Annotated in this window: 55 protein-coding genes and 1 pseudogene (2 of these 56 cut by a window edge); 38 read left to right on the forward strand and 18 right to left on the reverse strand. The window is 61.2% G+C overall.

Annotation, left to right across the window (positions count from 1 at the left end; translation table 11 throughout):
• The 3 genes in view from purH to dusB are tightly spaced (at most 44 nt apart) and all read right to left on the reverse strand, a layout consistent with a single transcriptional unit that may run on beyond the window.
• Positions 1-852, reverse strand: the 5' portion of a protein-coding gene (gene purH / locus HY836_RS10380) for a bifunctional phosphoribosylaminoimidazolecarboxamide formyltransferase/IMP cyclohydrolase (RefSeq protein WP_290676078.1). It extends 738 nt beyond the left edge of the window; only the first 852 of its 1,590 coding nucleotides appear in the window; the start codon lies at positions 850-852; its stop codon lies off the left edge, out of view.
• 44 nt (positions 853-896) lie between these two features.
• Complete coding sequence (locus HY836_RS10385) at positions 897-1,133, reverse strand: Fis family transcriptional regulator (protein ID WP_290676079.1); 237 nt, start codon at positions 1,131-1,133, stop codon at positions 897-899.
• Between the two features lie 10 nt (positions 1,134-1,143).
• On the reverse strand, positions 1,144-2,208 hold the full coding sequence (gene dusB / locus HY836_RS10390) for a tRNA dihydrouridine synthase DusB (RefSeq protein WP_290676232.1): 1,065 nt from the start codon (positions 2,206-2,208) through the stop codon (positions 1,144-1,146).
• Between the two features lie 366 nt (positions 2,209-2,574).
• On the opposite strand from dusB, the gene HY836_RS10395 reads away from it, so the two are divergent.
• Both HY836_RS10395 and HY836_RS10400 read left to right on the forward strand, forming a co-directional pair.
• Positions 2,575-3,378, forward strand: a complete 804-nt coding sequence (locus HY836_RS10395; RefSeq protein WP_290676080.1) for an OmpW family outer membrane protein — start codon at positions 2,575-2,577, stop codon at positions 3,376-3,378.
• Positions 3,379-3,556: 178 nt separating this feature from the next.
• The gene (locus HY836_RS10400) at positions 3,557-4,084 is read left to right on the forward strand and encodes a YqaA family protein (RefSeq protein WP_290676081.1); all 528 of its coding nucleotides are present in this window, start codon (positions 3,557-3,559) and stop codon (positions 4,082-4,084) included.
• A 266-nt stretch (positions 4,085-4,350) separates the two neighbouring features.
• Here the strand turns inward: HY836_RS10400 and HY836_RS10405 are convergent, their stop codons facing one another.
• Positions 4,351-4,644, reverse strand: a complete 294-nt coding sequence (locus HY836_RS10405; protein ID WP_290676082.1) for a copper-binding protein — start codon at positions 4,642-4,644, stop codon at positions 4,351-4,353.
• Between the two features lie 210 nt (positions 4,645-4,854).
• Between HY836_RS10405 and HY836_RS10410 the strand changes: the two genes are divergently transcribed.
• The 6 genes from HY836_RS10410 to HY836_RS10435 all read left to right on the forward strand — a co-directional run bounded on the left by HY836_RS10410 (position 4,855) and on the right by HY836_RS10435 (position 9,339).
• On the forward strand, positions 4,855-5,508 hold the full coding sequence (locus HY836_RS10410; RefSeq protein WP_290676083.1) for a PEP-CTERM sorting domain-containing protein: 654 nt from the start codon (positions 4,855-4,857) through the stop codon (positions 5,506-5,508).
• A 143-nt stretch (positions 5,509-5,651) separates the two neighbouring features.
• Positions 5,652-6,566 (forward strand): acetylglutamate kinase, encoded by a 915-nt coding sequence (gene argB / locus HY836_RS10415; protein WP_290676084.1) that lies wholly within the window; start codon positions 5,652-5,654, stop codon positions 6,564-6,566.
• Positions 6,563-7,267 carry a pyrimidine 5'-nucleotidase gene (locus tag HY836_RS10420; protein WP_290676085.1) on the forward strand — a complete coding sequence of 235 codons (705 nt, stop codon included), beginning with the start codon at positions 6,563-6,565 and terminating at the stop codon, positions 7,265-7,267. Before argB ends, HY836_RS10420 begins: the two co-directional genes overlap by 4 nt.
• On the forward strand, positions 7,245-7,898 hold the full coding sequence (gene slmA / locus HY836_RS10425; RefSeq protein WP_290676086.1) for a nucleoid occlusion factor SlmA: 654 nt from the start codon (positions 7,245-7,247) through the stop codon (positions 7,896-7,898). The genes HY836_RS10420 and slmA overlap by 23 nt, the downstream gene beginning before the upstream one ends.
• Before the next feature lie 34 nt (positions 7,899-7,932).
• Positions 7,933-8,835: an ATP-binding protein gene (locus HY836_RS10430; RefSeq protein ID WP_290676087.1), complete on the forward strand. Its 903-nt coding sequence runs from the start codon at positions 7,933-7,935 to the stop codon at positions 8,833-8,835.
• Between the two features lie 6 nt (positions 8,836-8,841).
• Complete coding sequence (locus HY836_RS10435; protein ID WP_290676088.1) at positions 8,842-9,339, forward strand: NUDIX domain-containing protein; 498 nt, start codon at positions 8,842-8,844, stop codon at positions 9,337-9,339.
• A gap of 19 nt (positions 9,340-9,358) precedes the next feature.
• On the opposite strand, the gene HY836_RS10440 is transcribed toward HY836_RS10435, so the two are convergent.
• Entirely contained in the window at positions 9,359-9,571 is a 213-nt protein-coding gene (locus tag HY836_RS10440) for a hypothetical protein (protein WP_290676089.1), read from the reverse strand.
• Positions 9,572-9,748: 177 nt separating this feature from the next.
• On the opposite strand from HY836_RS10440, the gene HY836_RS10445 reads away from it, so the two are divergent.
• Entirely contained in the window at positions 9,749-10,627 is an 879-nt protein-coding gene (locus HY836_RS10445) for a crotonase/enoyl-CoA hydratase family protein (RefSeq protein WP_290676090.1), read from the forward strand.
• A gap of 127 nt (positions 10,628-10,754) precedes the next feature.
• Here HY836_RS10445 and HY836_RS10450 read toward each other — a convergent pair whose 3' ends face one another.
• A complete protein-coding gene (locus tag HY836_RS10450; RefSeq protein ID WP_035038343.1) occupies positions 10,755-11,090 on the reverse strand; it encodes an SWIB/MDM2 domain-containing protein in 336 nt (111 codons plus the stop codon).
• Positions 11,091-11,432: 342 nt separating this feature from the next.
• On the opposite strand from HY836_RS10450, the gene HY836_RS10455 reads away from it, so the two are divergent.
• Entirely contained in the window at positions 11,433-12,695 is a 1,263-nt protein-coding gene (locus tag HY836_RS10455; RefSeq protein ID WP_290676091.1) for an NADH:flavin oxidoreductase/NADH oxidase family protein, read from the forward strand.
• 18 nt (positions 12,696-12,713) lie between these two features.
• Here the strand turns inward: HY836_RS10455 and HY836_RS10460 are convergent, their stop codons facing one another.
• On the reverse strand, positions 12,714-13,682 hold the full coding sequence (locus HY836_RS10460) for a TerC family protein (RefSeq protein WP_290676092.1): 969 nt from the start codon (positions 13,680-13,682) through the stop codon (positions 12,714-12,716).
• Positions 13,683-13,923: 241 nt separating this feature from the next.
• Entirely contained in the window at positions 13,924-15,609 is a 1,686-nt protein-coding gene (locus tag HY836_RS10465) for a M48 family metalloprotease (RefSeq protein WP_290676093.1), read from the reverse strand.
• Positions 15,610-15,741: 132 nt separating this feature from the next.
• Between HY836_RS10465 and moaC the strand changes: the two genes are divergently transcribed.
• On the forward strand, positions 15,742-16,239 hold the full coding sequence (gene moaC, locus HY836_RS10470) for a cyclic pyranopterin monophosphate synthase MoaC (protein ID WP_290676094.1): 498 nt from the start codon (positions 15,742-15,744) through the stop codon (positions 16,237-16,239).
• On the opposite strand, the gene HY836_RS10475 is transcribed toward moaC, so the two are convergent.
• The gene (locus tag HY836_RS10475; RefSeq protein WP_290676095.1) at positions 16,212-17,996 is read right to left on the reverse strand and encodes an O-antigen ligase family protein; all 1,785 of its coding nucleotides are present in this window, start codon (positions 17,994-17,996) and stop codon (positions 16,212-16,214) included. The two genes, moaC and HY836_RS10475, sit on opposite strands and share 28 nt — an antisense overlap.
• A gap of 198 nt (positions 17,997-18,194) precedes the next feature.
• On the opposite strand from HY836_RS10475, the gene HY836_RS10480 reads away from it, so the two are divergent.
• From HY836_RS10480 to hprK, 4 genes are all read left to right on the forward strand, one after another.
• The gene (locus HY836_RS10480; RefSeq protein WP_290676096.1) at positions 18,195-19,436 is read left to right on the forward strand and encodes an MFS transporter; all 1,242 of its coding nucleotides are present in this window, start codon (positions 18,195-18,197) and stop codon (positions 19,434-19,436) included.
• 223 nt (positions 19,437-19,659) lie between these two features.
• Complete coding sequence (raiA, locus tag HY836_RS10485; protein ID WP_290676097.1) at positions 19,660-20,010, forward strand: ribosome-associated translation inhibitor RaiA; 351 nt, start codon at positions 19,660-19,662, stop codon at positions 20,008-20,010.
• A 339-nt stretch (positions 20,011-20,349) separates the two neighbouring features.
• A complete protein-coding gene (locus HY836_RS10490; protein WP_290676098.1) occupies positions 20,350-20,820 on the forward strand; it encodes a PTS sugar transporter subunit IIA in 471 nt (156 codons plus the stop codon).
• Positions 20,821-20,879: 59 nt separating this feature from the next.
• Positions 20,880-21,842, forward strand: coding sequence for an HPr(Ser) kinase/phosphatase (gene hprK / locus HY836_RS10495; protein ID WP_290676099.1), 963 nt, complete (start codon positions 20,880-20,882; stop codon positions 21,840-21,842).
• A gap of 3 nt (positions 21,843-21,845) precedes the next feature.
• On the opposite strand, the gene fur is transcribed toward hprK, so the two are convergent.
• Complete coding sequence (gene fur, locus HY836_RS10500) at positions 21,846-22,298, reverse strand: ferric iron uptake transcriptional regulator (protein ID WP_290676100.1); 453 nt, start codon at positions 22,296-22,298, stop codon at positions 21,846-21,848.
• 189 nt (positions 22,299-22,487) lie between these two features.
• Between fur and HY836_RS10505 the strand changes: the two genes are divergently transcribed.
• The 5 genes from HY836_RS10505 (at position 22,488) to HY836_RS10525 (ending at position 26,712) form a co-directional block, all read left to right on the forward strand.
• Complete coding sequence (locus HY836_RS10505) at positions 22,488-23,030, forward strand: outer membrane protein assembly factor BamE (protein WP_290676101.1); 543 nt, start codon at positions 22,488-22,490, stop codon at positions 23,028-23,030.
• Between the two features lie 47 nt (positions 23,031-23,077).
• Complete coding sequence (gene dapB, locus HY836_RS10510; RefSeq protein ID WP_290676102.1) at positions 23,078-23,905, forward strand: 4-hydroxy-tetrahydrodipicolinate reductase; 828 nt, start codon at positions 23,078-23,080, stop codon at positions 23,903-23,905.
• A gap of 15 nt (positions 23,906-23,920) precedes the next feature.
• Entirely contained in the window at positions 23,921-24,580 is a 660-nt protein-coding gene (locus HY836_RS10515; protein WP_290676103.1) for a MotA/TolQ/ExbB proton channel family protein, read from the forward strand.
• Positions 24,581-24,590: 10 nt separating this feature from the next.
• Positions 24,591-25,040, forward strand: a complete 450-nt coding sequence (locus tag HY836_RS10520) for a biopolymer transporter ExbD (RefSeq protein WP_290676104.1) — start codon at positions 24,591-24,593, stop codon at positions 25,038-25,040.
• Between the two features lie 172 nt (positions 25,041-25,212).
• Positions 25,213-26,712, forward strand: a complete 1,500-nt coding sequence (locus tag HY836_RS10525) for an AMP nucleosidase (RefSeq protein ID WP_290676105.1) — start codon at positions 25,213-25,215, stop codon at positions 26,710-26,712.
• Between the two features lie 124 nt (positions 26,713-26,836).
• On the opposite strand, the gene HY836_RS10530 is transcribed toward HY836_RS10525, so the two are convergent.
• Positions 26,837-27,157, reverse strand: coding sequence for a HigA family addiction module antitoxin (locus HY836_RS10530; RefSeq protein WP_290676106.1), 321 nt, complete (start codon positions 27,155-27,157; stop codon positions 26,837-26,839).
• Positions 27,158-27,306: 149 nt separating this feature from the next.
• Between HY836_RS10530 and HY836_RS10535 the strand changes: the two genes are divergently transcribed.
• Positions 27,307-28,068 (forward strand): Crp/Fnr family transcriptional regulator, encoded by a 762-nt coding sequence (locus HY836_RS10535; protein ID WP_290676107.1) that lies wholly within the window; start codon positions 27,307-27,309, stop codon positions 28,066-28,068.
• Between the two features lie 4 nt (positions 28,069-28,072).
• Here the strand turns inward: HY836_RS10535 and purT are convergent, their stop codons facing one another.
• The 3 genes from purT to HY836_RS10550 form a co-directional block, all read right to left on the reverse strand.
• Positions 28,073-29,305 (reverse strand): formate-dependent phosphoribosylglycinamide formyltransferase, encoded by a 1,233-nt coding sequence (gene purT, locus HY836_RS10540; RefSeq protein WP_290676108.1) that lies wholly within the window; start codon positions 29,303-29,305, stop codon positions 28,073-28,075.
• A 69-nt stretch (positions 29,306-29,374) separates the two neighbouring features.
• The gene (locus HY836_RS10545) at positions 29,375-30,631 is read right to left on the reverse strand and encodes an ATP-binding protein (protein ID WP_290676109.1); all 1,257 of its coding nucleotides are present in this window, start codon (positions 30,629-30,631) and stop codon (positions 29,375-29,377) included.
• The gene (locus HY836_RS10550; RefSeq protein WP_290676110.1) at positions 30,624-31,541 is read right to left on the reverse strand and encodes a helix-turn-helix domain-containing protein; all 918 of its coding nucleotides are present in this window, start codon (positions 31,539-31,541) and stop codon (positions 30,624-30,626) included. Before HY836_RS10550 ends, HY836_RS10545 begins: the two co-directional genes overlap by 8 nt.
• A 343-nt stretch (positions 31,542-31,884) precedes the next feature.
• On the opposite strand from HY836_RS10550, the gene HY836_RS10555 reads away from it, so the two are divergent.
• Positions 31,885-32,673: a 5'-methylthioadenosine/adenosylhomocysteine nucleosidase gene (locus tag HY836_RS10555; RefSeq protein WP_290676111.1), complete on the forward strand. Its 789-nt coding sequence runs from the start codon at positions 31,885-31,887 to the stop codon at positions 32,671-32,673.
• A 17-nt stretch (positions 32,674-32,690) separates the two neighbouring features.
• On the forward strand, positions 32,691-32,996 hold the full coding sequence (locus HY836_RS10560) for a DUF962 domain-containing protein (RefSeq protein ID WP_290676112.1): 306 nt from the start codon (positions 32,691-32,693) through the stop codon (positions 32,994-32,996).
• An 8-nt stretch (positions 32,997-33,004) separates the two neighbouring features.
• Here HY836_RS10560 and HY836_RS10565 read toward each other — a convergent pair whose 3' ends face one another.
• Positions 33,005-34,282 carry a diguanylate cyclase gene (locus tag HY836_RS10565; protein ID WP_290676113.1) on the reverse strand — a complete coding sequence of 426 codons (1,278 nt, stop codon included), beginning with the start codon at positions 34,280-34,282 and terminating at the stop codon, positions 33,005-33,007.
• A 2-nt stretch (positions 34,283-34,284) separates the two neighbouring features.
• Positions 34,285-35,589: a diguanylate cyclase gene (locus tag HY836_RS10570; protein WP_290676114.1), complete on the reverse strand. Its 1,305-nt coding sequence runs from the start codon at positions 35,587-35,589 to the stop codon at positions 34,285-34,287.
• Between the two features lie 258 nt (positions 35,590-35,847).
• Between HY836_RS10570 and HY836_RS10575 the strand changes: the two genes are divergently transcribed.
• Positions 35,848-36,216, forward strand: coding sequence for a response regulator (locus HY836_RS10575; RefSeq protein ID WP_290676115.1), 369 nt, complete (start codon positions 35,848-35,850; stop codon positions 36,214-36,216).
• A gap of 98 nt (positions 36,217-36,314) precedes the next feature.
• Here the strand turns inward: HY836_RS10575 and ssb are convergent, their stop codons facing one another.
• The gene (gene ssb / locus HY836_RS10580) at positions 36,315-36,836 is read right to left on the reverse strand and encodes a single-stranded DNA-binding protein (RefSeq protein ID WP_290676116.1); all 522 of its coding nucleotides are present in this window, start codon (positions 36,834-36,836) and stop codon (positions 36,315-36,317) included.
• Between the two features lie 154 nt (positions 36,837-36,990).
• A complete protein-coding gene (locus HY836_RS10585; RefSeq protein WP_290676117.1) occupies positions 36,991-39,006 on the reverse strand; it encodes a methyl-accepting chemotaxis protein in 2,016 nt (671 codons plus the stop codon).
• A 249-nt stretch (positions 39,007-39,255) separates the two neighbouring features.
• On the opposite strand from HY836_RS10585, the gene HY836_RS10590 reads away from it, so the two are divergent.
• The 14 genes and pseudogenes from HY836_RS10590 to HY836_RS10660 form a co-directional block, all read left to right on the forward strand.
• Complete coding sequence (locus HY836_RS10590) at positions 39,256-40,407, forward strand: methyl-accepting chemotaxis protein (protein WP_290676118.1); 1,152 nt, start codon at positions 39,256-39,258, stop codon at positions 40,405-40,407.
• Between the two features lie 14 nt (positions 40,408-40,421).
• Positions 40,422-40,787, forward strand: a complete 366-nt coding sequence (locus HY836_RS10595) for a response regulator (protein WP_290676119.1) — start codon at positions 40,422-40,424, stop codon at positions 40,785-40,787.
• 21 nt (positions 40,788-40,808) lie between these two features.
• Entirely contained in the window at positions 40,809-41,105 is a 297-nt protein-coding gene (locus HY836_RS10600; protein WP_290676120.1) for a lipid asymmetry maintenance protein MlaB, read from the forward strand.
• Positions 41,102-43,261 carry a chemotaxis protein CheA gene (locus HY836_RS10605; protein ID WP_290676121.1) on the forward strand — a complete coding sequence of 720 codons (2,160 nt, stop codon included), beginning with the start codon at positions 41,102-41,104 and terminating at the stop codon, positions 43,259-43,261. The genes HY836_RS10600 and HY836_RS10605 overlap by 4 nt, the downstream gene beginning before the upstream one ends.
• A 33-nt stretch (positions 43,262-43,294) precedes the next feature.
• Entirely contained in the window at positions 43,295-45,910 is a 2,616-nt protein-coding gene (locus HY836_RS18990; RefSeq protein ID WP_367114678.1) for a methyl-accepting chemotaxis protein, read from the forward strand.
• A 1,149-nt stretch (positions 45,911-47,059) separates the two neighbouring features.
• Positions 47,060-47,452: pseudogene (locus HY836_RS10620) on the forward strand (PAS domain-containing protein); the annotation flags it as partial.
• Between the two features lie 3 nt (positions 47,453-47,455).
• The gene (locus HY836_RS18995; protein ID WP_367114685.1) at positions 47,456-48,904 is read left to right on the forward strand and encodes a methyl-accepting chemotaxis protein; all 1,449 of its coding nucleotides are present in this window, start codon (positions 47,456-47,458) and stop codon (positions 48,902-48,904) included.
• A gap of 2 nt (positions 48,905-48,906) precedes the next feature.
• Positions 48,907-49,446, forward strand: a complete 540-nt coding sequence (locus tag HY836_RS10630) for a chemotaxis protein CheW (protein ID WP_290676122.1) — start codon at positions 48,907-48,909, stop codon at positions 49,444-49,446.
• A gap of 48 nt (positions 49,447-49,494) precedes the next feature.
• Entirely contained in the window at positions 49,495-50,289 is a 795-nt protein-coding gene (locus HY836_RS10635) for a CheR family methyltransferase (protein WP_290676123.1), read from the forward strand.
• Positions 50,276-50,803, forward strand: coding sequence for a chemotaxis protein CheD (locus HY836_RS10640; RefSeq protein WP_290676124.1), 528 nt, complete (start codon positions 50,276-50,278; stop codon positions 50,801-50,803). The genes HY836_RS10635 and HY836_RS10640 overlap by 14 nt, the downstream gene beginning before the upstream one ends.
• A gap of 4 nt (positions 50,804-50,807) precedes the next feature.
• Entirely contained in the window at positions 50,808-51,887 is a 1,080-nt protein-coding gene (locus HY836_RS10645; RefSeq protein WP_290676125.1) for a chemotaxis response regulator protein-glutamate methylesterase, read from the forward strand.
• A gap of 80 nt (positions 51,888-51,967) precedes the next feature.
• A complete protein-coding gene (locus tag HY836_RS10650) occupies positions 51,968-54,373 on the forward strand; it encodes a methyl-accepting chemotaxis protein (protein WP_290676126.1) in 2,406 nt (801 codons plus the stop codon).
• Between the two features lie 169 nt (positions 54,374-54,542).
• A complete protein-coding gene (locus HY836_RS10655) occupies positions 54,543-56,024 on the forward strand; it encodes a methyl-accepting chemotaxis protein (protein ID WP_290676127.1) in 1,482 nt (493 codons plus the stop codon).
• A 25-nt stretch (positions 56,025-56,049) separates the two neighbouring features.
• Positions 56,050-56,521, forward strand: partial view of a CHASE domain-containing protein gene (locus HY836_RS10660; protein WP_290676128.1) — the 5' end (the start) only. The gene runs 2,552 nt beyond the window's last position; only the first 472 of its 3,024 coding nucleotides appear in the window; the start codon lies at positions 56,050-56,052; its stop codon lies off the right edge, out of view.

Genomic DNA, 56,521 nt, shown 5'->3' on the forward strand with positions numbered 1-56,521 from the left:
CTTGATGATCACGCAGGCTGGGACGTCAAAGGCCTTGACGCATTCCCAGGCCGCATCGGCATCGGCGATGTTGTTGAAGGACAGTTCCTTGCCTTGAATCTGTGTCCAGTTGGACAGCACGCTGACAGCAGGCGAAGCCTCGCGGTAGAAGGCGGCCGACTGGTGCGGGTTTTCGCCGTAACGCATGCCTTGCACCTTGTGCAGCTGCAGGTTGAACACCGCAGGGTAGGCTTCCTTGGCCGGCACGGCTTCGGTCTTCAACTCCGAGCCCGCTTCCAGCGACGTCAGGTAGTTGGTGATCATGCCGTCGTAGGCGGCGGTGTGGGCGAACACCTTCTTGGCCAGCATGAACTTGGTCGAACGGGTGATGCCGTCAGTCTTCATTTCAGACAGCACTTGTTCGTAGTCCACCGGATCGATGATCACGGCCACGTCCTGCCAGTTCTTGGCAGCGGCGCGCAGCATGGTGGGGCCGCCGATGTCGATGTTCTCGATGGCGTTTTCCAGTGTGCAGTCGGCCTTGGCGGTGGCCTGGGCGAAGGGGTAGAGGTTGACCACCAGCATGTCGATGGTTTCGATGCCGTGTTCCTTCAGCGCGGCCATGTGCTCGGGCAGATCACGGCGGGCCAGGATGCCACCGTGCACGCGTGGGTGCAGGGTCTTGACGCGGCCGTCCAGCATCTCGGGGAAGCCGGTCACCTCGGACACTTCGGTCACGGGCAGGCCCTTTTCGGCCAGCAGCTTGGCGGTGCCGCCGGTGGACAACAGGCGCACGCCCTGGGCGTTCAGGGCCTGGGCAAATTCAACGATGCCGGTCTTGTCGGACACGGACAGCAAGGCGGTCAAAGCCATGGTTTTTCCTTCAGTTCAAAGAGCGGGGATACAGGGGAAAAGAATCACTTGATGAGCTTGTGCTCGAGCAGTTTGCGGCGCAGCGTGTTGCGGTTGATGCCCAGCCATTCGGCGGCCTTGGACTGGTTGCCCTCGGCACGTTGCATCACCACCTCCAGCATGGGGCGCTCCACCGCGTTGACGACCATGTCGTACACGGCGTTCGGCTCGGCGCCACGCAAGTCATGGAAGTAACCTTCCAGGTTGTCTCGGATGCAGTCTTGGATGTTCTTCTTGCTCATGATGCTCGGGTCAGTTCGCCGCACAGGAGGCAGCGCTGGCTTCCTGGGCGTCGTCTTCTTCGTCGATGGCGAGCACCGTGTCCGGCAGCCGGTCGTGGTGCAGGCCGAGTTCGTCGAAGAAATGGGTCACGGCCTGGATCTGGCTGTCAATGCTGTCCAGGGTGTTCATGTGGGCACGGAATTCTTCACCACCTGGCAGGGCGCGCACCGCCCAGCCGATGTGTTTGCGTGCCGTGCGCACGCCGGCAAATTCGCCGTACAAACCATAGTGTTCGTGCAGGTGCTCGATCAGCCACTGCCTGACCTGCAAGGTCAGGGGCCGGGCGCGGTGCGTGCCGGTGGCCAGGTAGTGGGCGATGTCGCCGAAGATCCAGGGGCGGCCTTGCGCGGCGCGGCCCACCATGATGGCATCCGCCCCGGTGTAGCGCAGCACCAGGGCGGCCTTTTCGGGGGAGGTGATGTCGCCATTGGCCACCACGGGCACCTTCACCGCAGCCTTGACGGCGGCGATCGTGTCGTACTCGGCCTGGCCCTTGTAACCTTGCTCGCGCGTGCGGCCGTGCACGGTCAGCATGGCCACGCCGGCGCTTTCTGCTGCACGGGCAATGCGCACCGCATTCTTGTTTTGCTGGCTCCAGCCGGTGCGCATCTTCAAGGTCACCGGCACATTGTGGGGCGCACAGGCGGCCACCACGGCCTCCACGATCTGGAGCGCCAGGGCCTCGTCCTGCATCAGCGCCGAGCCGGCCCATTTGTTGCACACCTTCTTGGCGGGGCAACCCATGTTGATGTCGATGATCTGGGCGCCGCGGTCGATGTTGTAGGCGGCAGCCTCGGCCATCATGGCCGCGTCCGTACCCGCGATCTGCACCGAGATGGGCGCGGTTTCACCTTCGTGGTTGGCGCGCCGGGATGTTTTCAGGCTGTTCCACAGGTCCTTGCGCGAGGTCACCATCTCGCTGACCGCATAGCCCGCGCCCAGTCGCTTGCACAACATGCGGAAAGGGCGGTCTGTCACGCCGGCCATCGGCGCCACGAACAGGCGATTGGGCAACTCGATCGAGCCGACCATCAGCGTGCCGGTGGGGAGTGACGTACTGGACATGAGGGTGCGTTGCATGGCGTGCCCATTTATTTCGGACACTGGAATCTGACCTGAAACCTGAGCTGAAAGACAGCGCAGCCCTGACCGGCAGGGCGATCAGGGCTGCTTAAAAAGGAGGCAGAGTATAGCCGCGCGGGGGAACCCTGTGCACCCCCTTTGATCAAATTTTGACCGGCAGATCCCTTCCGTGAGATGCGTCACGGTTCCGCCGGCTTGAGGGGGGTGTCACCTGATGATTGCATTGTTTGTGTTGCATACAATCTGCAACTGTTGCAGTTTGACTGTAACAAGCATGACCAGCTGCCCATGACGGGCCTCCATCTCCTCCGCGAAGACATGAACATCACAATTTCCAGCATCGGCAAGCACGCCGCCCTGTGCGCGCTGACCCTCGTTTCTGCCTCGGCTCTGGCGCAGACCTATACCTTCAAGATTGGTGGTGGCTACATTGATCCGCGCGCCACCAGCAGCGATATCAAGGGCACGCTGCCAACTGGTGTGGGCGCGCTGCCGCTGTATCCCGTTCCTCCCGGCAATCAGTTGCAGGTGCAACCCAAGTCCACCTTGCTGTTCAGCATTTCGCGGAGCTTCAACGACAATTGGGAGGCTGAACTGGTGCTGGGTGTGCCGCCAGAGCACGATGTGAAACTGCGCGTTGGCGATGGCGTCAAAGCCACCGCAGCGACTCCCAATGGTGTGGTGGCAACCCTGCCATTGCAGTCGCAGGTCGGTGTCGGTGTCGCTCGCCATGTGGCTGCGTACGACGGCGTTGTGGTGGCCAAGGTCAAGCAGACAGCCCCCACATTGTTCCTGAACTACAAGTTCCTGGATGCTTCTTCTGCGCTGCGTCCGTATGTCGGTGTGGGCTTCAACTACACCCACTTCAAGGTGACGTCCACCGCTGCGGGTGATGCGCTGTATGACGATGGCCCGGTGCGCATCAGCTCGACTGATTCCATTGGTCTGGCGTTCCAGGCGGGGGCCAATTACAAGTTTGATAAAAATTGGTCTCTCAATGCCGCTTGGGCTACTGCTGGCGTGAAGAACAATGTCACGATCAACACGAACTCTAGCGAGCAGACCCTGAGCTATCGCTTCCACCCCTCCGTGTTCTCGCTGATGGTGGGTTATCAGTACTGAATATCCATTCGGGCCCTTCCTCTTGCATGAATGACAGGCCGGGCTCAGTCCCGGCCTTTTTTCTTCAGGTGTGTGTCAACGGGCGGTCCCATGGCGTGGGTGTGCCACCACCCAGTCCGACCCAGCAGGTCGCCGTCGCCGGCATTGAGGTTATTGAAACCCCCGCACAATGCGTCTCATGGAAGACGCGTTGACGGCGGGGGTTGCCGCCTTGTTGCAGTGGTTGTCGATGCCCGAAGTCGGGCTCGGGGCCGTGTTTGTGATCGCCTTTGTATCGGCGACCTTGTTACCGATGGGCTCTGAGCCTGCCGTGTTCGGACTGGTCAAGCTGCAGCCAGACATTTTCTGGCCAGCCGTTCTGGTGGCCACGGCAGGCAATACCTTGGGCGGCATGGTGACCTGGGGGATGGGGTTGGCCGCCCGGCAAGCGGCCGACAAGGTGCGTCATATCGATATGAGCGATGCAGCGACCGCGCCAGCCTTGCAGCCCGGCCATAACAAAGCCGCTGATCACAGGGCCCTGCGCTGGTTGCAGCGCTACGGTGCGCCGGCTTGTCTGTTGTCATGGTTGCCGGTGGTGGGGGATCCCCTTTGCGCGGTAGCCGGCTGGCTGAAACTGCCGTTCTGGCCATGCGTGCTGTTCATGGCCATTGGCAAGCTGGGCCGGTACGTGACCATGACCGCTTTCCTGATTCATGTGACCTGATTTCATCTGGTGCAAGTGGCTGTGGTCACATGAACATGGGATTTCATCTTGTAACCATTTCAGGCGTGTTTTTGTCCACTTTGACATGGTCTGACACTAGACTTGATTCAACTGCACAACTCAAAGGCGGCATGTGTCGCCAGATACAACAAGTGCAGATTTGACGCTGTCTATAAATGAATCAGGTCCAGGGAGGACTAATGCAGCGGACAAGGCCCTGTTGGTCGCCAGCAGGGCCTTTTCTTTTTTGGGTGATGACGTGCGGTTTATTTGCGCACTTCAATGGCGGTCACGGTGAACTGGCCGCCGATCTTGTCGGCCGAGAAACGCACCTTGTCACGCACTTGCAGGGTCTTGAGCCAGTTGGCATCGCTCACGCGAAATGACATCTGCATGGCGGGGATGTCCAGATTCTTGATTTCACCGTGCTTCAGTGTGATCTTGCCGGCGTCCTGATCGATGCGGATCACCTCCCCATCGACGGGCTGCGCCCAAACTGCCAATGCCACGCCCATGCCGAGGAAAAGGCCACCGAGGGTGCGGGCGATATTGCGTTTCACGTTTTTGCTCCTTCAAAGGGAATGGCTCCCAAGCATTCAACGGGCCAGGGTGCGCCGTCGTTGACCGCACAAGGGTACCCCCATGAATCGAGGGTTTTCATTTACTTACAGCCTTCAGGGGTGACGCTCTCCTAATATCGCGGCTCACGCTTCGGCGATAACGAATTTTCATGGCGCACAAACGCGCGCCATTTTTGGGGAGTCTCCTATATGACCAAGTCGATTTTCCGCTCGCTCAGCGCCATCGCTGTCGCTGCCAGCCTGGTGACCGTGTCTCCTGCTGCCATGGCCGCCACCAAGGCCGATGTGGCTTTTTCGGCGGACATCATTACCTCCTTCACGATGTTCAACGTGTTTTTCACGGCCTCTGGCTCGGGCACGTACGCCAACAACACGTTCAGCAGCGCCGCGTCGGACGTGGCGGCCGGTGCGACCCAGCTGGTGTGGGATCCCGCCTCGGCATTGACGCTGTCCATCGCTGGCAACGGCGCGATGACCTTTGATGGCCTGGTGTACGACGCCGGCAAGTCTGCCGTGATCGGTGACGTGCACTTCGTGAACGGCACGACCAAGTTCGACTTCGCCGATGTGTCCGTGTTCTCGGTTGGCCCCCTGACGCCTGCGTTCTCCACCCTGAGCACCGGCGGCACGGTGTCCGGTGATTTTGCGCTGAGCACAACGGGTCTCGGCGGGGTGGCCAAGACACTGGGGATCACCGTGCCTATTCCAGCCCAGAACGTGGGCAAGCTGACCATGACTTCCACCGCTGCCCCCGCTGTGCCTGAGCCCTCTACCGCCGCTCTGGGCCTGTTGGGCCTGGCTGGCATCGTGACCACGCTGGCTCGTCGCCGCCGCCAAGGCTGATCCTTTCGCGTTTGGCCGGCCTGCTGGGCTGGCATGAATGCGCGCAGCGCCACATGCCGGACAAGTGTCCGCGTGTGGCGTTTCACATTGCGGGCTGTGATGGCTCTTAAAATGCCGCTTCCGTCTTTCGTTACGAGTTGTCCATGACCGCCACCCACCACCCGCAATCCGACTCCGTTGCCAACATCGCACCTCGTGACAAGGCCGAAATCCTGGCCCAGGCCTTGCCCTACATCCGCAAGTTCCATGGCAAGACGATTGTGATCAAGTACGGCGGCAACGCCATGACCGATCCCGAACTGCAGGCCGATTTCGCTGAAGACGTGGTGCTGCTCAAGCTGGTGGGCCTCAATCCCGTGGTGGTGCACGGTGGCGGCCCCCAGATCGACTCGGCGCTCAACAAGATCGGCAAGAAGGGGCAGTTCATCCAGGGCATGCGTGTCACCGACGAAGAAACCATGGAAGTGGTGGAGTGGGTGCTGGCCGGTGAAGTGCAGCAGGACATCGTGGGCCTGATCAACGCTGCGGGTGGCAAGGCCGTGGGCCTGACGGGTCGTGACGGCGGGCTGATTCGCGCGCGCAAGCTCAAGCTGCTGGATCTGGAGGATCCCACCAAGGTCCATGACGTGGGCCAGGTGGGCGAGATCGAATCGATCGACCCCAGCGTGGTCAAGGCTTTGCAGGACGACCAGTTCATCCCCGTCATCAGCCCCATCGGCTTTGGCGTGAAGAACGAGAGCTACAACATCAACGCCGACCTGGTGGCCTCCAAGCTGGCTCAGGTGCTCAAGGCCGAGAAGCTGATGCTCCTGACGAACATCAAGGGCGTGCTCAACAAGCAAGGCGAGTTGCTGACCGACCTGACGGCCCGCGACATCGACGATCTGATTGCTGACGGCACCATCAGTGGCGGCATGATCCCCAAGATCGAAGGCGCGATTGATGCTGCCAAGAGCGGCGTGCATGCCGTGCACATCGTGGATGGCCGCGTGCCCCACGCCATGCTGCTGGAAATCCTGACGGAATCGGCCTACGGCACGATGATCAGATCACATTGACTCCTATTTGGCTGTTCGACCTCGACAACACGCTGCACGACGCCAGTCGTGCCGTGTTCTGGCGCCTCAATGGCTCGATGACCGACTACATCGAGCAGCATCTGGGCATGCCGCGCGCCGAGGCCGATCAACTGCGCGTTCACTACTGGCGGCGTTACGGGGCCACCTTGCTCGGCCTGGAGCGCCATCACGGCATCCGCGCCTCGCACTTCCTGGCACAAACCCACGTGCTGCCAGGGTTGGAGGCTCAGCTGCACATGCCGCCAGCTGATCGGGCAGCGCTCCAGCGCCTGCCCGGGCGCAAGTTTCTGTTGACCAATGCCCCGGCCGAGTACGCCAAGCGGGTGTTGACGGCGCTGGACATGGCCTCGGTGTTCGAGGGCGTGATCGCCATCGAGGGCATGCGCGTGTTTGGTGACCTGCGTCCCAAGCCTGATGCCCGCATGCTGCGCATCGTCATGGCGCGCTACAAGTTGCCCCCGTCGCGCTGCATCCTGGTGGAAGACACCGTGGCCAACCTCAAAAGTGCCCGCAAGGTCGGTGTGCGCACGGTGTGGATGCAACACTATTTGCGTCATAACCAACACGGACCCGAAGTGGGCATTCGCTTGCATGGCCGCCCAGCAGGTGTGTGTGTCAGAATCAAAAAGCTCAGGGCACTGCACGCTTGGAGATGGCATGACACAAGAGGGGCTGACTGAAGAAAGCCAGGTGGCATCTGCGGATGCACCTGCCGCTGTGGCGCCTGTGCGCAAGCGGCCCAAACCGGGCGAGCGCCGCGTACAGATCCTGCAGGCCCTGGCCACCATGCTGGAGCAACCCGGTGCCGATCGCATCACCACCGCCGCCCTGGCCGCCCACCTGTCAGTGAGCGAAGCCGCGCTGTATCGCCATTTCGCCAGCAAGGCTCAGATGTTCGAAGGCCTGATCGAGTTCATCGAGCAGTCGCTGTTCACCCTGGCCAATCAGATCATGGAGCGCGAGGCCGACCCGGCTGTGCAGATCCAGCGCATCCTGGCCATGGCCTTGCAGTTCGCCGAAAAGAACCCGGGCATGACACGCGTCATGGTGGGAGATGCCTTGGTGTTCGAGCACGAGCGCCTGTCTGCGCGCATGAACCAGTGCCTGGATCGCCTGGAGTCCTTGTTGAGACAGTCCTACAAAGCTTTGGCTGAGGCGCGTGGTTCGCAGCAGCCTACGGTGGATGCGCAAGCTGGTGCCTCACTGGCCATCAGCTTCTTGTTGGGCCGATTGCATCGCTTCGCGCGCAGCGGTTTCAAGCGCCTGCCCACCGAACACCTTTCGGCTTGTGTGTTGACCTTGTTGAGGTAAGGCAAGGCAAGCGGCCAGGCCCTAAACTCCGGGCATGAGCACGCCCGATGTCACCAACCTGATCGCCCGCGCCGAGATGCTGGTCAAGCGTCTTGATGCCCTCCTGCCTTCGCCACACCATGCGCCGGTCACCGAACCGGACTGGTCGCTGTCGGTCGCGTTTCGCTACCGCAAGCGCAGCTCGACCGCCTGGGCCACGGGCTGGCTGGAGCCGGTGCGCCATGTGGCGGTCATCCGCTATGAAGACCTCCAAGAGGTCGATACGCAAAAAGGGCGCTTTGCGCGCAACCTGGCGCAGTTCGTGGCGGGCAAGCCTGCCAACAACGTGCTGCTTTCCGGCGCGCGTGGCACAGGCAAGTCATCATTGGTGAAGGCGGGCTTGCAGGCGCATGCGGCGCATGGTCTGCGTCTGATCGAGGTGGACAAGGCCGACATGATCGACCTGCCTGATCTGATCGAGATGGTCAGCGGTCGGCCCGAGCGCTTCATCATCTTCTGTGATGACCTCAGCTTCGATGATGGCGAGCCAGGCTACAAGGCCCTCAAGTCGATTCTGGATGGCACCGTCTCGGCCAGCGGCGACAACGTGATGATCATCGCCACGTCCAACCGCCGTCATCTCTTGCCCGAGTACCAGTCGGACAACAAGACCTACAAGCACGCGGCCGATGGCGAGTTGCATCCGGGCGAGGTGGTGGAAGAGAAAATCTCGTTGTCCGAACGCTTCGGGCTGTGGATCAGCTTCTACCCGTTCACGCAGGATGAATACCTGGCCATCGTCGCGCAGTGGCTGTCGCACTTTGGTGTGCCCGCCTCATCGCTGGATGCCGCCCGGCCCGAAGCCCTGGTCTGGGCCATCGAACGTGGTTCCCGCTCCGGCCGCGTGGCATATCAATTTGCACGCGACTTTGCCGGCCGCGATCACACGGGTGCTTGAATCGACATGGCTGAACACAAGACCGAACGCAAGTCCTATCACGTGATGGACGCTACTGACCGCACGCCGGTTGAAGTCGCCGTGGGCGTGCTCATCGAGCGTGATGCACAGGGCCGGGAAGGGCGCTTCCTGCTGACCTCACGGCCGCAAGGTAAGGTGTATGCGGGCTACTGGGAGTTCCCGGGGGGCAAGCTGGAGGCCGGTGAAACGGTCGAGCAGGCCTTGCGCCGCGAGCTGCATGAAGAGATCGGCATCACCATTGGTGAGGCCCACCCCTGGCAAGTCGAGATCATGGACTACCCCCACGCCCGCGTGCGCCTGCACTTTTGCAAGGTCTACCAGTGGGCGGGTGAGTTCGAAATGCGCGAAGGCCAGCACATGGCCTGGCAGACCTTGCCGGTTGACGTGGTGCCTGTGCTGCCGGGCACCATCCCTGTGCTGCAATGGCTGGCCTCAGAGCGCGGCCATGCAGGCCTGACGCATCAGGACGCGCTGGCCGATTGAGCCGACTGAGGCCCTGACCTTATTGCGAGGCCGCGCTGGCTGCCTCGGAGGCAGCAGGTGCGGCCGATGCAGGCGCAGAGGCAGGCGAAGATGCCGGTGCCACTTCAGCAGCAGGCTCGCTGATCTCGATGCCATGCTTTTCGCCACTCATGTCGACATCGGCGCCACCCTTCATCAAGAGGTACACGGCGAGCACCGCAAAAATAGCAAAACCCACGAGCAACTTCCACATGCTTGATCTCCTTTGATCTGACCAATTCAGCGCGACGCATTCTGCGCCTTTAGTGTCGCAGATCCGGGTGGTGGAATCCCCCGCTTGCCGATTCCGTGCTTCTTTGACGAAGCCTGCATGCGGTATCCTGCCCCGCGTGAACTGATCAACATGAACCGACCGAGAGAGACTTCACGCATGAGCTACAACACCCTGAGCTATGCCGTTGGTGACGACGGCGTGCTGCTGCTGACCCTCAACCGCCCCGAGCAACTCAACTCGTTCACGGTCGAGATGGCCAATGAACTGGTGCATGCCTTTGACACGGCCAGTGACGATGACGCCGTGCGCGCCATCGTGGTGACCGGTGCGGGCAAGGCCTTCTGTGCCGGCATGGACCTGAGCGTGCCTGGCAACGTGTTCGGCCTGGATGAGGCCCAGCAGCCCACTGTGCAGGACATGCACGAACGCCTCGATGATCCTGCAATTTTCAATGGTGTGCGCGACACCGGCGGCCGCGTGGTGCTGTCCATCTTCAATTGCAAGAAGCCTGTGATCGGTGCCATCAACGGCGCTGCGGTGGGTATTGGCGCCACCATGACCCTGCCCATGGACATCCGCATCGCGTCCGAGAAGGCGCGCATCGGTTTCGTGTTCGGGCGCATCGGCATCGTGCCCGAGGCCTGCTCCAGCTGGTTCTTGCCTCGCATCGTGGGCATCTCGCAAGCGCTGGAGTGGACCTACATGGCCGACATCTTTGATGGTCATGAAGCGCAACGCGGCGGCCTGGTCAAGGCCGTGGTGCCGCCGGAGCAGCTACTGGAAGAAGCCATGAAGATCGCGCGTCGCATTGCCACCGAGCGCTCGGCTGTGGGCATCGCTTTGACGCGTCAGATGATGTACCGCAACTCGGCACAGCCTCATCCGCTGGCCGCGCACCAGGTGGATTCGCTGGCCATGTTCTACACGAGCATCGGCGATGGCAAGGAGGGCGTGGCGGCCTTCCTGGAGAAGCGTCCTGCTGACTTCAAGAGCAAGACCTCGGAGATGCCACCGTTTTATCCCTGGTGGGAGTGAACACAAGGGCATGCACACAGCGACATGAACAAAAAAAAGCCCGGCAGGTGCCGGGCTTTGCGCATTGAGCGTGCTGTGTGGTCTGCGGCTTCGCCCTCGTCAGGTGGAAGCCGCAACCCCGCAAGAATCAGGACAGTTGGTCGCTGATCAGCTTGGTCAACTCGAACATCGTGACCTGGGGCTTCTTGAAGATGACCTTCAGCTTGTCATCTGCATTGATGTTGCGCTTGTTGGCAGCATCTTGCAGATTGTGCTTCTTGATGTACTCCCACACCTTCTTGGTGACTTCCGTGCGTGGCAGTGGTGCAGCGCCGATGACGGCAGCCAATGCGGCGCTAGGGGTCAGAGGTTTCAGGAAAGCGGCGTTAGGCGCGCGCTTGACGGCGGCCTTCTTGGCAGCAGGTGCTGCAGCTTTCTTGGCGGGAGCGGCCTTTTTGGCCGGGGCTTTCTTCGCAGTTGCCATGTGAATTCACTCCATCAAAGGTCAGATCTGATGCGGCCTTGGGCGTTTGCTGTATGCGCAGACGTTCCTCTCAGGCTTTGCGTTGCGATGGTAATGCGCTTTACCAGGGAAAAATAGCCTCTACCCCCCTTTGTGGCCCTCGAACATCAAGATTTTTTGCGCTGACGCAGATCGTGCACCGCCTTGGCGCGGGTTTGGGGCGTGGGATGGGCCGCGACAGGCTGTTTGACCTTCTCTGGCGCGCTTCCTGCCTTTGTGTCGCGAACTATCGCCTGCTGCCCCTGCAGACTTGCGGCATTTGGTGTTCAATGCAGGCTTTTCGTCGATTCGATGGAGTACGCGATGACGCCTCAGGCTGTGCTGGCCCAACCCTTCACTTTGCCCAATGGGCAAGTGATCAAGAACCGTTTGTTCAAGTCCGCGATGAGCGAAGCCTTGAGTGATCGCTCTGGTCATGCCAATGCCGAGCTGGCTCGGTTGTATGGCGCATGGGCTGATGGTGGCATGGGGTTGTGCATCACCGGCAACGTGATGATCGACAAGCGTGCATTGGGTGAGCCTGGCAATGTGATCATTGAAGATGAATCGCAACTGCCTGCGCTGAAGGCCTGGGCCCAAGCGGCCACGCGCAATGGCACACAGTGCTGGGTACAGCTCAATCATCCGGGCAAACAGGCACCCAAAGGCCTGAACAAGGAAACGGTGTCGCCATCGGCGGTGCCGTTCCGTGCGGACATGAAGATGCTGTTCGCCACGCCGCGCGAACTGACCGACGCCGAGATCCGTGGCTTGATCCAACGCTATGCCCATGCGGCCGCCATCGTGAAGAAGGCGGGCTTCACCGGTGTGCAGATCCACGGCGCACATGGCTATCTGGTCAGTCAGTTCCTGTCTCCGCATCACAACCGCCGCACGGATGACTGGGGTGGCACGCCCGAGAAGCGCCGCCGCTTTGTGCTGGAGGTGTACCGCGCCATGCGTGATCAGGTCGGGCATGACTTTGCCATCGGCATCAAGCTCAACTCGGCCGACTTCCAGCGCGGTGGCTTCACGGAAGAAGAATCGCTCGACACCATTCGCGCCTTGTCGGATGCCGGCATCGATCTGATCGAGATTTCCGGTGGGACCTATGAGGCCCCCGCCATGACGGGCGTCAAGGCCAGCAAGGAGCCGGTCAAGGACAGCACCCGCCAACGCGAAGCCTACTTCCTGGTGTTCGCTGAAAAAGCCCGCCAGGCGGTCAAGACGCCTCTGGTCGTCACGGGTGGTTTCCGCTCGGCACAAGGCATGGCCGAGGCCATCACCTCCGGGGCGGTGGATTTCGTGGGCCTGGCGCGCGCGCTGGCCATCGAGCCCGATGTGGCCAACCGCCTGCTGGCTGGTCAGATGCCCCGCGAGCAAGTGCGCCCGATCAAGACGGGCATCGGTGCCATCGACAAGACGGGGATGATGGAAGTGTCCTGGTACACCGGGCAGCTCAAGCGCATTGGCAAGGGGGAGGCGCCCAAGCCGAGCGAGTCCGCCCTGTGGGTCTTCATCAAACTGATGGCCAAGCAAGCTGGGCTGGGGCGCAAGAAGGCCCCCACCCGTTTGCGAGCGAATTGAGCGCTCGGCGCCCCGGCCTTAACCGGCCGTTTTGCTGGGGCCAATGGCTGGCGCGGTTTTCACGCTCCAGATCATGGTCACGGCCAGGATGCCGATCACCACACCCAGTGAGGCCAGCACGGGGATCTTCACGATGTCGATCAGCATCATCTTGGTGCCGATGAACACCAGGATCACGGCCAGGCCATAGCTCAGCAGGTGGAACTTGGCTGCCATCGCTGCCAGCAGGAAGTACATGGCGCGCAGCCCCAGGATGGCGAAGATGTTCGAGGTCAGCACGATGAAGGGGTCGGACGTGATGGCGTAGATGGCAGGGATCGAGTCCACCGCGAAGATCACGTCCGTGAAGCCCACCAGGGCCACCACCAGCAGCAAAGGCGTGGCGATGCGCACGCCGCTCTGAACCGTCCAGAAGTTCTCGCCGTCGAAATGCTTGCTCACGGGCAACAGGCGGCGCAGCACCTTGAGCGCGGGATTGTCTTCGAGGTTGGGTTCCTTGTCTGCGGCCCACCACATCTTGATGCCGGTCAGCAGCAGGAAGGCGCCGAACACGTACAGCACCCAGTGGAACTGACTGATCAGCCAACCGCCCACGAGGATCATGACGGTGCGCAACACGATGGCACCGATGATGCCGATCATGAGCACGCGCTTCTGATAGGCAGGGGGTACCGCGAAGTAGGTGAAGATCATCAGGAAGACAAAGATGTTGTCTACCGCCAATGATTTTTCGATCAGGTAGCCGGTGAGGAACTCCAGTGCCTTCGCATTGGCGATGGCGGATCCTTGGTCCTGCATGAAGGCCCACCAGAGCAAGACATTGAACGCCATGCTGAGCGCCACCCAGATGGCCGACCAGCGCATGGCCTCAGGGACGGACACTTCGTGTGAGCCTTGCTTTTTGAGGACGACGAAGTCCACGAACAAGGCGGCCAGTACGAACAAGATAAAAACGATCCAGAGCCACAATGGCGCCAGGGTTTGCATGATGGTTCTCCAACAGGAACAAACATGGCGAAGCCGACATGGCCTCGCGCCTCAAGCGCCGAAAAATCTTGCTGAACAGACGGGCGTCTGTCTGTGAAACCCGGACGACCAGCATTGCACTGACCTTCGTGTTGACGGGCGACACGGTCAACCTTGCGGTTGACTGGCTACTCCTCTTTCGGACAAACCATTCTAGCCTTGGAGGTCGTTATCCCCATCGGATGAGGGGATTTTGGCAGGGTCAGCGGCCGGCTTCGTCGCGCAGGTCTTCCCTTTGTTGACGTTGCCAGACTTTCAGCCGGGCATCCATCACGCTGAGTTCGATCACGTCGGCCGCATTGGGTTGGCGAAAGCGTTTTTGCGCGCCCTGGATACGGTCAATGGCCCCAGGCAGATCGCCCAAGGCTGCCACGGCTTCTGCTTCGGCCCGTACGGCGCGCAAGGGTTCTTTCAGGCGTTGCCAGAGTTCGGCCAGGCTGGACCAGGCGGCCGCATCATGCGGGTGGTCGCTGACATGCGTTTGCAATCGCGCGGCAGCCTCGGCCCCCGTCGATGGCTGCGCCTTGCCTGGCGGCAGCGCCAGCGCAATGCGTGCGGCCAACAGGGCCTCCGGGCGGCCATCCTCGTGGCTGGCTGCCTTGTTCTCGGCCAGATCCTTGTTGAGCGTGAGGGCGGCTTCCAAAGGAAGATGGCCGGCGAGTTGGCACTCCACCACGGCCAGCGTCAGGATGCGTTGCACGGTGGCCTGCTGGTTGCCAGGCAATGATCTGGCGGCCTGGCGTGCCAGGGCCAGGGTTTGCAGGCCGTGTGCTGCGTCACCGCCGCGTTGCTGTGCCACGCCCGCCATGTAGTACGCCGTCACGGCCTGCAAAGCGGTGGCGTTGCGTTTGATGTCCGGGTTTGACAGGTTCTGCAAAGACACACTGCGGGTGTCCATCAGCACGCGGGCGCGCGCCGCCATCAGCGCATGTTGAGCCCAGATGGCGCTGTCCTTGCCGCTGGCTTGCGCGGCCAGGCGCCAGCCGCCCGGGCCCAGTCTGGCGCGCGCCTCGCCGATCCGTTCCGTGGTCAGTGGGTGGGTGCGCAGGTAGGGGTAGCTGCCGTCGTCATTGAGTCGGGATGCCTGTTGCAGGTGCTCGAACATTTCGGCCATGCCGGCCTGGTCGAAACCTGACTCGCCCAACACGCCATAACCCACGCGGTCGGCCTCGCGCTCCATGTCACGCGAGAAGTTCAGTTGTCCCTGAATGGCCACTGCCTGCCCACCGTAGATCATGGCCTGGGCGGCCTGCGGGTTGCGGCTTGCTGCCAGAATGCCCAGCACCATCGAGGCCAGGCTCACCCATGACTGACGTGATTGCTGCCCGATCATGCGGGCGATGTGGCGTTGTGTGACGTGCGAGAGTTCGTGCGCCAGCACCGAGGCCAGTTCGTCCGGGGTGGTCGTCATGGCCAGCAGGCCCAGGTGAACCCCGATGTAGCCGCCAGGCAAGGCAAAGGCGTTGACGGTACGGTCCCTGACGAGGAAGGGTTCCCAGGCATGGGAGGCTTCCAGTTCCGGGCTGATTTCGCCGCGCTGGCGGGCGCCAGTCAGCAGCCGGCCCCAGACCTGGCTGACATATTCCAGCACCATGGGGTCATCCAGCACGTCAGGGTCGCGCAAGATGGAGCGCATGATGCGGTCGCCCAGTCGGCGCTCCGCCATGGGCGACAACTCTTGTGCGGCCGCGTCACCGAGCGCTGGCAGCGAGGATGAGGCACTGCCAGAGGGTGGCAGGTTTTGCGCTTGCACTGACAAGGCCAGGGGCCATCCCAGCGTGATCACGGCGGCCAGCCCCCAGCGGGCCAGCTTCCGCCTTGGCGATGAGGGGGCGCGCGCCCCGAGGGGTGGCTTGCTGTGTGCAGGTTGTGAAACAGTCAAGGGCATGAACACAAGGCGGGTGATCCAAGTGCGCAGTATGCTGCGAACCGTGCGTGCCTGGACGGCGGAAACGACCACCGCTTCAGGCACTTGAACTTCTTTACCTCTCCCCACATGGGGGCAACACGGCGATTGTCCATGAGCGAACTCACACATTTTGATCAACAGGGGCAGGCCCACATGGTGGATGTGTCGGGCAAGGCCGACACGGTTCGCATTGCTGTGGCACAGGGCCGCATCGTCATGCAACCCGCCACGCTGGCCTTGATCGCTGAAGGGCGCGCAGGCAAGGGCGATGTGTTGGGGGTGGCGCGTATTGCGGCCATTCAGGGTGCCAAGCGCACGGCGGACCTGATTCCGCTATGCCATCCCTTGGCCTTGTCCAAGGTGGCGATCGAGTTCGAGTTGGACGAGGCGGCTGCGGCCGTGGTGTGCCGGGCTACCGTGCAGACCGTGGGGCCCACAGGCGTCGAGATGGAGGCCCTGACCGCCGTGCAGGTCGGGTTGTTGACCATCTATGACATGTGCAAGGCAGCCGACAAAGGCATGGTCATGACCGATGTCGGCTTGCTGGAAAAGGTGGGCGGCAAATCCGGCCACTGGCTGCGTCAAGGCAGCAGTTCGCGCCAGCCGTAATGCTGCTTGGGGGGCTCGCACTGGAAGGGCAGGGCTTCGCCAGGTTCCGGTTGGGTCTTGCAGACGGACAGGAACTCGTCGCCCAAGGGGTTGCGGAATTCCTTGAGCCGCTGCACCACATATCGCCCCTTGTCTTCCTGACCATGCTCGGCCAGTGAGCGGGCATAGGCCACCATCAGTCTGGCGTCCACCAGATTGTGCAGCGTGCGTTTGAACGCTTGCGGCGGCTGGCTGGGGTCTTCTTCGTCGACGCTGGTGACGTGAGCGTAGTCGGCCTGATAGCCCCACCACACGTGTTTCATGCCCTCTTCAATGCGCTTGTCCAGTGGCCCGGCACCTTTTCGTGGCGCGTAGATGTTGACGGCGGACCAGTAATCCGTGGCGCACCAGACACTCAGCACGGCCATCAGTACGCCGGCAGCCAGCATGGTGGGGCCGGGCTTCCTGGTTGACGGTTGCCGGGGTGGGGCCTGAATGGCCAGACCCAGGCCCCACGCAAAGGCGGTGGGCAGCAGGAAGTAGCTGTACCAGAGCGGGTACTCCAGCAGGCTGTGCAGGGCCGCGATGGCCACGATCACGCTACAGGCCCCCACTGTGGACAGGATGCCGTCGTCGTCGGTGTCGTCTTGTTTGAACAGGCCGGCAAACAGCGCCAAGGCTGCCAGCGCGCTCAAGGCCAGCAGCACGGCCGTCACGGGCAATCCAAATTCCACGGCCCACTGCAAGGGCAGGCTGTGCGTGTGATCAAAGAAGGCGATGGGGCGAGTCGGGAAGGGCGAGAAGGTCCATGCCAGGTTGAACTCGCCATAACCCACACCCAACCACGGGTTGGCCTTGATCAGATCCCAGACGTTGGCCCAGATCTTGAAGCGGGAGCTGGAGATGTCGCTGCCGTCATGCAGGCGGGCTTCGGCCGCGAACTTCACGCCCTGATCCGCGTGGGCCCACAGCCACATGCCGCCCCAACACAAACCGTAGGCAAGAGGGGCGCCGATCAGTGTGGCGCGCAGCAGCCCGGGCAGCCGCTTGTCTGCGAGGCCCCAGATCGTCAGGAAGACCATGCCGACCATGCCGGTGCGCGAGGCGGTCAGCACGATGCCCCAGATGAAAAACGCGACCAATGCCGAGGCCAGCCAAGCAGGGAGGCGTCGACGTGCGCCCAGCCAGCCCGCACCAGCACATGAAAACACCAGCAAGGTACTGAAGTGATTCGGTTGACGCAGGTTGCCGACGGCGCGGCCGGGCATCGTGGGCTCAGCCACAAAGATGCCGTCTGCCCAGCCTGGATGGAACACCTGGATCAGCGCCAGCACCATGCCCACCACGCCGGCAGCGGTCAGGGCGCCAAAGAAGGCTTCCGCAATGGCGTGCCGGCTCACACTCTGGCCCGCGCGCCATCCTGCCCGCAGTGTCAACAGCGCGCCCAAAGCCATCCCGCCACCCATCAAACCCAGCCCGGCAGGCAGTGCGCCCCAGACGAAGGCCGAGCCAAACGCTTCTCCGGCACAAATCAGCAGCACGGCGCTCAGGCCTGACTGAGCCAGCCCTTTGGGGCCGTGGACCGATGCGCGCGGCAGTCCGCCCAAGGCCGCCACAAACAGCCCCCAGCCCAGAACGGCCAGTGCCTGGTTGAAAAACGTCACAGAGGGGGGCTCGTGGTGCGCCAACAGGGTGGGCACGAGAACGGCCAGTAGGCTCATGGCCCACCATGTGGGCCGTTGCCGGACGACGGAATCTTCAGGGGCAGACGTGATCATGGCCGCTATTGTCGCGGCAGTTGGGCACGGCTTGCGCACTTGCACCGTCAAAGCGCACCAGCGGCAATGTCGTTGAACGGCGCATCAGGGTATCGCTGGTGGATGGACGGTTTTCAATGGGCCCCAGGGCTGCAAGGCTGTCCAAAAGCGTTGACACTCTCGAACCCCGGCCCCTTTCTGCAACCAGTCAATACCAACATGAATAAAGACGCGCAGCGCGCCATCGCGCCCACTCACTTGCTGGTCAAGGAGCGCCTGCTGCTGTGGAGCCTCGCGGCCATCAACTTCACCCACATCGTCGACTTCATGGTGATGATGCCTCTGGGGCCGCAGTTGACGAAGCTGTTCCACCTCACCGATGCGCAGTTTGGTCTGTTGGTGTCTGCATATTCGCTGGCTGCTGGTTTGTCTGGTCTGCTGGTGTCGATGGTGATCGACCGTTTCGAGCGCAAGCGTGCCTTGTTGTGGGTCTACGCCGGTTTCGCCCTGGCCACGCTGGCCTGCGGCCTGGCGCCAAGTTATGGGGCGCTGATGGCAGCCCGGGTGGCGGCTGGTGTTTTCGGTGGTGTGTTGGGTGCCTTGGTGCAGACCATCGTGGGTGATGCCGTGCCTTTCGAGCGCCGGGGCCAAGCGATGGGGATGGTGATGTCAGCCTTCTCCCTGTCCACCGTGGCCGGTGTACCGCTGTCTTTGTGGATGGCCAGCGTCTGGGGCTGGCACATGCCGTTTTTTGCCATTGCCGCCGTGTCCGTGCTCGTCTTGCTGGGTGCATCGCGGTCGGTGCCACTCTTGCGTGGTCACATGGCGGGTGTATCGGCCCAGCCGCCCTTCGAGCAGTTGCGGCGCGTGCTGGCCGAGCCCAATCACTGGCGTGCCTTTGCGTTGTCCATGCTGATGTTGTCGGGCAGTTTCAGCATCATTCCGTACATCACGATCTACACCACGACCAACGTGGGCCTGACTGCTGAGGAGGTGCCTTATGTGTACTTGGCGGGGGGCGTGGCCACGCTGTTCACGGCGCGTATGTGGGGGCGCCTGACCGATCGCTGGGGCAAGGTGGCGATGTTCCGGCTGATCAGCCTGGCAGCTGTGTTGCCCATGCTGGCCTTGACCCATTTGCCCGTGGTGCCTGTGCCGGTTCTGCTGGTGGTCACGACGGCTTTCTTCGTGTTCGTGTCCGGTCGCATGGTGCCTGGCATGGCCTTGTTGACGGCGGCGCCGGAGCCGGCTCTGCGTGGCTCGTTCATGAGTGTCAATGGCGCCCTGCAGTCGGCCGCCATGGGGGTCTCGGCCTGGGTGGGCGGCCTGCTGATTTCACGCACCCCGGACGGGCTGGTGGAGGGCTATGGCCGTACAGGCTGGCTGGCCCTGGTGAGCACGCTGATCATGGTCTGGTGGGTGGGGCGTCTGCGCCTGCATACACAGGCCAAGGCCCCATGAACAGGACCTTTTGAGCTGTCGCAACTTTTTACGGGTTTTCTTCACGGCACGGCCGGTCTCCATACAAATACTGAGTTCTTGTACTTGTCATGAAAGCCCGACAGGCGCACACTGGCCTTCCGGTTGACGGTTTTCAGCAGTAAGCCGCAACAACTCAACGCGGCCTTGCCGCTGAGTCGCCACCCGGGTGTCTTCAACGTTCCTGCTCTCGAAAGGAGGCAGTATGAATTTGACGATCAGTGGCCACCACCTGGAAGTTACCCCTTCGCTACGTGAGTACGTACTCACCAAGTTGGATCGAGTGACCCGTCATTTCGATCAAGTCGTGGACGTCAACGTCCTGCTAACCGTTGAAAAGCAAAAGGAAAAGGATCGCCGACAAAAGGCTGAAGTGACTTTGCATGTGAAGGGAAAGGACATCTTTGTTGAAACCTCTCATGAAGACCTTTACGCTGCCATTGACCAGTTGATGGACAAGTTGGATCGTCAAGTCTGCCGCCACAAGGACCGCGTGCAGGATCATCATCACGCATCCCACAAGCGCCAGGCCACACCCTGGGACGCTATTCAATAAGCACGCGCTGCCGCCGCAAGCCTCAAACAGCGTGCTTGGTGTGACCTGATTGCGGGTCGCCAGCGCAGGTAGGCACCAAGTTAACGGCCCTTCGGGGCCGTTTTTCATGGGCTGAGCGTTTCACATCGGGCTAGAGTCATTTCATCACCTGGTCATGGTGGCGTTCCAGGGCATTTTTGGGAATTTGCCTCTTGCTGCGGTGCAGCAATGGGTGCAGAATCCCTTAAATCGATGGGCAGTGTGGCAAGTGTTTCCTGTCATGCTGTATCTATAATCCGCCCCTCATCCGTCCCGGCAGCCGGGGTCAAGGTGCTTGCCGTCACCCCTGCTTGAAACAAGATGAATCGACTATCAGCCATCCTTCCCGCCAGTCAGGTGCTGGTGGACGTGGACGCCAGCAGCAAGAAGCGCGTCTTCGAGCACGCTGGGCTGCTGTTCGAGAATCAGCACGCCATTGCACGCGCCACCGTGACGGACAACCTGTTTGCGCGTGAGCGCCTGGGCTCTACAGGGCTGGGCCACGGCGTGGCCATTCCGCATGGTCGCATCAAGGGATTGAAAAATCCGCTGGCCGCTGTGATCCGTCTGAGCCAGTCCATCCCCTTCGATGCGCCGGATGACGAGCCCGTCAACCTGCTCATCTTCCTGCTGGTGCCGGAAGCGGCCACGCAGCGTCACCTCGAAATTCTGTCCGAAATTGCCGAGCTGCTGTCTGATCGGGAGTTGCGTGAACGCCTCAAATCAGAGGGTGATGCGGCTCAGGTGCACGATTTGATCGAGCGTTGGCAGCCACTCAAGTCTGTTGCCTAGTCTTTCCGGCCAAGACTGCGGCATCATGAGATCCTGTTGTTGACCAAACCAGAGCACTCGTGAGCGTCAAAGATCTCGCCATCATCAGCGCAGAAGCGCTTTTCGAAGCCAATCGGGGGGCTTTGCGCTGGGAGTGGATCGCCGGTCACGCTCACCCTGAGCGTCGTTTTGACGAAGAGGCGGTCCAGACAGCGCAATCTGCCGCCGATCTGGTTGGCTACCTCAATTACATCCATCCTTACCGTGTCCAGATCGTCGGGCGTCGAGAGGCTGCGTATTTCGCGGGCTCGACCAACGAGGATCAGGAGCGCCGCATCCAGCGCATCGTGACGTTGGAGCCGCCCGTGGTGGTGGTGGCAGATGCCCAAAGCCCGTCCGACAAGCTTGTGGCCATGTGCGGGCGCGCTGGCATTCCCCTGTTTGTGACGCAGGAGCCCGCTGGCCACGTCATCGACGTGCTGCGCAGCTACTTGACCCAGCATTTTGCCGAGCGCATCACGCGCCACGGTGTGTTCATGGACATCCTGGGGCTGGGCGTGCTGCTCACCGGCGAGTCCGGCCTGGGCAAGAGCGAACTGGGCCTGGAATTGATTTCTCGTGGCCATGGCCTGGTGGCCGATGATGCGGTGGACCTGTTCCGCGTGTCGCGTACCGCCATTGAAGGGCGCTGCCCTGAGCTGCTGCTCAACTTGCTGGAAGTGCGCGGCATCGGCCTGCTGGACATCAAGGCCATCTTTGGTGAAACGGCCGTGCGCCGCAAGATGCGCCTGAAGCTGATCGTGCACCTGGTCCGCAAGGAAACCATGGAGCGCGAGTTCGAGCGCCTGCCTTACGAGCCGCTGTTCGAAGAAGTGATGGGTGTGCCCATCCGCAAGGCGGTGATCGCGGTGGATGCCGGCCGAAACCTGGCCGTGCTGGTTGAAGCCGCTGTGCGCAATACCGTGCTGCAACTGCGCGGTATCGATACCTACAAGGAATTCATCGAGCGCCACCAGCGCGCGATGGAGCGCGGCGGCAACTGACCTTCAGCGGCCGTTCACGCTGGCCTTGCCGCTACAGCCTTCGCGTTCGCAGATCACGTACAGGGCCAGGGCATGGTCCTGCAGCTTGTAGCCGCGTTCTCTGGCGATTTCCTGCTGACGACGCTCGATTTCCGCATCGTAGAACTCTTCAACGCGGCCGCAGTTCACGCACACCAGGTGATCGTGGTGCTTGCCTTCGTTCAACTCGAACACGGCTTTGCCGGCCTCACTGCCTGCTTCAAAATGATTGCGGGACAGGATGCCGGCCTGCTCGAACTGCATCAGCACGCGGTAAACCGTGGCCAGGCCGATGTCGGAGCCTTCGGTGAGAAGGACCTTGTAGACGTCTTCCGCCGTCATGTGGCGCTGCACCGCCTGCTGGAAGACTTCCAGGATCTTGATGCGCGGCAAGGTGGCTTTGAGCCCGCTGCTCTTGAGTTCTTCTGCGTTGGTCATGGGGTGGGGGCTCCAGGGTGCGGGCAACCGTGACCGGCCCCCGCTAGAATGCCCAATGATATCGACATGCGCCTGACCTGTGAAATGGTCGGGGCTTGTCGTGGCGTGGCCTTTGTGCCTGAACAGGTTTGATTCAGCCTGATCGGGCTCTTTCCTGGTCTTACCGGACACCAACCGAGTTCTACATTCATGACGCTGAAATCCTTCCGTCGCACCCTGATGTGTCTGGCCCCTGCGCTCTTGCTGTCGGCCTGCAGCACCAGCAACTTCTCGTTGAGCAAGCCCGAAACCTTGTTTGGCCTGCTGGAGCCCTACAAGGTCGATGTGGTTCAGGGCAATGTGGTGACGCAGGAAATCATGGCGCAGATTCAGCCTGGCCTGGGTCGCATGCAGGTGCGGGAGATTCTGGGCACGCCCTTGCTGGAGGATCCTTTTCATGCCGATCGTTGGGACTATGTGTTCACGATTCGTCGTCAAGGTGTGGCCGATCAGCAGCGCCGTGTCAGCATCTTTTTCAAGCGTGACATGGTGGACCGCTTTGATACCCAGCCGCTGCCCAGCGAACGCGAATTCGTCGCCTCCATCGACAAGCCGGTCAAAGGCAAGGATGTGGCCAACCTGACGCCTGAGCAGATTGCCGCGCTGCCCGTACCCCCCAAGGTCGAGGTGGTGAAAACCGTGCCGCAAGGTGCCGTACGCGACTACCCCCCGCTGGAGGCCGGTCGCCGCTGAGCTCCCGCTTTGCCTGCCCTTATCTGAACAGAAGAGATCACACTCCCATGAGTACAGCCGACAACGCCAGCCCCGTTCACAAGATTGCCATTGCCGGCGCCTCCGGCCGCATGGGCCGCATGCTGATCGAGGCCGTGCTGAACGCCGATGATGCCCAGCTCGCTGGTGCACTGGACATTGCCGCCAGCCCCGCCATCGGTGCCGATGCCACGGCCTTCCTGGGCAGCACCAGCGGTGTGGCGATCACGCCTGATCTTCGTGCCGGCCTGCAGGGCGCCCGCTACCTGATTGATTTCACGCGCCCTGAAGGCACCATGGCGCACCTGCGCGTGTGCCGTGAGCTGGGCGTCAAAATGGTCATCGGGACCACGGGCTTCACCGATGCGCAGAAGGCCGAAATCCAGGATGCAGCCCGAGACATCGCCATCATGTTGTCGCCCAACATGGCCGTGGGCGTGAACGTTGTCTTCAAGCTCCTGGCGCAAGCCGCCAAGGCACTCAAGGAAGGCTACGACATCGAAATCATCGAAGCTCACCATCGCCACAAGGTGGATGCCCCGAGCGGCACGGCCCTGAAGATGGGCGAGGTGGTGGCCGAGGCGGTGGGCCGCAATCTGCAGGAATGCGCCATTTACGGTCGCGAAGGCGTGACCGGCGAGCGCGACCCCAGCACCATCGGCTTTGCCACCATCCGCGGCGGCGACGTGGTGGGCGATCACACCGTGCTGTTTGCCGGCATCGGTGAGCGCATCGAGATCACGCACAAGTCTTCCAGCCGTGCGACCTATGCGCAGGGCAGCCTGCGTGCTGTGCGCTTCCTGTCGAGCCAGCCGCATGGCCTGTTCGGCATGGATGACGTGCTGGGCCTGAAGTAAGCGAGGGCCACATATATGGGTGGATTGAGCCAGTATTGGGTGCAGGGCGACAACATTGGCCGCGCTGTGGCCATCATGTTGCTGCTGATGTCGATCAGCGCGTGGGTGGTGATTTTCTGGAAGGGCTGGTTGCTGAACCGCGCTCGCCGTGATCTGACCGACGGTGCGCAGGCATTCTGGCGTTCAGCCGATCTGGCTGCTGCCCGTGAAACTTTGAAGAACCTGGATCGCGAAGCGGTGCTCTTGCCGCTGGTCGATGCCGCGAGTCAGGCTGTGGCCAGTGGCACGCTCGAAGCCCAGGCTTTGCCGGAAGCCCAGTTGACGCGACGCTTGCGCGACAGCCTGCATGCCGTCCTGGCCCGCCTGCAGCGTGGTCAGGTGTTGCTGGCCTCGGTGGGCGCCGTGTCCCCCTTTGTCGGCCTGTTCGGGACGGTCTGGGGCATCTACCACGCCATGATGGGCATTGCCGTTGAAGGCTCGGCCTCGCTTGACAAGGTGGCGGGCCCGGTGGGGGAGGCCCTCATCATGACGGCGGCGGGGCTGGCTGTGGCCATTCCGGCCGTGCTGGCCTACAACATCTTCGGCAAGATGGTGTCGGCATGCGAAGCCGATCTGGAGGGCTTTGCCCACGATCTGCGTGAAACCCTGCTGGCCAGTGCGGCCCGCGGCCACTGACGAGGCGAGCATGGCATTCGGACGTCTGGAGCGGCCTCAGGGCAGTCAGCCCATGAGCGAGATCAACATGACCCCGCTGATCGACGTCATGCTGGTTCTGCTGGTCATCTTCATGTTGACGGCACCCTTGATGACGTCGAAGCTCAAGCTCGATCTGCCCAAATCCGATGCGCGGCCATCACCTGACAAAACGCCCTCGGTGCTGTCCATTACGTTGACGCCCGATGGTCGGGTGCACCTGGATGACCAGCCCAGCACCATGGATGCACTCACCACGCGTACGCAGGAGTTGGCGCGCAGCAAGCCCGAGACCGAGGTCCACCTGCGTGCAGACAAGGAAGTTGCTTACGGGCGCGTGGCTGAGCTGATCGGTACCTTGCAGAAGGCTGGCCTCAATCGCATCGCCTTCGTGACGGAGGCTGCAGCCGATGCCCCGGCCGGGGCCGCCTCGGCGCCCTGACAGCAAAGCATCTTAAAGCCCTGCAACCGGATCGAGGTGGCTTGTCCACGCCGTTGATCCGGTCGTTGTCGGTCCAGCACGACAAGGCTGTAGTCGCCTCGCATTTCGGTGCTCAGCCTGGTGAGGCTGCGCGCACAATGGTCCTCAAGTTGACTGTTGGTCAGGACCGAAGATGGCAGCCCCGAAGTTTCCCACCCAGCGATTCGACAGCGCACAAGCTGCGCTGGACCATGTCACCAAGCTGTACGACGAGCAGATTGCGCACCTGCGAGATGCCTTGCAGCGCTTCGTGGCCGGCGAGAACATCAAGACCCATGTGAGGGCCAAGTACCCTTTCGCACGCATCCACACCGATACCGTCGCACGTGCCGATTCGCGCTTGTCCTACGGCTTCGTGGCGGGGCCGGGTACGTATGAAACCACCTTGACCCGCCCCGATCTGTTTGCCGATTACTACCGCGAACAGTTCGACTTGCTGCTGGCCAACCACGGTGTGTCTATCGAGGTGGGCCTGGGTGGCGACCCGATCCCCGTTCACTTCAGCCTGGCCGAGCACCAGCATCTGGAGGGCAGCATGTCAGCCGAGCGGCGCTTGCTTTTGCGGGATCGTTTTGATCTGCCGGACCTGGCCTCGATGGATGACGGCATTGCCAATGGCACCTATGAGACGCGCGGTGGCGCGCCCAGGCCGCTGTCCTTGTTCACCGCGCCGCGCGTGGACTATTCGCTGCACCGCTTGCGTCACTACACAGGCACCTCGCCCGAGCATTTCCAGAACTTCGTGCTGTTCACGAACTACCAGTTCTACATTGACGAGTTCGTGCGCATGGGGCATGAGTTGATGCGTCGAGCACCAGATCCGAAGAACCCGCGTGACGATGATGATTGCGTGGCCTTCATCGAGCCTGGCAATGTGATCACACGCAGGGTGGGACAGTCCGTCGAAGCGGCGGATGCCCTGGGCGCAGCGCCCCCACGCTTGCCGCAGATGCCGGCCTATCACCTGATCCGTCGTGATCGCAGTGGCATCACGATGGTCAACATCGGCGTGGGCCCGGCCAACGCCAAGACCATCACCGACCACATTGCCGTCTTGCGACCCCATGCCTGGATCATGCTGGGCCACTGTGCCGGGCTGCGCAACTCACAGCAACTGGGTGACTATGTGCTGGCCCACGGCTATGTGCGTGAGGACCACGTGCTGGATGAGGATCTGCCGCTGTGGGTGCCCATTCCGCCTCTGGCTGAAATCCAGCTGGCACTGGAAGGGGCTGTGGCCGATGTCACGCAACTGCATGGCTACGAGCTCAAGCGCATCATGCGCACGGGTACGGTGGCGTCGACCGACAACCGCAACTGGGAACTGCTGCCGCAGCGAGAACCGGAGCGGCGCTTCAGCCAGAGCCGTGCCGTGGCGCTGGACATGGAAAGCGCGACCATTGCCGCCAACGGCTTTCGCTTCCGTGTGCCTTACGGGACCTTGCTGTGTGTGAGTGACAAGCCCCTGCATGGCGAGCTCAAGCTGCCAGGTATGGCCAACCAGTTCTACCGCGAGCGGGTAGACCAGCATTTGCGCATCGGCTTGCGCGCCATTGAGCGTTTAAGAGCCAATATGGCGGGTCAACTGCACAGCCGCAAGCTGCGCAGCTTCGCCGAGGTCGCGTTCCAGTAACGGGCTAACCCGTTGTGGTTGTGCTGAGGCTACCTTGTGTTACTAGATGGCCTCGGATCAGCGTGCAACGATGCACGCTGCATGGCTGCGGCGTGTGCCGGGCCATGCGGTCATGTCAGAGGGATCAGGCTGCAGCCAGAACAGGCGTGGCAGCAGCTTGTATCTGCGCCACTTCACGACGGATCTGCTCACCGGCCAGTTCTTCAGCCACGCGCAGGTCGTAAGCGGTCTGCAGGTCCATCCAGTACTGGGGCGTTGTGCCAAAGAAGCGAGCCAGACGCAGGGCGGAGTCGGGGCTGATGCCACGGCGCTCACGCACGATGTCGTTCACGCGAGGGGCAGGAACGTGCAGGCGAATTGCCAGACCGCTGGCCGACAGGCCATGTTGTTCCATGAACTTGGCGCGCAGAATGGCGCCGGGGTGCACTGCAGGTGAATTGCTCATAGGACTAAGGGTTTTTCATAGATACTGGCCTGATCGTATGAGGTTTGTCTCAATTAGATTGTCAATACTTGGACAATTACATGCGATTCATCTAACCATTTCGGGGGATCGCGGGAAAACACTTATGCCGTTTACCGTTTGATGAAACAATGGCGAGACGAACTGAATCCACGCCGCTGACTTTGTTGCCGGCGCTCAAGTCCCATCTTTGGTTTGCCAGTTGCCCGGCGCCGTTCCAGCTCGCCTTGATCGAGCGCTCCAGGCTTTGGCACATCAAGACCGGTGAGTTCCTGTTTTCACGTGGTGAGGCGCAGGACAGCCTGTGTTGTGTGGTGGCCGGCGCCTTGAAGATCGGGTCCATCAATCCGAAGGATGGCAGCCATCGCCTGACGATGTACGTGGAGCCGTATCACTGGTTTGGCGAGATCTCGCTGATCGACGGCATGCCCCGCAGCCAGGACGCCATTGCAGACACCGACAGCACCGTGATGGTCGTGAACGGCCCGCAACTGCTGGAGTGGCTGGGCCAGCATCCCGCCCACTGGCGTGATCTGGCCCGATTGGCTTGCGGCAAATTGAGGCTCATTCTGACGGCCATCGAAGACAACGCCACCCTGTCCATCGAGCAGCAACTGGCCCGGCGCTTGCTGTTCTCAGCCACCAATTTCGGACAGTCGACCAACCCCAGCATCCGGCGACGGGTTCGCCTGCCCCAGGAATACCTGGCGCGCATGTTGGGCGTCTCAAGGCAAACGGTCAACAAGGCGCTCAGGGCCTTGGAGCGCGAGCGTGTGCTGGCGCTGCACTATGCCGAGATCGAGATCGTGGACATGCCGGCGCTGGTGGCGCGGGCCGGGGCGGTGGACCCCAGCCTGCGTCAATCCATGGTGTTGCCGGAAGATGCGCCTTGATGGCTCAGCGTGCGGCGCGGGGCTTGACCTTGCCCGCTGCCGTTCGCGCCTTCTGGCGGGCCGCGTCGATCGAGACATCCGTGGCCAGCGCCACACCCATGCGGCGTTTGACAAAGCTCTCTGGCTTGCCAAACAGGCGCAGATCGGTGCCGGGCTCGGACAGGGCCTCGGCCACGCCGTCGAAGACCACATCCTGCGTGTCCATGCCGCCGTAGATCACGGCAGAGGCGCCTGGCGCACGCAAGCTGGTATCGACGGGCAAGCCCAGGATGGCACGCGCATGCAGCTCGAACTCGCTTTGCACCTGCGTGGACAGGGTCACCAGGCCGGTGTCGTGGGGGCGGGGGCTGACTTCGCTGAACCAGACCTGATCGCCCTTGACGAACAACTCCACGCCGAACAGGCCTTGTCCACCGAGGTTGTCGGTTACGGCCTTGGCGATGTCGCGCGCCTTTTGCAGCGCCGCCGGGTTCATGGGGTGAGGCTGCCAGCTTTCAACGTAATCGCCGCTGACCTGCAGGTGCCCGATGGGTTCGCAAAAGTAGGTGGCGATCTGGCCCTGGGATGTACCTGAACCTGCGGCGCGCACGGTCAGTTGCGTGATCTCGTAATCGAAGTCGATGAAGCCTTCCACGATGACGCGGCCATGGCTCACGCGGCCTCCGGCCATGGCGTAGTCCCACGCTTTCTGCACGTCTTGCGGGCCGTCGATCTTGCTCTGGCCTTTGCCGGACGAACTCATCACCGGCTTGACGATGCAGGGGTAGCCGATGCCGGCGTCAATGGCCGCCTGCAGTTCGGCCAGCGAGTCACAGAACTGATAGGGGCTTGTGGGCAGGCCCAGCGTTTCGGCGGCCAGGCGGCGGATGCCTTCGCGGTCCATGGTCAGGCGCGCGGCGCGGGCGGTCGGGATCACACGCACCACGCCCTTGGCCTCCAGCTCTTCCAGGACCGGCGTGGCGATGGCTTCGATTTCAGGTACGACCAGGTGCGGGCGCTCGGTTTCGATCAGCGTGCGCAACTGTGCCGGGTCGCTCATGGTGATGGTGCGACTGTGATGGGCGACTTGCTGGCCGGGGGCGTTGTCGTAGCGGTCCACGGCGATGGTCTCGACACCCAGGCGCTGCAGGGCGATCAGGACTTCCTTGCCGAGCTCGCCGGATCCCAGCAGCATGACCCGGGCTGCAGAAGGAGACAGAGGGGTGCCGAGAGGCAGGGTCTGAACAGGATGGGTCATGGTGGGCCTGCGTGTTGAAAAAGGGCTGGAACAGGGGTGGCGTTATTGTCGCCGCAGGCAGACTGCCGTTCAGCCTTGCTGAGGCAGGATCACGGTGAAATGGCTGCCCTGGCCGGGCTGGCTTTGCAGGTGCACCGCAGCCCCCATGCGGTCGGCCAGTCGTTTCACGACGGCCAACCCCAGGCCAGAGCCCTCTGCGCCCGTGATGCGGGCGTCTTCCAGGCGCACATACGGTTCAAACACGCGCTCCTGATGCTCGGGGGGGATGCCGATGCCCGTGTCGATCACCTCCAGGTGTGCCGGGCTCGTGGATGAGGCTCGGCTGGCTCGGACGGTGATGCTGCCGGACGGCGTGTACTTCAAGGCGTTGCCGATGAGGTTGCCCAGTATCTGGCGCACGCGCGCGCCGTCAGCCCAGATGTGCTGCAGGCTCAGGCTGTCGCTGGGCGGCAACTCGCAAGTCAGCTTGATGTGATGGCTTTGGGCCTGTGGCTGGAAGGCGTCGCATACATCCTGCACCAGCAAAGCCAGGTCCACCGCCTGTGGCTGCAGGCGCCATGCGGGGTTTTCCAGGCGGGTGTATTCGGTGACGTCTCGCAAGTGGGTGTCGAGTTGCGACGCCGCATTGCGGATGCGCTCGATGGCCCGGTGTTCGGGGGGCGTATTGGCCTTGAGTGCCAGCAGATCGATGGAGCCCAGAATGGACTGCAGCGGGCTGCGGATCTCGTGCGAGAGCATGGCCAGGAAGCGCTCCTTGCTTTCATGCGATGCGCGCTCGGTGGCTCGCAGGCGGTCTTTCAAGGTGCTGATGTAATGCAGCGCCACGATGCAGGCTGGTTGGGCCGCCAGCAGGACGCCCCAGGTGTGGCCCACCATGTCTTCTGCGCCATGCATCACGGGGCCGTAGCGGTACAGGTACATCGCAATCAGGCCGGCGTAGTGCAGCCAGCACAGCAGGTTGGCTGCTCGCCCCAACGCCACGAAGGCGGCGACATAGAACATGGTCATGAACTGCGCGGCGCAGGCCAGCGCATACAGGCCATTGGGTGAGTGGTCATTGGAGGCGACGTACAGCCCGCCAATGAAGTACACGCTGGTCAACAGCAGCACGCCAAAGACCAGGGGTGTCAGCCAGGCCGGCTTGCGCCACAGGAGTGCGGCCACCAATGCGTAAAGCGCCCCCATGGTGGGCACCCAGAAGCGGTCCCATGGGGTGCTCAGTCCGGCCAGGCAAACCGACAGGGCGCCCACCGCCACCAGGGCGCTGGCCCAGAGAATCAGCCGCACGCGTTCCTGTGGTTGTGTCGGCGCGATGGTGTCAGTCATGTTGAGAGGCGCGACGATCAAGTCCGCTCTGGATGGCGGCCGTCAGCACAGCTGGGCGCACCGGTTTTTCAAAGAAGGTGACGCCTTGGGTACGCAGGATGGTGGCCAGCGTGGCTTCGGAGGCGGTGCCGTCCTTCAACTGACCTGTGAGCAGCACGATGGGCGCATCGGGCTGCTCCATGCGAATGCGTTCGACAATCGATTGCGAGGTCTGGCCGCCACCCAGTATCAGGTCCAACACGAAGGCATCGTGCTCGGACAGGGGGCGTGCCAGCAGGGCTGCCGAACTGGTATAGGCGTGCGCTTCATAGCCCACTTCATTGAACCAGTCAGTCAGGGCGGCGGCAGAGCCGATGTCATCGTCCAGCACCGCGATCCGGGCTCTGGCCTGATCAAGCGAGTTGCGCACCTGTAGTTGCTCGACGGCGTAGTGCGCCCCGCTGTAACCCTCCTGCTGCATGCGCTGGACGCCCGTCACGAGCCAACCTTCGCGCTGGTTGTAGAAGGCGATCAGACCCTGGCAACTCGCATCACGCGCAGTGGTGCACAAGGGCCCCAGCTGGATGTTGCAGGCCATCTTCTGGCCGTCGATCAGCAAGGTGGCGGGATAGGTATTGACCGGGGTGGGCGTGGCATGGCTGCTGGTGCTGCCTGTTTGCAACGCCGATGAACCGAAAACGGCGTCCAGACTTTCTCCGAAATGCCGGCAGATGGTCTGGACTTCGTCGAACAGCCATACCGCGCCACGCAGTTTTCGACGCGCCTGGCTGATCGAAATCGCGCAAATATGCGCGATTTCGGTGGCCTGGTGGCGGCTGGGTACGCCGTGCCGTTCGAGCAAGGCGGCCAAACAAGCGCTGGCCCAGGAAAACCCTGTGCTGATGGCGTCTTGCTCATCATCAACTGGCATGTCGGTGTTCATTCGTTTGTCAGGGATCTAGACAACATGACTTGTCCAAAAAAGTAACAAAACATCACATATGCGCGAAAGCGTCAAATATGACCGATACAATGAATTGTGCGCTGAAAAAAGATCACCTCAAAAGGCGCCGCTCAGGGAATTTTTATTACTCCAACTTGGGTAACCGAGTTGGGCAACCTTGCTACCGGTGCTTAGGCATTGCGTGAATGCGGTTGGTGCTTTCGGGCCTTTCAAAGCCACCTCTCGAGGTGGCTTTTTCATGCCCGATCTTGCGGACGTTCACCTTGCGACATGATGCAGGCTTGTGCATCCATTTCAAGCAGGTTTGCCAATGAGTTTCAAAACGGGTCGCTACAAGGGGCGCATCGGCATCATGGCCGCCATGCCCGAAGAGTTGCAAGCGCTGCTGGATGTCATGCCCGATGAGGCTGTGGAGTGCGTCGCCGGTCGCGAGTTCTGGGTGGGGCATCTGCATGGGCGAGAGGTGGTCGCAGTGCTGTCACGCATCGGCAAGGTGGCGGCCGCCACGACGACCACGGTGCTGCTGAGCCACTATGGCGTTGATCAGATCATCTTCACCGGCGTGGCCGGCGGCCTGGGCGATGGTGTGCGCGTGGGCGATGTGGTGGTAGCCGATGCGTTGGTCCAGCATGACATGGATGCTTCACCCTTGTTCCCGCGTTTCGAATTGCCTGGGCTGGGAGTGAGCGCACTGTCGCCGCCTGCTGCGTTCACGGCCACGGTGCGAGACACTGTGGCGCAAGTGCTCAGCCCTGGCGCGCTGACTTCAGGTGGGGCCTTGGGCGATGTGCATCTGGCGCCGCTGAATCTGGGTTTGCCGAAAGTCCACCAGGGACTCGTCATCAGCGGTGACCAGTTCATCAACGCGGCCCAAACCTGTCGTGATCTGACACAGGCCCTGCCCACGGCTTTGGCGGTAGAAATGGAAGGCGCGGCGGTGGCTCAGGTCTGCCATGATTTTGGTGTGCCGTACGCTGTGATCCGAACCATCTCGGATCGCGCCGACGATGACGCGCACATCGACTTTCCTCGATTCGTCAGTGCAGTGGCGCGGCACTATTCGCTGGCCATCGTCGAAGCCCTGCTGCAACGCGTTTGATACAACGGAGACCAACCATGGAACAGCGCTACCAGTCCTTCAGCGATTTCTATCCCTTCTATCTGTCTCAGCATCAGGACCGCACCTGCCGTCGCTTGCATGTGATCGGCTCCACCATGGTGTTAGCGGTGTTGCTGTGGGCCATCGGCACGCAGACCTGGTCGGGTTTGTGGTTGTTGCCCCTCGTGGGCTATGGCTTTGCCTGGGTGGGGCATTTCCGATTTGAACGCAATCGCCCAGCCACCTTCACCTATCCGCTCTATAGCCTCATGGGCGACTGGGTGATGTACTGGCAGACCCTGACGGGCAAGTTGCCCTTTTGATCCGGCCGTCAAAGGGACAGCACTTCCACCCTGTTGCGGCCCTGTTGTTTGGCCTTGTAGAGGGCCGAGTCCGCCGCAGCAATCAACGCTTCTTCTTTCAGATCAGGCCGCACCTGGCAGGTGGCCACGCCCATGCTGGCCGTGACCGAGGCGGCCGTGTCCGAGTCCTCATGGGGGATGCCCAGTTCGACGATGGCCTGCCTGACGCGTTCCGCAGCCTTCAGGGCGATGTCGCCATCGGCATGGGGAAGCACGGCAATGAACTCCTCGCCACCATAGCGCGCTACCAGATCGCCGGGGCGGCGCAGCTTGTCTTGCAGCGCTTGCGCAACCCGCATCAGGCACTGGTCGCCAGCAGGGTGGCCATAGCGGTCGTTGAAGCGCTTGAAGTGGTCAACGTCCAGCATGATGATGGCCACCGTGTCGCCATCATGGCGAGCACGTTGCCAGGTCTGTTGCAGGTACTGCTGGAAGTGGCGGCGGTTGAACAGGCCGGTTAGCACATCCATGCGTGACAGTTGCTGCAAACGGGCTTGCACACTGCTCAGATCCTGCAGCAGGTTCTTGCGCCGCAGTGACAGCAAGTACTGACGGCGCTCGTCGCGCTCCAGCGCATAGTTGGCCATGAGTGTGAACACGACGGTCGCGCCCAGCAAGGCCACCATGGGCACGATGAGCCGCTGGTTGAAAAGCGGCACGGTCAGCACACCAACGATGTGGATGGCATAGACCATCAACGAGAAGGCCAGGGCATACCAGAAGCGCAAACGCTGCACCATGTTGCCGTACATGATCACCACCATCAGCCCGACATGGTAGTACTGGCTGTTGGGGGCGCGACTGATCGAGAGGATGTAGCCCAGGCTGGCGCCGGCCAGCACGCCACTGAGCATAACGAGGTACTCCAGGGCAGAGGGGGGGATACGGCGAGGCACCTGATGGCGCAGCAGCCATGCGAGTCCGAGGAGGGCAAGGGCGAATGGCGTGAACCACAGCAGGCGAACCTTGACGGACAGCAGGAACACATCCGGCACCATCAGGTAGTCGCCCAGCAGAAAGCCATTGAAGACAAACAGTGACAGCAGCCCGCTGATCAGAAAGTAGCGCATGCGGCGCGGGGCGCCGTCGTTGAGAAACTGCTTTTCCAGCGTGGGTGGAAAGCGCATCCACGACAGGCCGCGATCAAATTGGGAGGACGCCTCGTTGACTTCGCTGCGTGCAACACGGCCTGTAGGCTGGATGGCCCGTCGTGGCGGCAACCGGAGGCCTTTTGGGGTGCTGACCATGGCTAGCTCGCCTCCCCGAATGCCTGGGCCTGATTGCGGCCGTTGGCCTTGGCCTGATACAACGCCTCGTCGGCCTGAGCCAGCAGCCGGATGGTGCTGGCGCCAGGCTCGTTGGCGCGCAGGCAGGCGACTCCAACGCTGATGGTCACGCGATCCTGGGTGAGGGACGCGGCATGTGGCCGGGCCAGTTCCCACACTGCTGTGCGCACGCGCTGTGCTGCGGCCAAAGCCTCGGCCAGCGTGGTGCAACTGAGGATGGCAATGAACTCTTCGCCGCCAAAGCGCGCCACCAGGTCGCCTGGGCGGCGCAGGGACCGGGCCATGGTGGATGCCACCTCCTTGAGGCAGGCGTCGCCTACCGGGTGTCCATAGTGATCGTTGTAGAGCTTGAAATGGTCGATGTCCATCATCAGTACGGCGACCGATGTGCCGTCGCGCGCACAGCGAGACCACACCTGACCTACGAACTCATCGAAATGCCGGCGATTGGCGATTTCAGTCAGGGGGTCAAAACGTGTGATCTGGTCCAGGCGCTGGTTGCCACGTTCCAGCTTGTCCAGCAACTGATGTTCGTGTTGCAGCATCAACCAGTTGGTGCGCTCCTCGCGTTCCAGCCCGTAACTGTTATACAGCGTGAACAGCGTGGTCGAGACCATGATAAGTGACTGGCCGACCATGACAGGGACATTTGGGTTGGGAATACACAGTGCCGCGCCCGCAAACAGTGCCAGGACGATCACGTCGATCTGCATGGCTCGCCAGAAGCGCATGCGCGTGACGCCGCCATTGAACAGCACGATCATGCTGAGCGTGACCAGATAGGGCCCAGCCAGTTCGTCGGTGCTGCTGATGCACAGATAACAGTGGACACTGGCTGACAACACACTGTTGATGAGTCCTGTCCAGTCCTGCCAAAGCGAGGGCACTTTTTGCAGGAAGGCTGCGCTGAGGCCCAGAACGGGCACCAGGAACAGCAAGCGCCATTGTGTGGCAGCGGTGAAGCGGTCGGGCACCATGATCCAGTCGGTGTACAGCAAGGCGCCCGCGAGGATCAGGCCGAGGAATGCGCCAATGCGCAGCAGACGCACGCGTTCCGGTGCCGTGTCTTGCTGAAAGCGCACTTCCATCTCGGCCGGAAAGCGCAAACCCAGAAAGCCTTGCTGCAACACGGCCTCGAAATCACCGAGCGCCGACTGGTGCGCTTCTGACCCACCGGCGTGGCCAACGCCCTCATCCTCATCGACTCCGCAAGAGGATGAGGATGAGGGCGGGGTGTTGGGCGGTGAGGAGTCAGCCAGTTCAGTCATGCGACAGCGATGCCCGTGCCGATTGGACGCACGGGCGTTGCCCATGTTTTCGGCCCCGGCGAGGGCGGCTTGACGCGATTGTCCCCTCGGGTATTGGCATGTGGCGTGACGCATCTCACGTCACGAAGTCTTATGCGATGAATTGACGGGTGTTGTCACGTCAAATTGACAACACGCGACAGGCGTGATGAGGAGAATGGTGACCGTGCGGTTTCCCTTGACGAGCCGTCGGCTGTGGCCGACAGAAGGTACCGAGTCATGAAACGAGTGCTGATTGTGGAAGACCACGCCGATATCCGGTCGCTGGTTCGCTTTTCACTCGAAATGGAAGACCTTGATGTCCACGAGGCCGAGAACGGCGATGTCGGGCTGGAGATGGTCTCCAGCCTTCAGCCGGATGTGATCTTGCTGGACGTGATGATGCCTGGTCTGCTTGATGGTTTTGCCGTGTGCAGGCGTATCAAGGCGGATCCTGATTTGAGCCGCATCCGGGTGGTGATGCTCACCGCCCTGGGCCAGCAGGCTGACAGGGAGGACGGGATGGAGGCCGGTGCCGACGCCTATCTGACCAAGCCTTTCAGCCCGGCACAACTGGTCAGCACGGTCAGGGATCAGCTCGGGGCCTGACAAAGGCGCACGATGTGCTTCATGGAAAGCAAAAAACCCTGGCAGGGGGCTGACCAGGGTTTTGTGTTTGGCGTGAGCTTGCTGATGGCCTTGGCGCCTCAGAACGGGATGTCGTCATCCATGTCATCGAAGCCAGTCGATGACTTCGGTGCTGGCGCCGGTGCTGCCGGGCGTTGGGCTGCGGCAGGGCGCGCTGTTGGACGGCTGGGGGCAGAAGGCGCTTCCTGGCTGTAGTCATCGCCACCACCCTGGTTACCGCCGCCGTAGCCACCGCCGCCACCGCCTTCGCGCCCACCCAGCAGTTGCATCTGCTCGGCGACGATTTCGGTGGTGTAGTTGTCCTTGCCGTCTTTGTCCTGCCACTTGCGAGTCTTCAGGCGGCCTTCCACGTACACGGGGCGCCCCTTTTTGAGGTACTCGCCGGCGATTTCGGCCAGGCGGTCATAGAACACCACACGGTGCCATTCGGTTTCCTCGACCTTGTCGCCGCTGTTCTTGTCCTTCCAGTTGCGCGTGGTGGCAACCGAAACGTTACAGACAGCTGCACCATTGGGGGTGTAGCGCACTTCGGGGTCGCGACCCAGGTTGCCGATAAGGATGACTTTGTTGATGGAGGCCATGGCCTGATTCCTGAAAGCTGAAGGTTGGTTAAATAAGGTGCCGTTAGTTAGCAGCACGATTATCACCGCGATCAGGATTCGGCTTTTCCCTCAGGGGAGGGCGCCCGCACGGGGGCTCCACATGGCGGGAAATTCGCCTTATAGGCCTGTGGGATCAACCCAGCTTGAAGCGCGAGGCCTGCTCAGCCAGCTTCAGGCTCTGGTGGCGTAATTCCTTGGCGGCATGGGCCACCTGTACGACCAGATCGCTGGTCTTGTCGCTGTTGTCATTGACCGTGTGCAAGGTATTGGTCATGAGTTCGGCGTTGCTGCGGCCATTGGCCGTCACATCGGCCAGTTTGCTCAGAATCCGTCCCATCTCGTTCACATTGGCCTCCGTCGAAAGTACGGCCTCCACGGTTCCCCGGGCGATTTCCTGCCCTTGCGCGATCTCGTTGGTGGAGTCGCCCACGACCTTGTTGATCTGTGCGGCGGCATCTGCCACCCGCTGGGCCAGGCTGCGAACCTCGCTGGCGACTACCGCAAAGCCCTTGCCCGCCGTGCCAGCCTTGGCAGCTTCGACGGATGCATTGAGTGCGAGCAGGTTGGTCTGAAAGGCAATGCCGTCGATCAGGCTGACGATCTTGCCGATCTCCCGGCTGCGACCTTGCAGGCTGTCGATCACGTCTGCCAGATGGGTCATGGCGCGTCGGCTGCGGCCCGCATCGGCCGTGACATCCCGGGCGCGGTCCACAGCTTGTGCCACGCATTGCTGGTTGGCCTCCAGGTAATCCAGGGTCGCGGCAATGCCCTGCTGGAGGCCGGACATGGCTTCGCTGGCATGCTGAATACGCTGGGCCAGATCCTCGCTGGCGGTGGAAATGTCGCCGGATGCGTGTGAAACCGATGCGACGCCGCGTCGTACGACGGTGAACAGGTCAGCCAGCCGCGACAGCGAGGTGCGCAGACTGCGCAGGGTCTGGGCAACCTCGTCCTCGCCGAGCGCCGCTGCACGGCTGGAAAGGTCGCCTCTGGCCATCCGGGCGACTTCGGACTGGATCAGTTGCATGCCGCCGCGCATCACCCTGGAGAAGGCTGTCATCACGTAGATGGCCATGACCACCCCCAGCAGCACCATCGCAGAAAGCCAGCTCATGCGCTTGCCTACCTGTGCCTCATTGAGGGTCAGCGAAGCATCGAGTTGGGCCAGACAGTCTTCGCGGAGCCGTTGCACTTCCTTGTGGACATCTTGGGAAGTCACATGGGCCTGCGCCATGTCGACCGTGGCATTGGCATCCAGCGCGAAGGCACGCATGTCCTTGGCGAATTGCTCGCCGTTGGTGAACACGGGTTCCGATCCCTTGACGCACTGCATCCCTGACAGGTTGGTGATGCGGCTTGCATGCCCCTTGATGTGGGCCAGCGTTTCCTTGACGTCGTCTGCGGCAAGGAGTGTGGGTTCGATGGCGCTCCCCCCACGGTCAGCATCTTTGAGCAAGCCAATCAATCGGGCATGCAATTGGTAGAGAGCCTCGTCCAGATGGGGTAGCAAATCGGTTGCCAGTTCGCCGACGAGGTGTATGTGCTGATTCTGGCTGACGTTCAGATGAGCGCCATCACTGACGACGGTGCTCAGTTGGCGAGCGAGCTCGATGAATGCCGTGTGCATCTCGGCCCGTGTCTTGTTGGCGGGGGGCGGTGCATTCAGATGAACGTAGGCTTGGCTGAGCCTATGCCATGCCTCTTTGGATGAGAGCTTGTCGCCGAGTTGGTCTTGCGCATCTGCCAGGCGCTGGTAGCTGCTTTCGATATCCCGCAGCCATTGGGCATCGGCGGCCTTGTCCAGCTCTGCCTTGGTGTTTTCCAGGGCGGAACGCCGGGGAATGACGGCCGTGATCAGCTTGTCGATCTTGTGGACGTAATCCCAGCCCTCACGCTGAAGCTGGGCTCTTTGGTAGTCGTGCCACTGGTCGCTCAACTGAACGCTGACGACAAAACTGGTCGGGACGGCAAAGGCCGCCGCCACCAGCAAAGCCTTGTAGCGGAAGTTCACATCCCGCATGAGGCGCACCAGTGGCGCGAGCACGCCGTGATAACGGAAGTACTCCCTGAACGCAGACACGACATTTCCCTGGCGCCAGATCGCCATCCGCTGGCCCCATTGGGCCGGGAGCTTGAAGGGTTGCGTCATCGTTGCCTATCCTGATTCGGCGCGACATGGACATGCCCGCACCCGGTCTGTGGTCTGTCTTTATCGGGAGACTGATGAGATTGTTGAGTGATATCTCGCTCCACAAGATGGAATAAATGCGGCGAGATACCGGCTTTATTACACACATAGGCCCCGCCCCCTTGCTTCAAGATTGGCAACATCAAGTCGAAGACCGGCAGTACCTCGGCTGTTTTCCATCCAGGCAGTTTCTTCCGGTGTGTTCAACAAATGGCATCTCAAGCATCCACGGATTCCAATCCGAATGACGGCGCCACCTCTGCCCAGAACTCGGGTAGTTGGGCGCCAGCCGTGATGGCATCTTGCCTGGTCATGCTGGCCGCTCAATCTGTGACGTGGACGGATGTCAGTCCCCTTGTCACCGGTGGTCTGGGCGCACTGGTCACCTTGTTTGTCATTCGCTTGATGACCCGATTTCCTGGCGGGCTGCAAGTGGCACCGCCGTCCAATGGTGCCCCGCTGGTGGGCGAGGTTCTGCCCGTCTGGCGCCGCCAGATTGACAGTGCGCGCAGTCACTCTGAAGAGAGCGTGGGCAATATCCTTGCTTCATTTGGCTCCATTTCAGGGCGCCTGGATCAGGCCATTCAGATGACGCAAGGCAATCAATTGTCCTTGAGCAGTCACAGCGCTGACGAGATGGTTCAGCGCAACGAAGCAGCCTTGCTTCAAATGCTGGAACCCATGCGCGAGGCCATGCAGGCCAGAGACCAGGTCTACGCCAAGCTGGACATGCTCAGCGAGGCCATGAGCGATCTTCGCCAGATTTCCTTGCAGATCAAGCAACTCGCCCGCCGGACCAATATGGTGGCCCTGAACGCCTCTGTAGAGGCCAGTCGCGCTGGCGAGCGTGGCAGCGGCTTCATGGTGGTGGCGCAAGAAGTGCGTCAACTGGCCACGCAGTCTGGTGATGCGGCCAACAAGATGATGTCACGCACTAACGGCATTGACCTCGAACTGCAGGAGCTGCGCAATCGCGCAGCAGCACAGGACAGCAGCGATGAGGCCCTGCGTGATCAGGCCGCCGCGAATGCACGGCAGGTGATCAGCGGCCTCTTGAACAGCCTTGGCGACATGAATCGCTCATCGCGCGAGCTGCAGGAAGCCGGCGCGGCCGTACATGACGAGTTCGAACGCGTGTTGATGAACTTCCAGACACAGGATCGCCTCAGCCAGATGCTGTGTTGCGTGATGGATGACATCAACCGATTGAACGATTGGTTGCAGCAAGGCGGTGACCTGAGTGCCGCTCAGGCCGGCGAATGGCTGGCAAGACTGGACGCGAGCTACACGATGGAAGAGCAGCGGTCAGAACATCATGGCAACACTTCCATCCAGCGGGAAACCGCCGTTGAGTTTTTCTAAAGGGACTCACCACCATGAGCAAGACTATTCTCATCATCGACGACTCTGGCAGCTTTCGACAGGTCGTGAAGATGGCCCTTCAAAAGGCCAGCTATGAGGTTGTGGAAGCGGTTGACGGGAAGGATGCCTGCGCCAAGCTGGACGGACGCAAGCTCAACCTGATCGTCTGTGACGTCAACATGCCCAATATGGATGGCCTGGCTTTCGTCAAGCACCTCAAGACGACGAACTACAAGTTCACGCCGGTGATCATGTTGACGACGGAGTCTCAGGAATCCAAGAAGGCCGAAGGTCGCGCTGCGGGCGTTCGCGCCTGGGTGACCAAGCCGTTCCAGCCTTCACAGCTGGTGGATGCCGTGGCCAAGCTCTGCGCAGCCTGAACGTGATTCGGAGGTGCCGATATGACGACGACAGCAGCCTGCCTGGCAGGTGAGTGGACCATACACGCCATTGCCCAGCAGCGAGAAGCCATGCTGGCCCTGGTCAATGACGGACATATCGCGTTCGACACCTCAGGCATCACGGACATGGACAGCGCGGGCTTGCAGCTTTTGCTGTCAGCGCAGCGCAGCGTGGCCCTGCAGGGTCAGGAGCTCAAGCTGCTGCAGTTGAGCAACGCCGTCAAAAGTGTGCTGGCGGTCTATGGACTGGATGCGAGTCTGCATTCGATCCATCCCGAAGAAGAGGTGGTGGAATGAGTCAGATCGATCCAAGTGATGAAGAGATCCTGGCCATAGCCAGAGAGGGCTTTCTGGATGAGGCTCGTGAGATGCTTCGTCAGTTCGAAGAATCCCTGCTGGCGCTGGATGATGATCCAGGAGATCAGGAAACCCTGAACTCCGCCTTCCGTGCGGCGCATACGATCAAGGGTACGGCCGGCTTGTTCGGGTGTGATCGTGTCGTGGCCTTCACGCACGATGTCGAAACCCTGCTGGAGGCGGTTCGCTCTGGCCAATATCAGCTCAATGAAGAGGCCATGGCGCTGCTGCTGAGCAGTCGCGATCAGATGGAGGCCTTGCTGGGCGATGTCAGTTCGGCCACGGGTGATCCGGATCTCCAAGCCATGAGCAAGGAGTTGAGCGCCGACTTGCGCGCACTGCTGGGTGGCTCTGGCGAGAAGAAGGCAGATGCCGCGGGCGCGTCCGTTACCTCCGCTCTGGCCGAGCAGGCTGGATCAGATCGCTTGTGGCGCATCTGGGTTCAGTTCGGCCGCGATGCCTTGCGCAATGGTCTGGATCCGTTGTCCTTCTTGCGTTACCTGTCAACGCAAGGTGAGATCCGCAAGGTCAAGGTGCTGTCCAGCCAGGTACCGGATTTGCAAGCCCTGGATGCGGAAGAGTGCTACCTTGGTTTCGAAGCGCATTACCACACCAGCGGAGACCGAGAGGCCATTGCCAGCGTGTTCGAGTTCGCCGTAGATGACTGCGAGCTGCACATCGACCCCTTGTCGCCAAGCCCCGGTATCGACGTTGCTGCTGTCATTGCCGTGACGGCAGAACTGGTGGAAGATGCCGAGGCCGATGTCGTGACTGTCGCCGAGGTGGTGGATGAGGCTCAGCCGGCCGATCGACGCGCGGCATCCGGCGATCGCCGAAAGTCTTCGCGCGATCGCCGCAGTGACGAGACGCGATTCGTGCGCGTGCAAGCTGACAAACTTGATCGCCTGATTGACCTGGTAGGCGAGTTGGTGATTGCAAGCTCGGGTGCCCAGTTGGTGGCCCAGCAAGAGGGTTCCAGTACGTTTGCCGAAGCCGCCCTGCGTATTCGCACGCTGGTTGAATCGGCAAGAGATGGCGCATTGGCGTTGCGCATGGTCCCTATCGGTGAAACCTTCGCGCGCTTCCATCGCGTGGTGCGGGACGTGAGCAAGCAACTGGGCAAGCAAGTCGAATTGCAGATCACGGGCGCAGACACCGAACTGGACAAGTCCATGGTCGAGGTGATTGCCGATCCGCTGATGCATCTGGTTCGTAACAGCCTGGATCATGGTCTGGAGACTACCGAGGAGCGTCTTGCCGCGGGCAAGCCCGAGCGCGGCGTGATCGCGCTGCACGCCTACCATGAGGGTGGGCAGGTGATGATCGAGGTCACCGATGATGGCCGAGGTCTCAATCGCGAGCGCATCTTGAAGAAGGCCATCGAGCGTGGTCTGGTTCGTGTGGATCAGGTCTTGTCTGATCACGAGATTGACCAGTTGATCTGCGCTCCCGGCTTTTCTACTGCAGATCAGGTCACGGACATCTCAGGCCGCGGCGTGGGCATGGATGTGGTCAAGCGCAGCATTGAATCTTTGCGCGGCCAGATGCAACTGGCCAGCGAATGGGGCCGCGGCACGACCACCCAGATCCGCCTGCCGCTGACCTTGGCCATCATCGATGGTTTCCTGACCAGTGTAGGCAGTACTTACTACGTGCTGCCCATGGAAATCGTTTCGGAGTGCATCGAGGTGCCGCCTGAATGTGGCCTGAGCCCCGATGCCGGTGTGGGTTATTTCAACCTGCGTGGTGAAGTGCTGCCCTACTTCGACATTGCCTTGCTGCACAAGGTCAAGCCCGCGCTCAACGGGCGACGCAGCCTGGTTGTGGCAAGGGATGGCAATACTCGCATTGGCTTGATTGTGGACAAATTACACGGCGAATACCAGACCGTGATCAAACCGCTGAGCAGTCTTTTCCGTCATCTGCGTGCCATCGCTGGCTCCACCATCCTGGGGTCTGGCGACGTGGCGCTCGTGCTGGATGTGCCCGCGCTGGTCAGCTATGCAGTGGAGGCCACCCGACCGGGCGGCGGCGGGCGCACACCGTTCAGTTTGAACTCAAACGGCAGTACCGAGCAGGTCCAGCGGATCAGCTGACCGCCCCTCAACGCAAGCACACACGGACATACCATGCGTACCAACCTTCCCATTACTCAGCAAGAGTACGTGCTCCGCGACGGGGCCACGATCGTTTCCAAAACAGATCTCAAAGGCAAGATCACCTACATCAACGATGACTTCCTGGAAGCCAGCGGTTTCACGACGCCGGAGTTGATCGGTCAGCCCCACAACCTGGTGCGGCACCCGGACATGCCGGAAGAGGCCTTTGCCGACCTGTGGAAGACGTTGCAGGCAGGCAAGCCCTGGACGGGCCTGGTCAAGAACCGCCGAAAGAATGGTGACCACTATTGGGTGGTAGCCAACGCCACGCCCATCCGTGAGGGCAATTCGGTGACCGGCTACATGTCGGTTCGCACGCGCCCTACGCGTGAACAGATTGAGGCCGCCGATGGCCTCTACAAGCTGTTCAAGGAAGGGAAGGCCAGCGGCTGGGCCATTGTGGAAGGCAACGGTGTGCGAACGGGCGTGCTGGCCAATCTCAACGTATTTGGCAAGATGTGGGCGAATGCTGGCATCGGCTCCAAGGTCGCCATGCTGGGCGGTTTGTCCGCCTTGACCGTCGCCGGCGCGGTATGTGCTGCGTTGCACCCGAGTGCGGTCACAATGGCTTCGCCCGTGTTCACGGGCTTGCTGACCCTCTTTGGAGGCTACAAATTGAGTGCCCGTCTAGGCGGCATGCTCAAGGCCGCTGAAGCGCATCTGGAGCGCTATGGTCAGGGCAGTTTTGATGGCATCGTGGCGTCCGACGGGCATGATCAGGCATCCGCCATGATGATGTCCCTGCGTCGTGTTCAGACCCGCTTGGGCTTCGAGTTTGCGGATACGAAGAAGCGGGCAGAGGCCACCGCGCGCATCCAGCAAGCGCTTGATGTGGCGGCCACCAACATGATGGTGGCGGATGCCGACTACAACATCATCTACGCCAACGCGTCTCTCAACGAGATGCTCAAAGTGGCTGAAGCCGATATCCGCAAGGATTTGCCACGCTTTGATTCGTCGCGCCTGCTGGGCACGAACATCGACGAGTTCCACAAGAACCCGGCACATCAACGTGGTTTGCTGGATCGACTCAATCAGACGCACAACACGCGCCTGACCGTGGGTGGCCGTCGCTTTGACCTGATCCTCAATCCCATCAAGGGTGAGGACGGAAAGAGGTTAGGCGTGGTCGTTGAGTGGAAGGACATGACCGACATCCTGGCAGCGCAAGAGCGCGAACAGAAGCTGGCTGCCGAAAATTCACGAGTGAAGCAGGCGCTGGATACCTGCTCGACCAACGTCATGATCGCCGATGCCGATGGCAACATCGTGTACACGAACACGTCGGTCGTGGCCATGATGCGCCGCAACGAATCCGAGCTGCGCAAGTCGCTGCCCCAATTCAACGCAAACCGCATAGTGGGTACCAACTTCGACAGTTTCCACAAGAACCCTGCGCACCAGCGCAATCTGCTGGGTAGCCTCAAGAGCGAATACAAGACGCAAATCAAGGTCGAGGGCCTGATCTTCGCCTTGACTGCCAACCCCATCAACGACGAGCAGGGCAATCGCCTTGGCACCGTGGTGGAATGGAAGGATCGCACAGCTGAAGTCAACGCTGAAAACGAGATCAGCAATCTGGTCAATGGTGCGACGCAGGGCGATTTCTCGCAACGCATGGTGCTGGAAGGCAAGGAGCCCTTCTTCCGCCTGATGGGTGAGAAGTTCAATGACCTGATCGACACGGTGAGCAAGACCATCGTCGAGGTGCGTGTGGCGGCCGAGCAGTTGACCTCAGCGTCTGGGCAGGTGTCTGAAACATCGCAATCGCTGTCCCAGTCGGCTGCCTCGCAAGCTGCCAGCGTGGAGCAAACCAGCGCCTCTTTGCAGGAAATGGCCGCCTCGGTCAAGCAGAACGCCGACAGCGCCATGGTGACAGACGGCATGGCCACCAAGGCGGCACAGGAGGCCATGGAAGGCGGTGAGGCCGTGACCCGTACTGTGGAAGCGATGCAGGAAATCGCCAAGAAGATCTCCATCATCGATGACATCGCCTACCAGACCAACCTGCTGGCGCTGAATGCGGCCATTGAAGCCGCTCGTGCGGGTGAGCATGGCCGTGGTTTTGCTGTGGTGGCGGCTGAAGTGCGCAAACTGGCCGAGCGAAGCCAGGTGGCTGCGCAGGAGATCGGTCAGTTGGCTGGTTCCAGCGTGAACCTGGCCGTGAAGGCCGGTGATTTGCTCAAGCAGATGGTGCCTTCCATCCACAAGACCAGCGAGCTGGTGCAGGAGATTGCGGCGGCATCTGGGGAACAGTCCGATGGCGTGGCCCAGATCAATGGCGCCATGGACCACCTCAACGGTGCTACCCAGCAAAACGCATCGGCTGCCGAGCAACTGTCGGCTACATCCGAAGAGCTGTCCGCGCAAGCAACGGAGTTGCAGAGCCTGATGGCCTATTTCAAGCTCAAGGACGAGCAGGGCCATCGTTCATCTTCCCCTGCAACGCAGAACCACATGGCGACCACGACGAGCCGACCCAACGCACCGGCCCGTCCGAATGCGGCGCCGCATCGTCAAACCACCTCCATGGCTCAACCCGGGGCGCATGCCGACGTGGATGAGTCGCACTTTGCCCACTTTTAATTCGGCCCCATCAGCTGAGCAGACCTTCAGGAGTCCATCACCATGAATTCGATCTTGTCCAGAATGATGTTGTGGCAGAAGTTTGCCCTACTCGCCAGCATCGGGGCAGTCCTTTGCGCTGTGCCCACTGCGCTGTATTTGACGGCCACGCAGGCCAGCATCAACAGTACACGTCTGGAAATATCGGGCGCTGAGGTGATCAAGGTGATGCTGCCACTCACGGATGCCATCAACCATGCCAAGGTGGTGCCCGAGACCAGCCCGGATCACAACAGCACCTGGAACAAGATGGGGTCACAGATTGACGCCATTGATGCGGCCCTGAAGTTGCACAAGGGCGATCTGGATCTGGCTGCCGATATCGGTGAGGTCAAGGGCACGTACGCCACCCTGCAGACAGAGTTGCAAAAGGTGGGGCGCACATCCGAAAAGGCTGAGAACGCGCTGGCAGAAAGCGTGAGCGGCCTGATCTCTCAGACGCTGGACAAGAGCGGTCTTACCCTGGACCCTGATGGCGATTCGTATTACATGATGGCCTTGACGACGGACATCATGCTGCAGGTTGGCGACTACTTCAGCCGCACGCAGCAAGCCAACGACAGCCTGGCGTCAACTGAGCGCGGCAATGCCTTGCTCGCCAAGCAGGCTTACGCCGAGCGCTACTTCGCACAGGTCCACGTCGAGGAAATCCAGGAATTGGCCAACAAGGTGGTGAGGTTCAACCCCGGTCTGAAGACCGAGGTGGACGTCACGAAGCTGGTCGATCAACTGCATGCCACCTTGGATTTGGCTGAAAAGGTACTGGCCAGCGACAAGCCTGAACTGGGTGAGCAAAAGGCGCTCTCTGCGCGTTTGGCGCAAGATGTGCAGGCCCTGCGGGTTGCACGCGATCCGGGGGTGACGGTGTTGATCCGTTTGCTCAATGAACGTGAAGGCCGACTGACCCAGTCTCGGCTGTTCCTGACCGGAGGGTTGTTGGCTTTGATCCTGATCGCCGTGGCCATGGGTTTCGCGGTGGTTCGTTCGGTGACCAGGCCCATTGTTCGCGCCATCGGTGCAGCCAATGCGGTCAAGGATGGTCAGCTCGATGGTGTGATCGACATTCAGGGCACCGACGAGTCTGCGCAACTGCTCACCGCCATCAAGGGTATGCAGGTCAGCTTGCGTGAGCGCAATCAACGTGATGCCATCGTGTTGGCCGAGAACACTCGCATCCGCCAGGCATTGGACGTGGCCACGACCAATGTGATGGTGGCCGATGGCGACTACAACATCGTGTATGCCAATGAGGCACTCAAGGGCATGCTCAAGGTCGCGGAATCTGATCTGCGCAAGGACCTGCCAAGGTTTGATTCGGCTCGTGTCATTGGCAGCAACATTGACGAGTTCCACAAGAACCCTGCCCATCAGCGAGGCATGTTGGATCGCTTGTCCAGCACCCATGTGACGCGACTGACCATCGGTGGTCGCCGTTTCGATCTGACCGTCAACCCGATTCGTGATCAGCGTGGCGAGCGCCTGGGCATGGTCGTGGAGTGGAAGGACATGACCGAAGTCCTGGCTGCGCAAGAACGTGAACACAAGCAGGCGGCAGAAAATGCCCGCGTCAAACAGGCCCTGGATACCTGCTCGACCAACGTGATGATTGCCGATGCCGATGGCAACATCATCTACACCAATGCTTCCGTGATGGCGATGCTCGGCCGCAATGAAGCCGAGTTGCGCAAGACCCTGCCGCAGTTCGCCGCGAGCCGTGTGGTGGGCAGCAACTTTGACAGCTTCCACAAGAACCCGGCGCACCAGCGTAATTTGCTGGGCATGATCAAGGGTGAGCACAAGTCGCAAATCAAGGTGGGCACGCTGCACTTCAGCCTGATCGCCAATCCGATCAGCGATGAGAAGGGTGTCCGTCTGGGTACGGTTGTCGAGTGGAAGGACCGCACCGCCGAGGTGCTGGCCGAACAGGAAGTGACCGATCTGGTGGATGGCGCCACGCAAGGCGACTTCTCCCGCCGCATGGCATTGGAAGGCAAGGAGCCCTTCTTCCGTCTGATGGGCGAAAAGTTCAATGACCTGATCGACACGGTCAGCAAGACCATCGTGGAGGTGCGCGTCTCTGCCGAGCAGTTGACGTCTGCAGCCAACCAGGTGTCGGAAACCTCTCAGTCCTTGTCGCAGTCTGCTGCTTCACAAGCGGCCAGTGTGGAGCAGACGAGTGCTTCGTTGCAGGAAATGGCCGCGTCCGTCAAGCAGAACGCCGACAGCGCCATGGTCACCGATGGCATGGCCACCAAGGCAGCCAAGGAGGCGATGGAAGGTGGTGATGCCGTGACACGTACGGTAGACGCCATGCAGGAAATTGCCAAGAAGATCTCGATCATTGATGACATTGCCTACCAGACCAACCTGTTGGCCTTGAATGCCGCTATCGAAGCGGCACGAGCCGGCGAACACGGCCGCGGCTTTGCCGTGGTGGCCGCTGAAGTGCGCAAGCTGGCAGAACGCAGCCAGGTGGCTGCGCAGGAAATCGGTCAGTTGGCTGGCTCCAGCGTGAACCTGGCAGAAAAGGCTGGCGATTTGCTCAAGCAGATGGTGCCGTCGATCAACAAGACCAGCGAGCTGGTTCAGGAGATTGCCGCCGCATCGGGCGAGCAGTCCGATGGTGTGGCGCAGATCACCGGTGCGATGGATCACCTCAACGGCGCCACGCAGCAAAACGCATCGGCGGCCGAGCAGTTGTCGGCCACGTCGGAAGAACTGTCGGCGCAGGCCACGCAGTTGCAAGGCTTGATGGGCTACTTCAAGTTGAGGGAAGAGGCCGGTGGCGCTCGCCAGCCACGGGAGGCACGCCCCGCAGCAACGAGCAGCAATCGCCCGATGGCCTCGGCCCGACCCGCATCCAACAGCGGCCGCGTGGGTCAGTCTTCGCCCAATATGGCCAACAGACATGCCAGTTCGGATGCCGTTGATGAATCCCACTTTGCTCACTTCTGATCATGGACACGACACTGCCAGCCGTCCTGGATGCGGCGCCCTCATCCAGTCAAGTTGAGCTGATTGCGGCCAAGCAGTACCTGTGCCTGGCTGTAGGCCGGGAGACCTATGCCGTTGGCATTGACATGGTGCGCGAGATCCTGGAGGTGGGGCGCATGACGCCGCTCCCCCTGACACCAGAGTTTGTTCGCGGGGTGATGAACCTGCGCGGCGCGGTGGTGCCCGTGATCGATCTGAAGGCCCGCTTTGGAGCCGAGCAGGCCGTGATCGGCCGGCGCAGCAGTGTGGTGATCGTGGAGACCGATCACAAGGATCAGGATGGACCCCTGGTGGTCGGCGTCTTGGTGGATGGTGTCTCCGAGGTGCTGGAGATCGCCGATCAGGACATCGAACCGGTGCCTGCACTGGGCACGCGCATTCCGCGCGAATTTCTACAAGGCATGGCCAAAGCCAAGGGCACTTTGCTGTCAATTCTGGATGCCGATCGCATCCTGGCACGCGACACCATGGCCACACTGATCGCGGGCCACATCACACACTGATGCGTAGATACAGCCCGCCCTTGGCGCGCACGAACAAGGTAAAGCCACATGCAACTGTCAGAACGCTCCTTCAACGTGGTGGCCGAGGTGTTTCACCGTGTATCCGGCATACGCCTGGTGCCGGCCAAGCGCCAACTGGTCATCGGACGCTTGCAGAAGCTGGCGTCCGAAAAGGGCCTGAGCAGCCTGGACGAATATGTCGACAAAGTCATCAAGGCCGGTGATGAGTCCGAGCTCGTTCGCGTGGTGGACCGACTGACCACCAACGAGACCTATTTTTTCCGCGAACCCGCTCATTTCGAGTTTCTGGCGGAACTGGTTGCCAAACGTCGCCCGGGCCAGGAGTTCCGGGTATGGAGCGCGGCCAGCTCATCGGGTGAAGAGGCCTACAGCATCGCCATGCTGCTGGCCGACAAGATCGGGCCCAGCGGATGGAAGATCGTGGGAACCGACCTGTCTACCGCCATGGTGGATGCAGCCCGCAAAGCCTTGTATCCCATGGAGCGTGCACGCAATACCAGTGCGCAATACCTCAAGCGCTTTTGCATGAGAGGCTCTGGCCCTTACGATGGGCAACTGCTGGTGAGCAAGGAGCTTCGTGCCAATGTGAGTTTCGAGCAGGCCAATCTGATGCAGCCTTTGCCAGACATCGGCAAGTTCGATGTCGTGTTCCTGCGCAATGTGCTGATCTACTTCGAGCCCGATGCCAAGCTGGACATCGTGCGCCGCGTGTCCCCTCTGATCAAGCCGGGTGGCTACCTGTTCACGGGGCATTCCGAATCGCTGAGCAACCTGCCGACTGGCCTGACCAACGTGAAGCCTGCCGTCTATGCTAGAACTTGACAGCAAGGGCCCAGCCCGCATCAAACATCACAGCGGCGAGAAGGTCTTCCTTCTGCCGGGGCAGTGGTACTTCGGTCATACAGGTGCCACGGTCAAGACCTTGCTCGGTTCGTGCATTGCCGTCACCTTGTGGCATCCCAAGCGTCACATGGGGGGCATGTGTCACTTTTTGTTGCCTACGCGCCCGCGCACCCCGGACGGCTCGCTCGACGGCCGTTTCGGCGACGAAGCGGTGGAGCTGCTGGCGCATGAAATCAAGAAATCAGGCACCAAAACCCAGGATTACGAAGTACACCTTTACGGTGGAGCTGACACCATGCCTGATCAGGCCAAGGTGAAGTTCAACATCGGCGAGCGCAACGTGGAGAAAGCCTGGGAGATCATCGACAAGTATGGCTTCCAGCTCCAGTGTGTCGACGTCGGTGGCAACGAACCGCGCAACGTGACGATTGATCTGACCAATGGCCAGGTGGTATTGAGGCGCGGCAATCCCCATACAGCCAGGAAAGGGTGATCTCATGAGCGAGATCAAGGTCATGATCGTTGACGACTCGGCCATTGTGCGCAAGCACCTGGGCGATGTGCTGACCAAGGCGGGCATTCATGTCATCGCCACGGCGGCCGACCCCTTGTTTGCCATGCAGCGCATGAAGACCAACTGGCCAGACGTGTTGGTGCTGGACGTCGAGATGCCGCGCATGGACGGCATCACCTTTCTCAAGCAGGTGATGGCAGAGCGCCCGACACCCGTCGTGATGTGCTCCACCCTGACGGAGAAAGGCGGCCAGACCACCATGCAGGCTCTGGCTGCGGGCGCGGTGAGCTTTGTCACCAAGCCCAAGATGGGTTTGAAGGACTTTCTGGAAGACGACAGCAATGGCATTGTGAATGCCGTGCGTGCCGCTGCCAAGGCCAATATGTCTGCCCTCAGGCGGGCCACCCCAGGCCTGCCCAAGCCTGGCGCGGCGCGCGCTGCGGTGGTCGCGTCGCCTCAGGAGGCCATGGCAGAAACCACCGATCGCGTGATCGCTGTGGCCATTTCGACTGGTGGGGTACAGACCATTGAAGCCGTGTTGACCAGGCTGCCCCGAACGGTGCCCGGCATGGTCATCGTGCAGCACATGCCGCCCAACTTCACCGCCAGCCTGGCTGCCCGCCTCAACGGCTTGTGTGATCTGGAAGTCATGGAAGCAAAAGATGGTGATCGTGTCATCAACGGTCGTGTACTTTTCGCCCCTGGCGGCAGGCACATGCGCCTCAAGCGCAGTGGTGCGCAGTACGTGGTGGAAGTCTTTGATGGCCCCTTGGTGAATCACCACAGGCCCAATGCCGATGTCTTGCTCAAGTCCGTGGCGCAATGCGCCGGCAGGAATGCGATCGGTGTGGTCATGACCGGCATGGGTGACGACGGTGCGCGTGGCCTTCGAGAGATGTTCAATGCGGGTGCCAGAACGGCGGCACAGGATGAGGCCAGTTGCGTGGTGTTCGGCATGCCCAGAGAAGCGATCAAACATGGTGGGGCGCAGCAGGTCGTCAGCCTGGATGACATGCCATCCTGGCTCATGGCCGCGGCACGATCGGTCGTGGCCAGCGCTTGAGCAGAACTAGCAAATTGAAGTGAGGTAGCAGGATGGACAAAGGCTTTCTCCGATGGGTGTTGGGCCCAGGCATGCGCCTCATGCGACGCTGGAAGCTGTCCGTCAAATTCAGCGTCATCAGCGGGCTGGCTTTTGCGATCACGGCAGCGATGGCGGTGTATGCCTCCATGCAGCATTGGGGGCAGGTTGAACTCACATCTCGCGAGCTCGCAGGTTTGTCTCAGGTACGGGACCTGACTAAGCTGACCTGGCTGGTGCAGGGCCACCGTGATTTGCAGGCCATGCAGGCCTCAGGCGAGGGCATTTCCCTGGAGGACATGAACAAGACGCACGCCGACATTCAACGCGTCATGACCGCTATTGATTCAGGTCTATCCGCCAAGGATCAGGCCGATCTGGTCAAGCAGTGGCAGGGCGTCCGGAAGGATGTGTTGGCTTTGCTGGCGTTGGGCGACCAGACAGATGCATCGACCGCAGGGCAGCGAAAGCAGCAAACGTTGTCTGCGGCGCATGGCGCGGTGATAGACAGCTTGCGGCAGATTCAATTGCGCGTGGGCGAAACCTCCACGCTCTTGCTGGACCCTGAAGCGGAATCGTTTTACCTCATGTTGGTGCTGGTGGATCGCTACATCCCCTTGCTTGAATCCGTGTCGCAGTTGCGGGCGCATGCCATGTTGATGGTCAGCAGCGGTGCGGTCACGCCTGGCGATGAACGGCACTTGCAAGACCGATCGCTGGACATTCGCGCGCAAATCAAGGACATTGACCTGTTGCTCGGGGCGCTGCAGCGCGCTGGTAGCCAGACATCCACCGGTTGGGCGACCACGCAGGCTTTGCTGGAAAGCTTCACATCGGAAGTCAACCGTGCGTCGAGTGGCCAGGTCGCTCCACAAGAGGCCCGGGCACTGATGGATCGGGGCATGCAGGCCATCACCTCGGCGATGACGCTCAACGAGTCTCTGCGCATGCGCCTTGAAGGGCAGCTCGAACGCAGACTGGCCTATCAGAAGCAGGTTGTGGCCATTTACATCGTGGTGACCCTTTTGATGTTCATGGGGATGACGTACCTCATCATGGCGATGGAGTCGGCTCTGACGGGCTCTGTGAAGGCCATGTCCGGGGTGATCGACAACATCGGGCGTGGTGATCTGGCCAACACGCGGGAGATTCACGGGCGTGACGAGTTGGCGCATGTCGGCCGAGGCATGAATCGCATGACGGTGAGCCTGTCTCGCATCGTTTCCAGCATCCGCAGCAATGCGGTGCTGGTGGCCATGTCTGCCAAGCGACTGGGTGATGGTGCCATGGCCCTGGCGCAGCGAACCGAACGTCAGTCCAGCAGCATCAAGCTGGCCAAGGACAGCGTGCGGCATATCCAGCGTGTATTGGAGCAAGGTGTGGACACCGCTCAGCACGTGTCGGACCAGGTCTCTCAGGTCAGCGACCTGGCTGCGCAACGCAGTGCATTCATGCCGCAAGCCGTGGCCACGATGTCGCAAATCGAAGAAGGGTCTCAGCGGATGCGTGAGATCGTCGGCATGATCGAAGACATTGCGTTTCAAACGAACATGCTGGCACTCAATGCGGCGGTGGAAGCTGCCCGAGCAGGAGAGGCTGGTACCGGGTTCGCGGTTGTGGCTGGTGAGGTTCGCCAACTGGCGGGTCGTTGCGCGCATGCCGTGGCCGAAATCAGCGAGCTGATCGAACAGTCAACGCAACAGGTGAGCGATGGTGTGCGACACATGTCGGACATCACGCACACCTTGTCCGATTTGACGGAAGGCGTCAAGAAGGTGGCTCATGGTGTGGCCATCATGTCGGCCAACGCCGGGCAACAGCATCAGATCCTGGAGCAGGTCAACCAGAGCCTGGTCAGCCTGGAGGATATCGCGGGTGAGAATCGTGGCGCAGTCGAAATGGCCCATCAGGCCACGGATCGATTGCTGGAGCGAGCGGCCAGTCTGTCCAAGTCCGTACAAGGCATGAGGCTGGCTCAGGGTAGTGCGGATGAGGCACAGGCCCTGCTGAAAAGGGCTGCCGCGCTGATCGCGGAAAAGGGCGTGACTCAGGCGGTGAGCTTGATCCATGCACCTGAAGGCGGTTTCCAGGATCGCGATCTCTTTGTTTTTGGCATCAACCGAGAGGGCGTTCTGGCTTTTCACTCCAACACGCCTGAAGAAACCGGGCACGTCATGCCCATGCTGACCTCCAGCGATGGCTTCTTGCTGACCGAGGCCTTGTGGCGTGCGGCAGATTCGGATCAGGAGTGGGTGGAGTACGAATCCTGTCATCCCGAGACCCTGGAAATGATGCCCAAGATGGCCTGTGTGTACAAGGTGAGTGATGAACTGCTGCTGAGCAGTGCCTTGTACAGAGATCCCGCCACGCTGAACAAGGCCATGGCCAGTACGCGCACCAGTCTGCCGGTGGCCGTTTCTGGAGGCGACGTTTCCTATGTTGGCACCCCCATGCTGGGCTCCATTTGAGGCATCTTGGCTCAATGGCGCTGCGTGAATGGCTGTCATATGTGACCGCCTGACTCAAGTTGTCACTTGATTTGCCGAAGTTGCTGAGGCAAGGTTACCTCTCAAGAGCCCTATGAGCAAATCCAATCCGAAATCAAACAGACTCAGCCCGCGCCAGGTTGACGCGATCATGCTGTTTGCCGTCCTCATCGGTGGCTTGATCGCGCTGGCGCAGGGTTATGCAGGTCAAAAAATGACGCTGGCAGCCGAACTGGTGGCGGGCTGCGGGGCTATGGCGACGGGCGCTTTCACCTTGGTGCGCGGCACAAGCTGGTCGAGGTTCGGTTTGTCCGCCGCAGCTGCCGGCGTGATCTGCAGTCAGATCTATTTATCCGGTGCGCGGGCCGAGTTCTACATTGGGTTGTTCGTTTTGGGCAGCTTGCTGCCACAGTACCGGAGCTGGCAACTGGTTCTGTCCACAGGTGCTGTATTGGCGGCGTTTCTCTTGCTTTGGGTGGCCAATCAGCCAACTCATCTGGATACGGCGGCCGTCCTGTGTGGTCTGGCCCTGCAATACACCTATCTGGCTTATATCGCCTATTGCGAAGAGCGCGCCGAGTCGGAGCGCTTCGAGTTGGACTTTCTCATTCGCGCCATGGGCTTCGACGGGCCGATTCGCCTGAATCTGGACGTGTTGCGAGCCGATTCACAGGCCGGTATGCGCCTCAAGCATGTGCAGCAACGCATGGCTGAAGCGATTCGCCAGGTCCACACGTCCATTGAAGGGGTTCAGGGTGCGTCCGAGGTCTTGCGTCGCGGCAGCACGGAATTGAGCAACCGCACCATGACCACCGCCTCGGGCCTGCGCGATGCCGCCATGTGCCTGGAGCAGATCAACGTGATTGTGCAAACCAGTGCACAGGCATCCATGGAGGCTCGTGCCATGGCATCTCGGGCGACAGATCTTGCCAACAGCGGTGGGCAACAAGTCAAGAAGGTGGTGGATACCATTCAGGACATCGCCCAGTCTTCCCGCAAGATCACGGACATCATTTCCGTGATCGATGGCATCGCGTTTCAGACCAATATCCTGGCGCTCAATGCGGCCGTGGAAGCTGCTCGGGCTGGCGAGCAGGGCAGGGGCTTTGCGGTGGTTGCAGCGGAAGTGCGAAGCCTGGCTTTGCGTTCATCCGAAGCGGCCCGAGAAATCAAATCGCTTATCACGGCATCCATGCAAACGGTCGAATCCGGCGTGGAGCAAGCGAACCTGACTGGCAGCACCATGGATGACATTGTGGATGCCGTGCGTCGCGTCGGTGAGGTCTTCGAGCGCCTTTCTGCCGATTCGCATGAGCATGCCGGTGGCATTGATGTGGTGACGCAGTCTGTCAAGGAGCTGGATGATGTGACCCAACGCAATATCGCGGTGGCGGAGGCCTCCAGTGGCATTGCCGCTGAGTTGATGGAGCATGCCAGCAAGATGTCCGACGTGCTGAGCGCTTTCAAGTTGGGTAGCGCTGGTGTGGCTGCGCGGAGTGCTTTGATTGGCATGCCAGCTGCCAATGAGGGCGCGGCCGATGCCGGGCCGCAAGGGGTCAAGGCTGTCCCCGTGACGTCTGCTGGCGCATCTCGCGCCAAGGCAGCAGAGGCTGAGAGCGTCGAGTTCTTCTGATCAAAGCGGCAAGCGAGATCACACCATGAACTTGCCTGGCATCCTGTCTGCATGGCGGCAACGATGGGTACCTCCCGGTATGGCGCTGTCCACAGAGCGTCGGCGTGCGGCCTTGTTCTCGTGTATGGGGATCTTGCTATTGGGTCTCTTCCTCACAGTGATGGGGGCCATGTGGATCCGCATGGAGGCCGATCGAGAGGGGCACCTGAATTTTGAACGCTACGCCGACAAGCTGGATGCCAGCGTGGCGCAGCGCTTCAACAGGGTGCTGGCAGCCTACCAGGGTTTGCGTGGGTACTTCCATGCAAGCCAGGCCCCCGTCAACCGGGATGCTTTTCGCATCTGGGTGGCATCCAGGCGCATTCAGGAGGACATGAACGGCATTCGGGGGATTGGCTTCATCCAACGCGTGGATCGACCGGCGCTGAATGACTTCATCGAGGTGGAGCGCAACGATGGTGCGCCTGGATTTTCCGTGCGCACCTCCGGCGATGCAT

Origin of the sequence: Aquabacterium sp. (genome assembly GCF_016234775.1) — a bacterium.
GTDB lineage: Bacteria > Pseudomonadota > Gammaproteobacteria > Burkholderiales > Burkholderiaceae_C > Aquabacterium.

Excerpts from the sequence above, each read along its gene's own strand:
- HY836_RS10385 (WP_290676079.1), bottom strand. The coding sequence starts at position 1,133 with ATGAGCAAGAAGAACATCCAAGACTGCATCCGAGACAACCTGGAAGGT.
- HY836_RS10395 (WP_290676080.1), top strand. The coding sequence starts at position 2,575 with ATGAACATCACAATTTCCAGCATCGGCAAGCACGCCGCCCTGTGCGCG.
- HY836_RS10400 (WP_290676081.1), top strand. The coding sequence starts at position 3,557 with ATGGAAGACGCGTTGACGGCGGGGGTTGCCGCCTTGTTGCAGTGGTTG.
- HY836_RS10410 (WP_290676083.1), top strand. The coding sequence starts at position 4,855 with ATGACCAAGTCGATTTTCCGCTCGCTCAGCGCCATCGCTGTCGCTGCC.
- argB (WP_290676084.1), top strand. The coding sequence starts at position 5,652 with ATGACCGCCACCCACCACCCGCAATCCGACTCCGTTGCCAACATCGCA.
- slmA (WP_290676086.1), top strand. The coding sequence starts at position 7,245 with ATGACACAAGAGGGGCTGACTGAAGAAAGCCAGGTGGCATCTGCGGAT.
- HY836_RS10430 (WP_290676087.1), top strand. The coding sequence starts at position 7,933 with ATGAGCACGCCCGATGTCACCAACCTGATCGCCCGCGCCGAGATGCTG.
- HY836_RS10435 (WP_290676088.1), top strand. The coding sequence starts at position 8,842 with ATGGCTGAACACAAGACCGAACGCAAGTCCTATCACGTGATGGACGCT.
- HY836_RS10440 (WP_290676089.1), bottom strand. The coding sequence starts at position 9,571 with ATGTGGAAGTTGCTCGTGGGTTTTGCTATTTTTGCGGTGCTCGCCGTG.
- HY836_RS10445 (WP_290676090.1), top strand. The coding sequence starts at position 9,749 with ATGAGCTACAACACCCTGAGCTATGCCGTTGGTGACGACGGCGTGCTG.
- HY836_RS10450 (WP_035038343.1), bottom strand. The coding sequence starts at position 11,090 with ATGGCAACTGCGAAGAAAGCCCCGGCCAAAAAGGCCGCTCCCGCCAAG.
- HY836_RS10455 (WP_290676091.1), top strand. The coding sequence starts at position 11,433 with ATGACGCCTCAGGCTGTGCTGGCCCAACCCTTCACTTTGCCCAATGGG.
- HY836_RS10460 (WP_290676092.1), bottom strand. The coding sequence starts at position 13,682 with ATGCAAACCCTGGCGCCATTGTGGCTCTGGATCGTTTTTATCTTGTTC.
- HY836_RS10465 (WP_290676093.1), bottom strand. The coding sequence starts at position 15,609 with ATGCCCTTGACTGTTTCACAACCTGCACACAGCAAGCCACCCCTCGGG.
- moaC (WP_290676094.1), top strand. The coding sequence starts at position 15,742 with ATGAGCGAACTCACACATTTTGATCAACAGGGGCAGGCCCACATGGTG.
- HY836_RS10475 (WP_290676095.1), bottom strand. The coding sequence starts at position 17,996 with ATGATCACGTCTGCCCCTGAAGATTCCGTCGTCCGGCAACGGCCCACA.
- HY836_RS10480 (WP_290676096.1), top strand. The coding sequence starts at position 18,195 with ATGAATAAAGACGCGCAGCGCGCCATCGCGCCCACTCACTTGCTGGTC.
- raiA (WP_290676097.1), top strand. The coding sequence starts at position 19,660 with ATGAATTTGACGATCAGTGGCCACCACCTGGAAGTTACCCCTTCGCTA.
- HY836_RS10490 (WP_290676098.1), top strand. The coding sequence starts at position 20,350 with ATGAATCGACTATCAGCCATCCTTCCCGCCAGTCAGGTGCTGGTGGAC.
- fur (WP_290676100.1), bottom strand. The coding sequence starts at position 22,298 with ATGACCAACGCAGAAGAACTCAAGAGCAGCGGGCTCAAAGCCACCTTG.
- HY836_RS10505 (WP_290676101.1), top strand. The coding sequence starts at position 22,488 with ATGACGCTGAAATCCTTCCGTCGCACCCTGATGTGTCTGGCCCCTGCG.
- dapB (WP_290676102.1), top strand. The coding sequence starts at position 23,078 with ATGAGTACAGCCGACAACGCCAGCCCCGTTCACAAGATTGCCATTGCC.
- HY836_RS10515 (WP_290676103.1), top strand. The coding sequence starts at position 23,921 with ATGGGTGGATTGAGCCAGTATTGGGTGCAGGGCGACAACATTGGCCGC.
- HY836_RS10520 (WP_290676104.1), top strand. The coding sequence starts at position 24,591 with ATGGCATTCGGACGTCTGGAGCGGCCTCAGGGCAGTCAGCCCATGAGC.
- HY836_RS10525 (WP_290676105.1), top strand. The coding sequence starts at position 25,213 with ATGGCAGCCCCGAAGTTTCCCACCCAGCGATTCGACAGCGCACAAGCT.
- HY836_RS10530 (WP_290676106.1), bottom strand. The coding sequence starts at position 27,157 with ATGAGCAATTCACCTGCAGTGCACCCCGGCGCCATTCTGCGCGCCAAG.
- HY836_RS10535 (WP_290676107.1), top strand. The coding sequence starts at position 27,307 with ATGGCGAGACGAACTGAATCCACGCCGCTGACTTTGTTGCCGGCGCTC.
- purT (WP_290676108.1), bottom strand. The coding sequence starts at position 29,305 with ATGACCCATCCTGTTCAGACCCTGCCTCTCGGCACCCCTCTGTCTCCT.
- HY836_RS10545 (WP_290676109.1), bottom strand. The coding sequence starts at position 30,631 with ATGACTGACACCATCGCGCCGACACAACCACAGGAACGCGTGCGGCTG.
- HY836_RS10550 (WP_290676110.1), bottom strand. The coding sequence starts at position 31,541 with ATGCCAGTTGATGATGAGCAAGACGCCATCAGCACAGGGTTTTCCTGG.
- HY836_RS10555 (WP_290676111.1), top strand. The coding sequence starts at position 31,885 with ATGAGTTTCAAAACGGGTCGCTACAAGGGGCGCATCGGCATCATGGCC.
- HY836_RS10560 (WP_290676112.1), top strand. The coding sequence starts at position 32,691 with ATGGAACAGCGCTACCAGTCCTTCAGCGATTTCTATCCCTTCTATCTG.
- HY836_RS10565 (WP_290676113.1), bottom strand. The coding sequence starts at position 34,282 with ATGGTCAGCACCCCAAAAGGCCTCCGGTTGCCGCCACGACGGGCCATC.
- HY836_RS10570 (WP_290676114.1), bottom strand. The coding sequence starts at position 35,589 with ATGACTGAACTGGCTGACTCCTCACCGCCCAACACCCCGCCCTCATCC.
- HY836_RS10575 (WP_290676115.1), top strand. The coding sequence starts at position 35,848 with ATGAAACGAGTGCTGATTGTGGAAGACCACGCCGATATCCGGTCGCTG.
- ssb (WP_290676116.1), bottom strand. The coding sequence starts at position 36,836 with ATGGCCTCCATCAACAAAGTCATCCTTATCGGCAACCTGGGTCGCGAC.
- HY836_RS10585 (WP_290676117.1), bottom strand. The coding sequence starts at position 39,006 with ATGACGCAACCCTTCAAGCTCCCGGCCCAATGGGGCCAGCGGATGGCG.
- HY836_RS10590 (WP_290676118.1), top strand. The coding sequence starts at position 39,256 with ATGGCATCTCAAGCATCCACGGATTCCAATCCGAATGACGGCGCCACC.
- HY836_RS10595 (WP_290676119.1), top strand. The coding sequence starts at position 40,422 with ATGAGCAAGACTATTCTCATCATCGACGACTCTGGCAGCTTTCGACAG.
- HY836_RS10600 (WP_290676120.1), top strand. The coding sequence starts at position 40,809 with ATGACGACGACAGCAGCCTGCCTGGCAGGTGAGTGGACCATACACGCC.
- HY836_RS10605 (WP_290676121.1), top strand. The coding sequence starts at position 41,102 with ATGAGTCAGATCGATCCAAGTGATGAAGAGATCCTGGCCATAGCCAGA.
- HY836_RS18990 (WP_367114678.1), top strand. The coding sequence starts at position 43,295 with ATGCGTACCAACCTTCCCATTACTCAGCAAGAGTACGTGCTCCGCGAC.
- HY836_RS18995 (WP_367114685.1), top strand. The coding sequence starts at position 47,456 with ATGACCGAAGTCCTGGCTGCGCAAGAACGTGAACACAAGCAGGCGGCA.
- HY836_RS10630 (WP_290676122.1), top strand. The coding sequence starts at position 48,907 with ATGGACACGACACTGCCAGCCGTCCTGGATGCGGCGCCCTCATCCAGT.
- HY836_RS10635 (WP_290676123.1), top strand. The coding sequence starts at position 49,495 with ATGCAACTGTCAGAACGCTCCTTCAACGTGGTGGCCGAGGTGTTTCAC.
- HY836_RS10640 (WP_290676124.1), top strand. The coding sequence starts at position 50,276 with ATGCTAGAACTTGACAGCAAGGGCCCAGCCCGCATCAAACATCACAGC.
- HY836_RS10645 (WP_290676125.1), top strand. The coding sequence starts at position 50,808 with ATGAGCGAGATCAAGGTCATGATCGTTGACGACTCGGCCATTGTGCGC.
- HY836_RS10650 (WP_290676126.1), top strand. The coding sequence starts at position 51,968 with ATGCGACGCTGGAAGCTGTCCGTCAAATTCAGCGTCATCAGCGGGCTG.
- HY836_RS10655 (WP_290676127.1), top strand. The coding sequence starts at position 54,543 with ATGCTGTTTGCCGTCCTCATCGGTGGCTTGATCGCGCTGGCGCAGGGT.